The following is a 56,231-nucleotide window of genomic DNA, read 5'->3' on the forward strand; positions in this document are numbered from 1 at the left end:
TGACGCTCCTATGGTCCGTCAAGCGTTTGCCTGGTCGGGGTGGTGCTCGAGGAGCCGGTAGATGTCTCGGGCGACGTAACGCTTGAGGCAGCGTTTGATCTCGCGTGGGGTCTTGCCCTCGGTGGTGCGGCGGGTGACGTATTCGCGGGTGTTGTCGTGGTGGCGGATTCGGGACAGCACGATGGTGTGCAGGGCACGGTTGAGCTGTCGGTCGCCGTAGCGGTTGAGCCGGTGGCGGGTGGTGACCTGGCCGCTGTTGGCCGGGATCGGAGCTACGCCGGCGAGCATCGCGAAGGCCGCCTCGGAGTGGATGCGGCCCGGGTGGGACCAGGCGCACAGCACCGTGGCAGCCACGATCGGTCCGACGCCTGGTTGGGCGAGCAGGTCGGGCCGCCAGGATCGGACGATGGCCAGGATCGCCTTCTCGTGCTCGGCCGCTTCCTGGGTCAGGGCCTGGGCGCGACGCGCCAGGGACCGCAGCGCGGTAACGGTGCTGAGGGTCTCGACGTCCCAGCCGGCCTGGACACGCAACCGTGAGGCGATGAGGATCATGGCGGGCAGCTTGTGCCCGCGGAACCGGTCGCGGATCTGCTCGGGTGCGGCGATGACCAGACTGAACACCTGACGTTGGGCGTCGGTGGAGGCCTGCACCGCCGAGCGTCGCGCGGCCAGCAGCACCGACAGTGCCTGCCGGTCACCACCGCCACGCGGAGTGCCCAACCGTGCCCGCGACAGCGCCTCCCTGGCTGCCCGGACCGCGTCCAACGGGTCGGACTTGGCTCCGTTGCGCCGGTGCGCACGTTCAGGACGGTCCAGCTCGACGACGATCTCCTCGCGGCTGGCCAGGTGGCGAGCCAGGCCGGCACCGTGGCCGCCGGTCCCCTCGATCGCCCACGCTCGCAGGACCGCGTGCTCGTCGGCGAACTCGACCAGCCGGGCGTAACCGTCGGCGGTGGCCTCCACGGTGATCTCATCCAGCACACCACCGGTGCCGGCCTCGACGATGGCGGCCGAGTGGGTGTGCACGTGGGTGTCGACGCCGATGATGACGTCGACGACCTCGCGCAGATCGGTCAGACTGGGCATTGCGTTCTCCTCCTTGCCGGAACGGGGACGTGGTTCCGGTCCGGGGCGGAGACTCGGCAGGACTGTGATGAGACACGTCCGGGCGCCGTCAACGCCAGGACGGTCAAGCTCCTGATCAGGCCAGCTGCTCCGACCGGGCCGGGGCCGGCGACCACGAGCGGACATGTCACGCCGAAGGCACGAAGCCAGTCAGGCCAAGGGTCACGCTCGCGGCCACCAGCCACAGCCCATCACCATCAGGCTGCGAAGGGAATCCTCACAGTCAGGCCATGGGGAGCGCGGGAGCACGGCCTGGTGTACGACCACTGGCGTGACTTCACCATCCCGTGTCTGACGGACAACGGGTACAACCACGAGCCGCTACCGGCGCGAGAGGTGTACGTGGAGGGTCAGCTCGCGGGGACACCCAGCTACTTCCTCAACCGTGACGTCGATGAGCAGATCCTGTCCGACGTGAGGTCAGGGCGGTGGACGTCGCTGCAGGACTTCTGGACCACCGTCTGCCCGTACGACCCGCCGGACGAGCTGCTCTACGGGCCGGAGGAGTAGGGCAGGTCTGTGTCGCCGCATGGGTGGGATGCTCCTGGGCAAGGTGCGAATGGATGGTTGACCTGGAGCTATAGGGTGCAGTGACCGTTTCGAGGGCGAGAGGTCGGGTTGGCATGGCTGGTGGGGGTATGGCGCGTGAGCCGGGGTGGCAGCGGCCGCTGGGGGTCGTGCTGGTCCTCGTGCTGGTGCTGGTCGCTGCGGGTGCGGCGTGGTGGGCGTCGCGGGCGACGATGACGTCGGCGGTCCCCGTGGACCAGCGTCAGGGGGCGGAGCAGATGGTGGTCTGGGGCGAGGCGTCTTCGGGGTCGGTGGGGCGGTCGTTGCCGTTGTCGACGACGTTGCGGCAGCCGGCGGTGCCGGTGGCGCAGAACACCCTGGCAGGTGTCGTGACGGGGGTCTCGCCAGGCGAGGTGGACCAGGGGGATGTCGTGTACGTCGTGGGCGACACGCCGGTGCGGGTCGTCGAGGCGGAGATCCCGTTCTGGCGTGACCTGGCCCGCGGGGTCAAGGGTGAAGACGTGGCCGCGCTGCAGCGACTCCTGGTTGCCGAGGGCCACCTGCAGGGTGAGGCGGACGGGGACTTCGGCACCGACACGGAGCGAGCGGTGCGTGCCTGGCAGGAGGAGCAGGAGCGGGAGCGGACAGGGCAGGTGCCGCTGGGGGAGCTGGTCGCGGTGCCGGACCTGCCGGCGGTGGTCCAGCTCGGTGAGGCCGTCGTGGTGGGCAAGACCCTCGGCGGGGGTGAGGACGCGGTCCTGGCGCCCACCGGGCAGCGGGAGTTTGTCCTGGTCGTGACCCAGGACCAGGCACGCCTGATCCCGGCCGAGGCCACTGTGGAGATCACCTACGAGGACCACACGTGGGAGGCGGTGATCGCCGGGTCGCAGCTGGATGAGTTCGGGTCGACCACGTTCGAGCTCACCGCCCCCGACGGTGGCGAGGTCTGCGGCGAGGAGTGCGGTGCGCTGCCTAAAGATGCGCAGGTGACGTTGCGCTCGGAGGTGGTGATCGTGCCCCGGGTGGAGGGCACCACGGTGCCGGCCGCCGCGGTTCGCACCCGCGCCGATGGCACTGCCTATGTCATCACACCGTCCGGCGAGGTCGACGTGACCATGGCCGGGTCCGGGCAGGGCCTCGTGGTGGTGAGGGGCATCGACCCCGGTACCCGCGTGCAGGTTCTCGACGGCACCCCCAGCACCCAGCCGGTGCCCCTGCCCGGTGATGGCGCCGACTCCACCCAGGGTGGGTGAGCAGGGGTCATGCTGGCGGTACGGGACCTGACCTTCGCCTACACCTGCGGTGGCGAGGAGCTCTTCGAGGGGCTTACTCACGTGTTCACTCCCGGCGCCGTCACCGCTGTGACCGGCCCTTCCGGGCGGGGCAAGTCCACCCTGCTGTACGTCCTGGGGCTCATGCTCACCCCGACCCGCGGCCAGGTGCTGCTGGGGGAGCGGGACGTGTCGACGGCGGCCGACGCGACGCGCTCCCGGCTGCGCGCGCACCAGATCGGGTTCGTCTTCCAGGACTCCGCCCTCGACCCCACTCGCACGGTGCTGGACTCGGTCGTCGAACCGGCGCTCTACGCGGGCTGGTCCCTCGGCACTGCCCGGGCCCGGGGCCGGGAGCTGCTGGGCCAGCTCGGTGTGGGCGCCCGCGCGGAGCATCGACCGGGGGAGGTCTCCGGCGGGCAGGCCCAACGAGTCGCGGTGGCACGTGCCCTGGTCACCGACCCCGCGGTCGTCCTCGCCGACGAACCCACGGGCAACCTGGACCGCGACAACGCCACGGGCGTCCTCGCGGCGCTGTCCGCGGCCGCAGGCACTGACGGCGGCACCGCCCGCACCGTGGTGGTGGCCACGCATGACCCCTTCGTGCTCGAGCACGCCGACGAGGTCCTGGCCCTATGACGCCCACGACATCCGCAGGGAGCCGACGATGAGGCCGTGGCTGCTGGTCCGGGAGGCGCTGGCCACGGCGTGGGCCACCAAGGTGCCCACGGTCCTGGTGCTGCTGCTCGTGGCGACCATGTGCGCGGCCACCATCGCCACCGTCGGGCGCACCGCGTCCGCCGAGCAGCAGCTGCTGGACCGGCTGGACTCGGCCGGCTCCCGCGTGCTGGTCGTCGCCGACGCCCGTGGCGACGGGCTCCTGACCCCGGCGGTGGTGGACCAAGCCATCGGCCTCTCCACCAGTGAACGGGGTGTCGGGACCCTCATCCCCGTGGACGTCGTCAACGGCGTCGTAGGCCAGGACGCGACGCGTGTTCCGGCGTGGGGTGTCCAGGGGGACCTGGCTGCGGTCGCAACCCTGACCGCCGGCCGCTGGCCTGGTCCGGGTGAGGCCATTGTCACCCAGGCCGCGATGGACCGCCTGGGGATGGACCACCCGGTCGGCTGGGTCGCCCGGGCCTCCACCACTGTGGTCGACGACTGGTCCGTCGTCGGCTCCTTCACCCCCAGAGAACCGTTCGCCGACTACGCCACCGGCGTGCTGTACGTCGCGCCCGAGGAGCGGGCCCTGGACTCCTTGCACGTCGTGCTCACCACCGCCGACGCCGCGCAGGTCACCCAGTCACAGGTGCTGCGGCTGATCGACCCACCGGCCCCGGACGCGCTGACCATTACCTCCCCGGTCTCCCTGGCCCAGCTGCAGGACCAGGTCACCGGCGACCTCGCGCTCTTCGGCCGCAGCCTGCTGCTCGGCGTCCTGGGCGCCGGTGCGCTGCTGGTGGCCATCGTCACCCTGGCCGACGTCCTCGTGCGCCGCGCCGACCTCGGCCGCCGCCGGGCACTGGGCGCCACGCGCACCGCCATCATCACCCTCGTCGTCCTGCGCACCCTCGTTCCGGCGCTGGCGGGCGCCGCCCTCGGCACCACCGCCGGCATCTTGCTCACCCAGCGGCTCGGAGCCGTCCCACCCTGGGAATTCACCACCGGCACCGCCACCCTCGCCCTTCTCGCGGCGGCCTGCGCGGCCGTCCCGCCCGCCCTCTACGCGGCCACCCGCGACCCGGTCCGCGTCCTACGCACACCGTGAGGTACCCATGATGACGCGCTCGCTGCAGCTCACCTGCCTGGCTGCTGCATGCGTGGTAGCGGTCGTACTCGCAGGATGCACCGGTGCCGACGACCCGGCTTTGGACCAGCCGCCCGTCAGTGGGAACCGCGCCAACGCTGATGAGGACCTCCGATCCTGGATAGCTGCCATCGGAGCCTGCCTGACCGAGCGCGGGTTCCCCGCCGAGCCGGTGGACGAGGGCGAGGGGCTGCAGCTGCCCGAGATCAATGCTTCGCAGCAGCAGGGGTTCGACGCAGCCATGCAGGACTGCCGCGCGCAGCACGGCGAGGTCCCACCTGGCACGGCGCCGCTGAGCACCGAAGAGGTCGGTGCCTTCTACGAGCTCCTCGTCGAGCAGGCCGACTGTCTCACCAGAGCCGGGTTCCCTGTCCGCGTGCTGCCAAGTCGACAGACCTGGGTGGCGGCCTACCAGGCCGGGGGTGAGGACGCCGTGCTTCCACTTGCGCCCGGCTCTGACGCCAACGCCGCCGAGGAGGCCTGTCCCTCGCCCACGGCACAAGACATCCACCAGCGGACCGTCGGCGGCTCCTGAGCCGGTACGCTCACCTGCTCAAAGGCACAGCCATCGACACGTGCCTCGCCCCGGCACAGCCCACCTCCGGCAGGTTCGAGGCCCACGTGAGGCCGAAGCCCATCCCGTCCACTGTTGCACGTATATTGCACGCGGGAGAGGTCGCCGACACGTTGTCGCAGGTCAAACGACGTTTCCCGCAGCGCCCCCGGCAGGACTCGAACCTGCAACCTACGGATTAGAAGGCCGGTGCTCTATCCATTGAGCTACGGGGGCCGGCGGTCGCCAGTGTAGAGGGGCTGTCCCCGCCGACTAGGATCGCGGGCATGCCAGGACGTCAGCTCGATGGGGCCACCGGGGCAGACGCCCCGCTGGCCGACCTGCGCGCCCAGATCGACGAGGTCGACGCCCAGCTCGTCGACCTGCTGGCCCGCCGGCTGGAGCTCGTCGGCGAGGTCGGCGAGGTCAAGGGGCGTCACGGGCTGCCGATCTACGCCCCCGAGCGCGAGAGCGCGATGATCGAGGCCAAGCGCGAGCTGGCCGTTGAGCAGGGGGTGCCTCCGGACCTGGTGGAGGACGTCCTGCGCCGCCTCATGCGCGAGGCCTACGCGCACGAGAAGAACATGGGGTTCACCCGGCGCGCGCCGCGCCTGGGGCCGGTCGTGGTCGTGGGCGGGGGCGGGCGGATGGGCTCGCTCTTCGCGCGCATGCTGCGCCTGTCGGGGTATGAGGTGCGCGTGGTCGAGCGGGACGACACCGACGAGCAGGTGGCGCAGGCGGTCGCCGACGCGGGCATGGTCATGGTGTCCGTGCCCATCCACGACACCGTCGCGGTGATCCGCTCCCTGCCGCCGCTGCCCCACGACTGCCTGCTCGTCGACCTGACGTCGACCAAGAAGGCGGCCGTGGCCGCGATGCTCGAGGTCCATCCTGGCCCGGTGCTGGGCCTGCACCCGATGTTCGGCCCCGACGTGGACAGCCTCGCCAAGCAGGTCGTGGCGGTGGTGCCCGGCCGCGCGCCGGAGGCCTCCTTCTGGCTGGTCGAGCAGATCCACCTGTGGGGCGCCCGGGTGCACGAGATCTCGGCCGAGGACCACGACGACCTCATGGGCCTGATCCAGGCGCTGCGGCACTTCTCGACGTTCGTCTACGGGTGGCACCTGGCGCACGAGGACCACGACCTCAGCGAGCTGCTCGCCCTGTCGTCGCCGATCTACCGCCTGGAGCTGGTGATGGTCGGCCGGCTCTTCGCCCAGGACGCCGAGCTCTACTACGACATCATCACTGCCTCCCCGGACGTCGTGGCGCTCATCCAGCGCTACCAGACCCGCTACGCCCAGGCGTTCGAGCTGCTGCTGCGCGGCGACCGCGAGGAGTTCGTCGCCCGCTTCCGCGAGATCGGCGACTGGTTCGGCGGGCACGCCCAGTCCTTCCTCGCGGAGTCCCGCAGCCTGCTCGCCCACGCCGACACGACCCGGTGACCAGACCCGCCGACCCCGGCGGGGCGATGTCGTCCGACCGGCCCCTCCCTGCGAAACTAGGGCCCGTGAACGACAAGGATCCCGCTGCGCTGCTCGCCGCCGTCGAACGGCTCCGGGACTCCGCCGACGCCGTCCACCTGCCGCTGGAGCTCGACGGGACCGAGGGCGCGCGCGGCTCCCGGCGCGAGCTGGTCCAGCAGCTCGACGACTACGTGCTGCCGCGGCTGCGCGCCCTCGACGCCCCGCTGCTCGCGGTCGTCGGAGGGTCGACCGGCGCGGGCAAGTCCACCCTGGTCAACTCGGTCGTCGGCGACGAGGTGACCCGCACCGGCGTCATCCGTCCGACGACCCGCGCCTCGGTCCTGGTCCACCACGAGCAGGACACGCGCTGGTTCACCGACAAGCGCGTGCTCCCGGGCCTGGCCCGGGTCGCCGGCGTCGGGGAGGGCGGCGCGGCCGACGACCCCGGCTCGGTGCGGCTGGTCCCCACCAGCTCCCTGCCCGCCGGGCTCGCGCTGCTCGACGCCCCCGACATCGACTCTGTCGTCAAGGCCAACCGCTCGCTGTCGCGCCAGCTGCTCGCCGCCGCCGACCTCTGGCTCTTCGTCACCACGGCCGCCCGGTATGCCGACGCCGTCCCGTGGGACCTGCTGCGCGAGGCCTCCGAGCGAGGCACCTCGGTGGCGATCGTCCTCAACCGGGTGCCTCCGGAGGCGCTCGAGCAGGTCCGTCTGCACCTGGCCTCGATGCTGCGTGAGCAGGGCCTGGGCCAGGCGCCGATCTTCACGGTGCTCGAGGTCGACCTCAACCGCGGCATGATCCCGGTCAAGCACGTCGAACGGCTGCGCAGCTGGCTGCAGTCGCTGGCCCGGGACGCCCGCGCCCGCTCGGTGGTCATCCGGCGCACGCTGTCCGGCACCCTCGGCTCCCTCGACGGCCGGGCGGTCGGCGTCGCCGACGCCGTGGCCGCGCAGGCGGCCGCGTTCGCCGAGCTCGAGCAGGCGCCGCGCACGGCATACGCCGCCGCTCTCGAGGGGGTCTCGCAGGGCGTGCAGGACGGCTCCCTGCTCCGCGGCGAGGTGCTCGCGCGCTGGCAGGAGCTGGTCGGGACGGGCGAGTTCCTCCGGTCGGTCGAGGCCGGCATCGGCCGGCTGCGCGACCGCGTGGCGGCCTACTTCACCGGCCGGCAGGTCAGCTCGGAGCCGCTCGGTGACGCCATCCAGACCGGCGCCGCGGCGCTGATCACCTCGCACGGCCAGGTGGCCGCGAGCACCGCCACCCGCTCCTGGAAGACGCTGCCGGGTGGGGCGGAGCTGGTGCGCGAGCACCCCGGGCTGGGCAAGGCCTCCCCGGACCTGACCGAGCGCGTCGAGCGGCTCATCCGCGACTGGCAGGGCGAGGTCCTGGACCTGGTGCGCGAGGAAGCCGGCTCGCGGCGGGCGACGGCCCGCTACCTGGCCTTCGGCGTCAACGGGTTCGCGGTGCTGCTCATGATCGTGGTGTTCAGCATGACGGCCGGCCTGACCGGTGGGGAGATCGCGATCGCCGGCGGCTCGGCCGTGCTGGCGCAGCGGCTGCTCGAGGCGGTCTTCGGCGACCAGGCGGTGCGGTCCATGGCGACCAAGGCGAGGAAGGCGCTGCTCGGGCACGTCGAGCGGCTCTACGAGGACGAGCGGGCGCGCTTCGAGCGCGTCCTGGAGGAGGTGGCCGTGCGCGAGCACGCGGCCGAGGAGCTGCGGGCGGCCGCGGCAGGCGTGGAGGCGGCCCGGTGATCGGGCGTCGACGCAGTCCCGGGCGGGGCGCGGGTATGGTGCCGCTCACCGAGCGCGCGGAGCGTCTGCGCTCTGCGCTGGACGTCGGAGGTGACGAGCTCGACCCCGGTGCCGTCGCCCAGGCCCGCGGGGTCGTGCAGCGGGTGCAGGAGCGCTGGGCGCTCAAGGGTGGCCGGACCGTGGTGGCGCTCGCCGGATCCACCGGGTCGGGCAAGTCCAGCCTGTTCAACGCCCTGGTAGGTCGGGAGGTCTCGACGATCAGCCCGCGCCGCCCCACCACCGCCGAGGCGTCGGCCGCCGTCTGGGGCGAGGAGCCCGCGGGCGAGCTGCTCGACTGGCTGGGCATCGGCGACCGGCACCAGGTGGTCGCCGACGGTGACGAGGGCGAGCTCGACGGTCTCGTGCTGGTCGACCTGCCGGACTTCGACTCCCGCGAGCTGCGGCACCGCGTCGAGGCCGACCGGGTGCTGGAGCGGGCGGACGTCTTCGTGTGGGTCGCCGACCCGCAGAAGTATGCCGACGCACGGCTCCACGACGACTACCTGCAGCCGCTGCGCCACCACGACACCGTGATGCTCGTGGTGCTCAACCAGGTCGACCGGATCCGGGACAAGGACGACGTGCAGCAGGTCCGCGACGACCTGCGCCGGCTCGTGCAGGCCGACGGGGCGGGTGACCACGACGTCATCGTCACCTCCGCGCGCACGGGCGAGGGGCTGCAGGACCTGCGCGCCCGGATCGCCACCGTGGTCAGCGCGCGCAACGCCGCCGAGGCCCGCCTCGTCGCCGACCTGCGCACCTCGGCCGACCGGGTGGGTGAGGGGGTGGCCCCGCAGACGCCCGTGCTCACCGAGGCCGCCGACGACCGGCTCCACGACGCCCTCAAGCAGGCCTCCGGCGTGCCGGTCGTGCTCGACGCGATCGAGCGCGACTACCTGCGCCAGGCCAACGCCCGCGCCGGCTGGCCGTTCACCCGGTGGATGTCCGCCCTGCGGCCCGACCCGCTCAAGCGGCTGCGCCTGGGGGACGACACCCCCGGCCCCGCCGGCATCGCGCCGTCCGACGTGCGGGCGGTGCTGGGCCGGTCGTCCCTGCCGTCGCCGACCCCGGCCGCCCGTGCCAACGTGCAGCTGGCCTCCCGGCAGGTGGCCGAGGACGCCGGGACCGAGCTGCCGGTCCGCTGGCAGGAGGCCCTGGTGGAGGCCGCCAGCCCCACCGAGGACAACCTCGCCGACGCCCTGGATCAGGCCGTCGTCAGCACGCCGCTGCGCACCCGTGCCCCCGTGTGGTGGTCGGTCCTGGGCGTCCTGCAGCTGGTCCTGGCCCTCCTCGCGGTCGCCGGCCTGCTGTGGCTCGCGCTCGTGGCCGTGCTCGGCTGGTTCGCCCTGCCGGTCGACGTGCCGTTCTGGGGGCCCGTGCCGATCCCCCTCGCGCTGCTGGTCGGCGGTCTGGTCGCCGGCCTGCTGCTGGCCATGGTGGCCGCGGTGGCCGCCCGCGTCGGTGCCCGACGCCGCCGGCGCCACGTCGAGGAGCTGCTGGACGACGCGATCGACGAGGTGTCCTACCAGCACGTCCGCAGGCCGGTCACGACGGTGCTCGACCGGCACGAGAAGACCCGCGAGCTGCTGGAGCGGGCGGGGGCCTGAAGGACCAGCACCACCGCACCGTCGTCCACATGGGTCGGGCCCGGATCCTCCTCGTCCACAGGAGGGCCCGGGCCTGTTCCGTCCCCGCCGCCAGCGTCCGACGATGGCTGGCACGAGGCCCCGTCACCGACGGGCACGACACAGGAGGGGAACACCATGGTGGAGAGCAGGATGACGATCACGGGCAACCTGACCCGTGACCCGCAGCTGCGGATCGGCAGCAGGACGGGCGACCCGTTCGCGGCGCTGGCCGTGGCGGTCAACAACCGCCGCCTGGACAAGGAGAGCGGCCAGTGGGTCACGACCGGCACGACGTACTTCGACGTGCTGTGCTGGGGCGCCCTGGGCGCCAACGCCCTGCGCAGCTTCAGCAAGGGTGACCCGGTCATCGTCCACGGCAAGTTCCGGCTGCGGGAGTGGACCAGCGACACCGGCCCCCGGGTGAACCCGACGGTCGACGCCGACTCGATCGGGCCGGACCTGACGTTCGGCACCGCCGCGTTCAGCCGGGGCAGCTCGACGTACGGCCTCGACCGGGTGGAGGAGCACGACCCGGACCAGGACCCCTCGGGAGAGGACGGCCTGGACGCCCTGGCGGACGAGGACGGGGTGGTCAGCGACGAGCAGGCGGCGGTCCTGGCCGCGCGGGGCGGGATGGCCGAGGACGTGGAGGACCGCGAGGCCGCCTGAGGAAGCCGGGGACCCGGGCGGGCGTGCCCCTGCACCCACCCCGACCGTCCGCCCGGCGTCCCGTCCCCGGCGTCCCGCCGCCCGCCGCCGTCCACCGCCCGAGGCACCGCCCGGAGGCGGCCGCCGGCGATTCGGGCGCGGCGGCACTCGACGGATACCCTGGCGAGCATGGCCGAATTCATCTACACCATGACGCGCGCCCGCAAGGCGGTCGGCGACAAGGTGATCCTCGACGACGTCACGATGTCCTTCTACCCCGGCGCCAAGATCGGTGTGGTCGGGCCCAACGGCGCCGGCAAGTCGACCATCCTCAAGATCATGGCCGGGCTCGACCAGCCCTCCAACGGCGAGGCCCGTCTCTCGCCCGGCTACAGCGTGGGCATCCTGCTGCAGGAGCCGCCGCTCAACGAGGACAAGACGGTCCTGGGCAACGTCGAGGAGGGCCTCGGCGAGATCAAGCGCAAGGTCGACCGGTTCAACGAGATCGGCGAGCTGATGTCGGAGCCCGACGCCGACTTCGAGGCGCTGATGGCCGAGATGGGCCAGCTGCAGGAGGAGATCGACCACGCCGACGCCTGGGACCTCGACGCCCAGCTCGAGCAGGCGATGGACGCCCTGCGCTGCCCGCCCCCGGACGCCGACGTCACCGTCCTGTCCGGTGGTGAGCGCCGCCGCGTCGCGCTGTGCAAGCTGCTGCTGTCCAAGCCGGACCTGCTGCTCCTCGACGAGCCCACCAACCACCTGGACGCCGAGTCCGTGCAGTGGCTCGAGCAGCACCTCGCCGCCTACCCCGGCGCCGTCCTGGCGGTGACGCACGACCGCTACTTCCTGGACAACGTGGCGCAGTGGATCGCCGAGGTCGACCGCGGCAAGCTCTACCCCTACGAGGGCAACTACTCCACCTACCTGGAGAAGAAGCGCGAGCGGCTGGCCATCGCCGGCAAGAAGGACGCCAAGCTCGCCAAGCGCCTGGAGAAGGAGCTGGAGTGGGTGCGCTCCAACCCCAAGGCCAAGCAGACCAAGAACAAGGCGCGCCTGGCCCGCTACGAGGAGATGGCCGCCGAGGCCGAGAAGACCCGCAAGCTGGACTTCGAGGAGATCCAGATCCCGCCGGGTCCGCGCCTGGGCAACCAGGTCATCGAGGTCACCGACCTGCGCAAGGGTTTCGGTGACCGGGTCCTCATCGACGGCCTGTCCTTCACGCTGCCCCGCAACGGCATCGTCGGCGTGATCGGCCCCAACGGGGTCGGCAAGACGACCCTCTTCAAGACGATCGTCGGCCTGGAGGACGCCGACGCCGGTGACGTCAAGATCGGTGACACGGTCAAGATCTCCTACGTCGACCAGTCGCGCGAGAACATCGACCCGGAGAAGTCCCTGTGGGAGGTCGTCTCCGACGGCAACGACTTCATCCAGGTCGGCAACGTCGAGATCCCCTCCCGCGCCTACGTCAGCCAGTTCGGCTTCAAGGGCCCCGACCAGCAGAAGAAGGCCGGCGTCCTCTCCGGCGGCGAGCGCAACCGTCTCAACCTCGCGCTGACCCTCAAGGAGGGCGGCAACCTGCTGCTGCTGGACGAGCCGACCAACGACCTGGACGTCGAGACCCTCGGCAGCCTGGAGAACGCGCTGGAGAACTTCCCCGGCTGCGCCGTGGTCATCTCCCACGACCGGTGGTTCCTCGACCGCGTGGCCACGCACCTGCTGGCCTACGAGGGCGACGAGGAGAACCCCTCGAAGTGGTACTGGTTCGAGGGCAACTTCCAGGCCTACGAGGAGAACAAGGTCGAGCGCCTGGGCGCCGACGCCGCCCGGCCGCACCGGGTCACCTACCGCAAGCTGACCCGGGACTGACCCCCGCTCCGGCGCCCGGCAGCCACCCGCCGGACCGCACCGCGCGTGCCACGTCGACGCAGGCCCCAGCCCCCGCTCCCTCCCCGGGACGGGCTGGGGCCTGCGCGCGTCCGGATGCCGGTGCTGCCGCCAGGCCGGCAGCCGCGCACGGTCGTCGACTTCCTCGTGGGGGTGACCGGGGACGCCGACGGGGTATGGCGCCGCGTCCGGGCGGGGGAGGTGCTCCTCGCCGACGGCACCCGGGTGGACGCGGCCACGTCCTACCGGCCCGGCGGCGCGGCATACCTCTACCGCGACCTGCCCGAGGAGGTCGCGGTGCCGGGGGAGCTCACGGTCCTGCTGCACGACCGGCGGACGGGGCTGCTCGCCGTCGACAAGCCACCCTTCCTGGCGACGATGCCGCGCGGTGCGCACGTCGCGCAGACCGCGCTGGTGCGGCTGCGGCGCGAGCTGGACCTGCCCGAGCTGGCCCCTGCGCACCGGCTCGACCGCCTCACCAGCGGCGTGCTCCTGCTGACGACCCGGCGCGAGGTGCGGGGCGCCTACCAGCGGATGGTCCAGCGCGGCGGGCTCGCCAAGACCTACGAGGCGCTCGCGCCGCTGCCCGACGGGCTCGACCTGCCGGTGCTCGTCCGCAACCGGGTCGTCAAGCACCGCGGCGAGCTGCAGGCTGCGGTCGTGCCGGGGGAGCCGAACGCCGAGACCCTCGTCGAGCTGGTCGAGGTCGTCCGGCCGGGGCTGGGGCGTTACCGCCTGACGCCCACGACGGGACAGACCCACCAGCTCCGGGTGCACCTGGCGGGGCTGGGGGTGCCGATCCAGGGCGACCCGCTCTACCCGACGGTGCGCGAGGTGGCCCCCGGTGACTTCTCCACGCCGCTGCAGCTGCTGGCCGCGCGGGTGCGGTTCACCGACCCGGTCAGCGGGGCCGAGCGGCTCGTCGTCTCCCGGCGCACGTTGCCGGTCGACGGCACGGCCTCCTAGCGGCGTGCTCTCGTGGAGCGGCCACCACCGAGCAGCCCCAGGACGGGGGACCCTGCCCCGAGGAGGAAGCCGAAGTCGTACCAGTTGCCGCTGCGGGCCACGTCGTAGACCGGGAAGCGGCCCCACGCGTCGAAGACGTGCGCGATGAGCACCACCCAGGCGGTGATGCCGTTCCAGATGCCCCACAGCGCGTCCTGCCACCACATAGCGACGCCTCCCTGCTAGCCGTTCGCCACTACTAGATTGGCACGTATGCGCGGCGATGACGAGACCTGGCGCTCGTGCGCCACCTGCGGCGTGGAGAACGACACCGACCAGCACACGTGCGCCATCTGCGCCGACGAGCGGCAGTACGTGCCTCGCGACGGGCAGCGCTGGACCACCCTCGGCGAGCGGGCCGCCGAGGGCTGCTCGGTCGAGGTCACGCAGGTGGAGCCCGACTGCTTCGCCCTGCACGCCACGCCCCGGGTCGACATCGGCCAGCGCGCCATGCTCGTGCGCACCCCCGGCGGCAACCTGCTGTGGGAGGTGCCGGGCTACCTCGACGACGCGGCGCGCGAGAAGGTGGCCGGGCTGGGTGGCGTGGCCGCCGTCATGGCGAGCCATCCGCACATGTACGGCTGCCAGCTGGAGTGGGCACGCGCCTTCGGCGCCCCGGTCTACGTCTCGGAGGCCGACCGCGGATGGGTGCGCCGCCGGGGCGAGGACGGCGAGATCGTCTCCTGGTCCGAGCCGTTCGAGGTGCTACCGGGCATCCGCACGTGCCAACCCGGAGGACACTTCCCGGGCAGCGCCGTCGCCGTCTGGGACGCGGGGGCCGGGGGCCGTGGCGTGCTGCTGGCCGGGGACACGTGCAAGGCGGTGCCCGACCCCGGGTGGGTGACGTTCATGCGCTCCTTCCCCAACCTCATCCCCCTGTCGGCGGCCGTCGTCACGCGGGTCGCCGACAGCATCGCCGCGCTGACCTTCGACCGGCTCTACGACAACTTCGGCGAGCAGGTCCCGGTCGGGGCCCGCGACGTCGTGCTCCGCTCGGCGCGCAGGTATGCCGAGTGGGTCCGGGGCGACCACGACGACCTGACGTGACGTCGGGGAGGCGGGCTACGGTCGGAGCATGCGCCTGGAGAACATCGTCATGCAGGCCCGCGACCCTCAAGCGACCGGCCGCTTCTGGTCGGCGGCCCTGGCTCTGGTCGACGGGCGGCCGGCCTTCGAGGGTGACTACGAGGGGCGGCTGACGTTCGGCGAGGACGCATGGCTCGACATCTGCATCGAGCCGGTCCCGGACCCGCCCCCGCCGGGCTGGCGGCTGCATCTCGACCTCGCGGGAGGCGCCGACCAGGAGGCGGTCGTGCAGCGGCTGCTGGCCCTGGGCGCGAGCCGGCTCGACATCGGCCAGGGCGCGGTGCCCTGGGTGGTGCTCGCCGACCCGGACGGCAACCCCTTCTGCGTGATGGAGGAGCGGGAGGTCTACCGCGACACCGGCCCGGTCGCAGCGCTGCCGCTCGACAGCGCCGACCCGGAGCGCGACGGTCGGCTGTATGCCGCGTTGACCGGCTGGGTGCCTGCGCCCGGGGTCGCGCCGGTCACCCTGCGCCACCCGAGCCTGCGCGGCCCGCTGCTGGAGCTGTGCGAGGAGCCGGAGCCCAAGCGGCGCCAGAACCGCACCCACCTCGACGTCCGCCCCGAGGCGGGGGGACCCGACCAGGAGGCGCTCGTCGGGCTGGCGCTCGAGCTGGGGGCGACACGGTCGACCGAGCCGTGGGCCGCGGGGCACTCGTGGGTGGTGCTGCACGACGTGTCCGGCAACGAGCTCTGCATCCTCGCCGACGAGTAGCGGGGTCAGCTCAGGTCGGGCGCCAGGGCCTCAGTCCTTGAGGCGGACCATGCCCTCCTGGGCGACGGTGGCCAGCAGGCGGCCGTCGTGGGCGAACATGTGGCCCAGCCCGAGACCGCGCCCGGAGCGTGCCGAGGGGGAGGACTGGGTGTAGAGCAGCCACTGGTCGGCGCGCGCCGGGCGGTGGAACCACATGGCGTGGTCCAGGCTGGCCGGCCGCAGCCGCGGGTCGCCCCAGCCGACGCCGTGGCGGCGCAGGATCGGCTCGAGCAGCACATAGTCGGAGGCGTAGGCGAGGACGGCCGCGTGCAGCAGGTCGTCGTCGGGCATCTCCCGCTCCACGCGCATCCAGACCGACTGCTCACCCGCCCCGGGCTCGGCCGGCCCGAGCAGCAGCGGCTCGGCGTGGCGCAGGTCGATGGCGTTGCGCTCGGCGCGGTGACGTGCGGCGGGATGGTCGATCCGGCTGAGGATGTCACGGTCGGAGCGCAGCGTGTCGGGGTCGGGCACCGACGGCATGGGCAGGTCGTGCTCCAGGCCGTCCGCCAGCTCCTGGAAGGAGGCCGTCAGCGACAGCAGGATCCGCCCCTCCTGCAGGGCGTGGACGCGCCGCGCGGAGAAGCTGCGTCCGTCGCGCATGCGCTCCACGACGAACTGGATCGGACGCCGGGCGTCACCGGGGCGCAGGAAGTAGGCGTGCAGGGAGTGGATGTGGCGCTGCTGCGGCTCGGCGTCGCTGCCGTCGTCCACGGGCGTCACCGTGCGGCCGGCCGCCATCACCGCCTGCGCGAGGACCTGACCGCCGAAGACGCGGCCGTGGGGCTGGGGCTGGCTGCGACCGAGGAAGACGTCACCCTCGGAGGCGCCGAGGTCGGCGGCCAGCCCCTCGGGTGCCACGGCGCGGATGGTGGTGGAGCCCTCCCACGTCAGGTCCAGGACGTCGAGGAGGTCGTCGATGGGGTCGGTCAGGGAGCCGTCGGTCACGGGAGCAGCGTAACCGCCGCGTGGCTCCGCGCCCGCGCCTGCGGCGCACCCCCGCTGCGTGCGTGAGGTGACGACGCGTCGGGTGGCGACGCGTCAGGTGACGACGACCACGTCCAGGGTCCGTGGCCCGTGGACCCCCTCGACCCGGTTGAGCTCGATGTCGCTCGTGGCGCTGGGTCCGCTGATCCAGGTCAGCGGCCGGGTGGGGTCGAGGAGCGTGACCGCGGCGGGAACGTCGTGGACGACCTGGTCGGCCCGCACGACGCAGACGTGCTGGTCGGGCACGAGGGTCAGGGCGCGCCTGCCCTGGTCCGCCGCGTGGTCGAGCACGATCGTGCCGGTGGTGGCGATGCCGACGCGGGCCGCGGTGACCACGGCGTCCAGCCCGTCCAGGTCGGCCGGGGTGAGGCCGTCGTCGGCGACCACGCGCACCTCGCCCCCGAGCCCGGAGACCCAGGACGCGTCGAGCCCGTCGGGCACGACCACCGAGCGGGCCCCACGGCGGGCGAGGGCGTCGGCGACCGCCCCGGCCACCCCGCCGGGGTCGCAGCGCACGACGGTCGCGCGGTAGTCGGCGACGTTCTCGGCGAACAGCTCCAGCGTCTCGTGGTCGCTGCCGGCGGCGGCCTGGATGACCGGCGGCTCCCCGCGTGCACCCAGCGGCGTGCTCACGTCGGCGGTGGCGGCGCGCAACCGGCCCAGGATCTCCTCGCGTGCCCCGCTCACGTGTCCTCCCGGTCCTCGTCACGGTGGGTCCGCCTCCACCACTGGCGGAAGGTCTCCCTCGGCGGTGTCGGCACGTCGCGGGCCTGGGCCCAGGCGCCCAGCCCGGGCACGTTGCGGACCGTGCGGTCCCCGAGCAGCCGGCCCCCGAGCGTGGCGGCCCGCTGGGCGGCCTCGAGGCGGCGGTGGTCGCCGAACGTCCACGCGGCGGCCTTCATGCCCAGCGCCTCGGGCGAGCGGCCGGAGGCCTCGTCCACCACCTGGGTGCGCAGGTGCACTAGCAGGGAGGGGATGTCGATCCGCACCGGGCAGGCCTCGAAGCACGCGCCGCACAACGAGGAGGCGTAGGGCAGCGACTTGTCGACGTCGCTGGCCGTCCCGCGCAGCTGCGGGTTGAGCACCGCACCGATCGGCCCGGGGTAGACCGACCCGTAGGCGTGGCCGCCGGCCCGCTCGTAGACCGGGCACACGTTGAGGCACGCCGAGCAGCGGATGCAGCGCAGCGCGTCGCGGCCGACGGGGTCGGACAGCACGTGGCTGCGGCCGTTGTCGACCAGCACCACGTGCACGTCCTGCGGGCCGTCGCCGTCGTGCACCCCGGTCCACATCGAGGTGTAGGGGTTCATCCGCTCGCCGGTGCTGGACCGCGGCAGCAGCTGGAGCATGGTGCCGAGGTCGGCGAAGGTGGGCAGCACCTTCTCCACCCCGACCACCGAGATGAGGGTCTCGGGCAGGGTCAGGCACATGCGTCCGTTGCCCTCGGACTCGACGACGACCAGCGTCCCCGTCTCGGCGATCGCGAAGTTGGCGCCGGAGACCGCGACGCGGGCCCGCATGAACTTCTCGCGCAGGTGCAGGCGCGCGGCCTCGGCGAGCCGGGCGGGCTCGTCGCTGAGGTCGGCGGGGGCCGGGCGGCCCACGTCACCCATCTCGCGCAGGAAGATCTCGCGGATCTCGGCCCGGTTGCGGTGGATCGCGGGCACCAGGATGTGGCTGGGACGGTCGTGGCCCAGCTGCACGATGAGCTCGGCCAGGTCGGTCTCCCACGCGTGGATCCCCGCCGCCTCGAGCGCCTCGTTGAGCTCGATCTCCTGGGTCGCCATCGACTTGACCTTGACCACCTCCTCGGCGTCGCGGTCACGCACCAGGCCGACGACGATGGCGTTGGCCTCCTCGGCGTCCCGCGCCCAGTGCACGGTGGCCCCGCGCGCGGTGAGGTTGTCCTCCAGCTGCTCGAGATAGTCGGGCAGGTGGTGCAGGGCCTCGTCCTTGGCCTCGGCCCCCGCGACCCGCAGCTCCTCCCACGCGTCGACCTCGGCGACGACGGCAGCACGCTTGGCGCGGATGGTCGCGGTCGCGTGCGCCAGGTTGCGCCGCTGCTGGGTGTTGGCCAGCGCGGCCCGGGCGGCCGTCTGGAAGGACGGCATACCCAGGAAGGTCTCGGAGGTGCGCTGCAGCGGCCCGGAGCTGTCCGGGCCGCCGCCCGCCGCAGGCTCGCCGAGGCCGTCGGCGCGCCGGGCGCCGTCGGGGTATGCCGTGGGGCCCCCGCCGACGTCACCCGTCGGGGGAGCGCCGGGACGGCCGGGGGCGGGCTGGGGTCCGGTCATGCCGGGACCTCCTCGGTCGAGGCGAGGATCTGGGCCAGGTGCAGCGTGCGGACGCCGGAGCGCTGGCGGTCGAGGATGCCGCCGATGTGCGCCAGGCAGGAGTTGTCGCCGGCGACCACCACCTCGGCACCGGTCTCGCGCACGTGCCGGGCCTTGTCGGCTCCCATGGCGATGGAGGTGTCGGCGTTCTTCACCGCGAAGGTGCCGCCGAAGCCGCAGCACTCCGCGGCCGAGGGGAGCTCGACGAGGTCGATGCCGCGCACCTGGCGCAGCAGCTGCAGCGGCTTGTCGCCGACGTGGAGCATCCGCAGGGAGTGGCACGTGGGGTGGTAGGTGACGCGGTGGGGGAAGTAGGCGCCGACGTCGGTGACCCCGAGCACGTCGACGAGGAACTCCGACAGCTCGTAGGTCCGCGCCGCCGACGCCTCCGCCGCGGCCTCCAGGGCGGTGTCCCCGGCCCGACGCGCCAGGGCGGCGTGCTGCTCGCGGACCGAGCCGACGCACGACCCAGAGGGGGCCACCACGTAGTCGTAGGGGCCGAAGACGTCGGCGTAGCGGCGCACGAGCGGCGTGGCCTCGTCGGCATACCCGGTGTTGGTGAACATCTGCCCGCAGCAGGTCTGCTCCCGGGGGAAGACCACCCGGCAGCCCAGGCGCTCGAGCAGCAGCACGGTGGCCCGCGGCGCCTCGGGCCACATCGTGTCGTTGAAGCACGTGGCGAACAGCGCGACGGTCGGTCCGGTCGTCATCGTTCCTCTCCTTACCGCGCAGCGGGGCCCCGTGGCTGCGGCTCACTCTAGTGCGTGGGGACAATGGGCCGCATGAGTTCTGCCACCCTGCCGCAGGTGCCCGCCGCCGCGGGCGTCTACCCGATCACCGTGCGGTGGTCGGACATGGACGCCTACGCCCACGTCAACAACGTGCAGTACCTGCGTTTCTTCGAGGAGGCACGGGTCTACGCGTTCAAGGACTGGTTCGGGCAGGACCGTGACCTCATCGACGAGGGGATGCTCGTCGTCTCGCAGGCCATCGACTACCTCGTGCCGATGGAGTACGCCTACGCCCCCGCCCGGGTCGCGGTGTGGTGCACCGGCAACGGGGCGGCCTCCTTCGACCTCGGGTATGCGGTCGCCGGGCCGGAGGGGGACGACACCGTCTACGCGCGGGGCCGGGTCACGCTGGTCGCCTACGACCTGGCGGGGCAGCGGCCGCGCCGGCTGGGCGACGCCGAGCGCGAGGCGCTCGCCCGGGTGTCGGGCCCGGCCCCGCGCCTGCGCGGGGACCGCGAGGCCGCCCGCCGCGAGGGGGCCCACGCGTGAGCGGCCAGGTCGGCGACCGGCACGCCACCCTGACCTTCGCCGACGTCGAGTCGCTCGTCGACCTGTCGACCTACGTCGGGCGCGCCCGGGCGTACGACACGGGGGGCGCCATCCGGCTGCAGGCCGTCGGCGCGGTGCTGGCGGCCTGGGTCTGCGTGCTCCCGGGGCGTGACCTGGTCGGCTCCGGGACCGTCCTGGGCCTGCGCACCATGCCGCTGGCGGGCGAGCACCGCCTCGACGCCACCGTCCCGCTGTCCGGGCTCACCGACCGCTTCGCCCGGCGGGGGGTGACCGCCGACACGAGCACGGTGCTGACCGTCCCGCCGACGACGGTCTCCCCGCCGTGGGGCGGTGTCACGCCGCCCCGCAGCGGATGGGCGCCCGTGGGGCAGCTGGGCTCGGCGGCCCTGCTGGAGGCCGCCCGGCGCGGTGTCGCGGAGGTCGCCGAGGGGACCCCCGGGTCGGCCGGCGCGCCCGCGGTCGCCGCCCTGCGCGCCCGCGTGTGGGGCCGGCTGCTCGACCACGACGTCCCGGCCGGGGCCGGGCTCGCGGCGCTGGCCCTGGGGTTCGCGCGTGAGGGGGGCCAGCACAGCCTCGTCGCGACGGTGCACCGCGCCGGGCCGTGGACCCGCGTCAGCCTGCCGGCCGGTCACATCCTCTGCCGCTGAGGGGGGGCCTTACCGCAGCGTCACGGCGACCGTCGCGGGCGCTGGCTGGTGTCGGGGTGCAGGGCCACGAAGAGCGACCACGGCTCGGCCTCCGGGTCGCGCGGGCGGTCGTGGAACTCCTGGACCAGCTCCCACAGCCGGGCGCGCAGCTCCTCCAGCTCGGCCGCGGGCAGCCGCAGCCCGAGCCGGGTCAGGTCCCGGTCGGGCTCCGGGACGGTGGCGATCTCGGCGAGGAAGGCCTCGAGCAGCGAGCTGGCGCCCACGGGGGTGCTCATGTACCACGACCTGCCCGTGGACCGGTAGGGGATCTCGCGAGCACCGCGCCGCCCGCGGCGGGGCTCCAGAGCCTCCAGGAAGCCGGTGTCGACCAGGGTGCGCACGTGGTGCAGCGCCGTCGCGGGGTTGAGCCCGAGGGCCTCGGCGATCTCGCGGTTGGTGAGGGGCTCGTCGAGGGTGAGCCGCAGGATCCGCAGGCGCAGCCCGGAGGCCAGTGCCCGGGCCTCGGCGTCGGTGGCCTCGCGCCGGACGCCGACCTGCTCCGGAGACGTCATGCCGGAAGTCTGGCACAGAAGTGATTGACAAACCTCAATCACTGGGCGCACGATGCTCCGGTGACCACCGAGGCGGCAGCCGCCGCGCCCCGCCAGAGCCTGTTCCGCCACCACGACTTCCGTCAGCTGTGGATGGGGGACACCGTCTCGGTCTTCGGTATGCAGTTCGTCGGCCTCGCGATGCCGCTGCTCGCGGTGCAGGTGCTCGGGGCGAGCGCCTTCGAGATGGGTCTGCTGGCGACGCTGGAGTCGCTGGCGTTCCTGCTCATCAGCCTGCCGGCCGGGGCGTGGGTCGACCGCTGGCGCAAGAAGCGGGTGCTCGTCGCCGGTGACCTGCTGCGCGCCGCGCTGCTGCTCACCGTGCCGCTCGCCTGGCTGCTCGACGTGCTGACGATGGGGCAGCTGCTGGTGGTGGCCTTCGCGGTCGGCTGCATCACCGTCTTCTTCGACGTGGCCAACCAGTCCTACCTGCCCGAGATCGTCGACGGCGCCGCCATCGGCGAGGGCAACGCCAAGCTGCAGGCCAGCCAGCAGACGGCGATCGTGGTCGGCCCGGCCGCCGCCGGGGCGCTCGTGCGCGTGGTCGGCTCGCCGCTGACCATCGCCGTGACGTCGGTGTGCATGGCGCTGTCCTCGCTGTTCGTCAGCCGCATCCGGCACCGCGAGCAGACGCCCGACCCGGCCGCCCGCCGCCCTCTGGCCACCGAGGTCAAGGAGGGTATGGCGTTCGTGCTCGGGCACCCGTTGCTGCGGCGGATCGTGGCCTGCACCGGGCTGTCCAACCTGGCCAGCTCGGCGGTCTTCGCCCTGTTCGTGCTCTACGCCGTGCGCACGCTGGGCCTCTCGGAGACCACGCTGGGCCTGGTGATGTCGGCCGGCGCCGTCGGGGGCCTGCTGGGCGCGGTCACGGCCGACCGGACCGCGCGCCTCGTGGGGGAGGGCCGGGTCATCCCGCTGGCGGCGGTCGTCGGAGGGGCGGCGATGGTCGCCGTCCCGCTGGCGTCGGTGCTGCCGCCGCTGCCTACCCTCCTCGTCGGGCAGGTGGTCGCCTGGTGGGGCGTGGTCACCTACAACATCGCCCAGGTCAGCTTCCGTCAGCGGCTGTGTCCCAGGCCCCTGCTGGGGCGGATGAACGCCTCGATCCGCTTCCTGGTCTGGGGTCCCATGCCGGTCGGCGCGTTCCTCGGCGGCCTCCTGGGCCGGGACCCCGCGACCGCCGGGAGCCTCGAGGTGCTCGCCCTGGGCCTCGTCCCGACGATGTGGGTCTTCTCCGTCCTGGGGCTGGCGGCCGCGCTGCCCGTGCTGCTCTCCCCGCTGGTCGGCATGCGGCAGCTGCCCCGCTCGCTCGACGCGCTCGCCGAGGAGGGCAGGCGGTGAGGCGCTAGCCTGGCGAGGGTGGACTCGTCGATCCTGGTCAACGCCGGTCTCGTCCTGCTGTTCGTGCTGGTCGGCGGCGTCTTCGCGGCCACCGAGATGGCCATCGTCTCGCTGCGGCAGTCCCAGGTCGACGACCTCGCCCAGGCCGGACCGCGCGGGCGCCGCATCGCGGCCCTCGTCCGCGACCCCAACCGGTTCCTCTCGGCGGTGCAGGTCGGCGTCACGGTGGCCGGGTTCTTCTCCTCCGCCTTCGGCGGGGCCACGCTGGCGCCCTCCCTGGCCCGGCTGATGCAGTCCTGGGGGGTGGCGGACGGGCTGGCCGACAGCCTCGCCCTGGTCCTGATGACGCTGCTCATCGCCTACCTGTCGCTGGTGCTGGGCGAGCTGGTGCCCAAGCGGCTGGCCATGCAGCGGGCGCGGGCCTTCACGGCGGTGCTGGCGCCGCCGCTCGGGGTCCTCTCCGTCGTGCTCAAGCCGGTCATCTGGCTGCTGTCGGCGTCCACGAACCTCGTCGTGCGGCTGCTCGGCGGCGACCCGGAGGCGGCCGGGGAGGAGATGTCGCTGGAGGAGGTGCGCCGGATCATCGAGGACAACCGCGAGCTGCGCCCCTACCCGCGCCAGATCCTGCGGGACGTGCTGCGGGCCGGCGAGCACCGGCTCCAGGACGTGCTCACGCCCCGCACCGACGTGCAGTTCCTCCCGGCGTCCAGCACGCTGCTGGAGGTGGAGCAGACGGTGCGCGAGTCCTCCTTCTCCCGCTTCCCGGTCATCGGTGCCTCCGCCGACGACGTGCTCGGCGTGGTCCACGTCCGCGACCTGCTGGGCGTGCCGCACGACCAGCGCGCCGGCCGGCGGGTGTCCGACGTGACCCGGCCGGTCACGGCATACCCGCCCACCAAGCCGGTGCTCGCCGCCCTCGCGGAGATGCGCGAGGAGCAGCAGCACCTGGCGATCGTCGTGGACGAGCACGGCGGCACCGACGGCATCGTGACGATCGAGGACCTCGTCGAGGAGCTCGTGGGCGAGATCTACGACGAGTACGACACCGGCCGCAACCCCGAGGACGTCACCGTGCGCTCGGGCTCCGGGCTGTCGGTCTCCGGCGGCCTCAACGTCGACGAGCTGGCCGACATGCTCGACGTGGTGATCGAGCCCGGCGCCTACGAGACGGTCGGCGGGCTGGTCATGGCGCTCCTGGGCCGCGTGGCCGAGGTCGGTGACAGCGTGGAGGCCGCCGGCCTGGTCCTCACGGTCGAGGAGGTCGACAGCTACCGCGTCGTGCGCGTCGGCGTGCGGCGCACGCCCGGGGCGCCGGCGGACGGGCCCGACGCCGGCTGACGTCAGGCCAGCCAGACCGTCACGTCCTGCGGCACCCGACCGCCCTCCAGCCGGCCGCTGGCGACCAGCACCTCGAGGCCGTCGGGCAGCGACACCGGGTCGTGGCCCAGGTTGGCCAGCACCGTGACGGGGCGCCCCCCGTCGCCGGTCGTGCGCAGGGCCAGCACCGACGGGTCATGACCGGGCAGCCACTCCAGGGTGCCGTCGCCGAGGCGGTGCTCGCGACGCAGACGCAGCAGCGTGCGGTAGAGCTCCAGGGTCGAGCCGGGCACCCCCTCCTGCCGGTCCGCGGCCAGCGGGCCGTAGACCAGCGGCTGGGGCAGCCAGCTGCGGTCCTGGGCGGAGAAGCCGTAGGCCGGCGCCCCCGCCACCCACGGGATCGGCACCCGGCAGCCGTCCCGACCGGTCTCCTCGCCGGCGGTGCGCCGGAAGGCCGGGTCCTGGCGCACGGCGTGGGGCAGCGCCGTGTGGTCGGGCAGCCCGAGCTCCTCGCCGTTGTAGAGGTAGGCGCTGCCGGGTAGCGCCAGCATGAGCGCGGTCGCCGCGCGTGCCCGGCGCAGGCCGAGGACGGCGTTGGGCTGGGGGTCGTCCGCGGCGATGCCGTTGGGCCGGCGGGTCCCCGGGGGCAGGCCGAGCCGGGTGGCGTGCCGCACGACGTCGTGGTTGGACAGCACCCAGGTCGTCGGTGCGCCCACGCCGGCGGCCGTCGCGAGCGACTCGTCGACGACGTCGCGCAGGTCCTCGGCGCGCCAGGCGGTGTCCAGGAAGTGGAAGTTGAACGCCTGGTGCATCTCGTCGGGGCGCACGTAGCGCATGGTGCGCTCCAGGCTGGGCAGCCACGCCTCGGCGCACAGGATGCGGTCGGCGGCCGGGTCACCGGTCTCGTTGTAGGACTCCAGGACCTGCCGCCAGCCGCGGTAGATCTCGTGGACCTCCTCCTGGTCCCACATCGGGCCCAGGTTGGCGTGCGCGGACTCGTCGTCACCGCCGCCGGCCATCACCGCCTTCTCCTCCCAGTCGGGCAGACCCTCGGCCTTGACCAGGGAGTGGGCCACGTCGACGCGGAACCCGTCGACGCCCCGGTCGAGCCAGAAGCGCAGGATGTCGTGGAACTCCCGCACGACCTCGGGGTTGCGCCAGTCGAGGTCGGGCTGCTTGCTGTCGAAGAGGTGCAGGTACCACTGGCCCGGGCTCCCGTCGGGCTCGGTGACCCTGGTCCACGCGGAGCCGCCGAAGACCGAGCGCCAGTTGTTGGGCGGCCGGTCACCGTCGGGACCGGCGCCGTCGCGGAAGACGTAGCGGCCGCGAGCCGCGGACCCGGCCGGCGAGGCCAACGCCTCGCGGAACCAGGCGTGCTCGTCGCTGGTGTGGTTGGGGACGAGGTCGACGATGACGCGCAGGCCGAGCTCGTGCGCCCGGGCGAGGAGCTCGTCGGCGTCCGCCAGGGTGCCGAAGACGGGGTCGACGGCGCGGTAGTCGGCGACGTCATACCCCGCGTCGGCCATGGGGGAGAGGTAGAACGGGCTGATCCAGATCGCGTCGACGCCGAGGCCGGCGAGGTAGGGCAGCCGCGAGGTGATGCCGGCCAGGTCGCCCACGCCGTCGCCGTCGCTGTCGGCGAAGCTGCGGGGGTAGACCTGGTAGATCACCGCGTGGCGCCACCATGCGGCGTCGGCGCGCGCGGCGGCGGGGGAGGAGGCGGGCGAGGTCGTGGGCGGGACGGCAGTCACGGGGGACCAGGGTATGCGGTGCGCGCCCCTGCTCCGAGCCGCGCCGGTCAGTCCTCCAGCGCGTTGACCATCGCCTGGGCGGCGCGGTTCATGTAGTCGCGCATGAGGTGCTCGTCCATCGGCCCGAGCTGGTCACGGATGCTGTCGATGGCGGCGTGCATGTGCTGCAGCCAACGGTCGCGCTGGGCCGGGGTGACCTTGAAGGGGACGTGGCGCATCCGCAGGCGCGGATGGCCGCGCGTCTCCTGGTAGGTGGTCGGGCCGCCCCAGTACTGCTCGAGGAAGAGCAGCAGCCGTTCCTCGGCCGGCCCGAGGTCCTCCTCGGGGTAGAGGTCGCGCAGCGGCGGGTCGTCGGAAACGCCCCGGTAGAACTCGGCGACGAGCCGGCGGAAGGTCTCGTGGCCACCGACACGCTCGTAGAAGGTCGGCACCGGGGAGACCGGCGGGGACACGGTGTGGTCGGGCTGGGTCACCGCCCCAGTGTCTCAGGTGCTCCCCGGCGCTCCGTCCTCACCGCCACGCACGCGGACCTCGACGGCGAAGCCCTCCTCGTAGCCCTCCACGACCAGCTCGAACGGCTGCCCGGGGACGCCGGCGGTGCGCGTGCCCTCGACCCGCAGGTCGGTGACGACCGGCGCGGCGGTCCACGAGCTCCACCAGCCGTCGGGCAGCCACACCGCCGGGCGCCCGCCCTCCAGCACGCGGACCCTGCCCCGTCCCTCGGTCGACAGGCGCAGCCACGTGCGGCTGCTCAGGTCCTCCTCGATCCGCAGCCGTCCCTCGTCGTCGAGGTCCTCGGCCGTCCAGCGGCCCACGACCACGGTGCTGCCGCCGGCCGCGGCCAGGGGGTCGGGAAGCGGCTCCCCGGGAGCGGCGAAGACGCCCATGGGCGGTGCGGCCGCGAAGTCGAAGTCCTCGTGGGCCACGGGCTCGTAGGCCAGCAGGGTGCTGGGGGGCGTCGGGCCGGGCGCCGCGGGGACCGTCACCGCCACGACTCCCGTGCCGGTGCCCGCGCGGATGTTGCGGGTGCTGGCACCGGCGCGCAGCAGCTGCTCGCCCGGGCGCCAGACACCCTCGTCGAAGGCGTCGGGCACGGAACGGACCATCGACAGCTCCGCCGCACCGCGCGTCGTGGCGACGTGCGGTGCGACCGCGCCCCACCCCTCCGGTGCGGGTCGCGCGGGGGAGCCCACGAGGATGAAGCGCCGGCCGGGCCGCAGGCCCGGGTCGGCCAGCGCGTGCGGGACGCCGTCGTTGGGCACCTGCCACGCCGTAGCGAGCCGGTGACCACCCACCCACTCCGGGACGTCGCGGTCCGGCGGCGCGTCGGTGACCGGCAGCGGGAGGGTGTCCTCCTGCACGAGGCTCGCCCCGCTGACCTGCACCTGCCACGACCGGGCTGCCAGGGTGGTCGACACCGTGACGGTGGCCACGCGGGACTGCCCGGCAGCGGGCCGCAGGCGGTCGGGCAGGAGGAGCTCACGGGCCCGGCCCGGCCGGTAGACGAGCCAGCGGCCGTCGCGCAGCTCGGGGTCGGCCGTGCGCCAGGCGTCCGGCGGCGGGGGGTCCTGCGGGGCAGCACCGTCGGGTATGCCGTCACCCCCGGAGTCCTCGTGCTCGCAGGCACCGTCGAGGGGGACCACGGCGGCCTCGCCGTCGTCGGTGACGACGGTGTCGTCGACCTGCACGGTGATCCCGCCGGCCGCCCCGGCCCAGACGGTGAGGGTCGTGTCCGGACCGACCCGGACGCGGCGGTGGTGGACCGTCCGGCTCTGCACCTGGTAGGCGGGGCTGGTGCCGTCGAGCACCAGGGTGCCCGCCCCGACCACCGGACGGGCCGGCCGTGCCACGTCGACGGGGGTGGGGCCGGCACCCACCTCGGTGTAGGTCGCCAACAGCGCCCGCCCGCGCGTCGGCACGTCACCGGACCAGGCCACCAGCACGGTCGACAGCCCGCGGCCGGTGCCGGGGGGAAGGGGCACGAGCCGCTCCACCGCCGGCTCCCCGCCCGTGCCGGCGCAGGCCAGCACGGCCGACTCGCCGCCGGTCATCAGCCGTGCCGCCGGGGGGTGCAGACGGGGGTCGTCCACCGGTAGGTCGCACCACAGGGCCGCGAACACGGCCTCCCCCGAGCGTGGCCGGGTGTCGACCCGCAGCGGGGCGGTGGCCTGGGCGAGGTTGACCGGGACGACCTGCAGCAGGCGCAGCCCCTCCAGGTCGACCGGCGGGGCGCCGTCGGGGCCCAGGGCCCAGCCACGCTCCGCGAGGTCACCCCCTGCCGTGGGCAACGAGGTGCCGTCGACCAGCGCCAGCCTCCGGCCCCCCGCGTCCGCGTCGGCGGCGGGCAGATCGGGGACGGGGTCGCCCAGCGCGGAGGCCCACACCACCAGACCCAGCGCCACCGCGCCCGCGAGCACCCGCCACGTCCACGGCCGGTGGGCCAGGCGGGCGGCCTCGGTGCGCGCCCGGGCCAGGGGGGCGGGTGGTCCGGCGGCAGGCGTGCCTCCGTCGCGCAGGGGGTCCGGCCCAGGGCCGGGGGAGGGCGAGGTGAGCTCGGTCAGGACGGTGGTGACGACCTCGTCGGCGGGGCGGGAGTGCCGGTCGGCCAGGGCCGCCAGGGCGGCCTCGAGGCCGGACGACCGCGGCACCATCCGGGCGACCACGGTGCGGTCGACGTGCAGCGCGTCCGCGACCCTGCTGGCGGGCCAGCCCTCGGCGCGTCTGAGCACGGTGGCCGCCCGGGCCCTGGGGCGCAGGCTCGCCAGGACGTCCCCGGCGTCCGGGTCGGTCAGCCCCGCGACCGCCTCGAGCTCGGGTCGGCGCCAGGAGGGTGCACGGTGCAGGTAGGCGCGGGTGAGCAGCTGCACGAGCTGGGCGCGGTCCGCAGAGGCCGGGGCGGAGCGCAGGACCTCGACGACGAGGCGGTCGGCCGCGGCCTCCTGGCCGGTGAGCATGAGGGCGGTGCGGCGCAGGGCCGGCGCATGGCGACGCACCGCCTCCGGCAGGCCCGGGGCAGGGCCGCTGGGCTGGAGCCCGACCACCTCCCCAGTCTGCCAGCGCGGCAGAGCCCGGGCGAGGGTCTCGCCGAGCACCCCTCCCGGACGACTGCGCACGCCGGGAGGAACGCCTCCTCGGTCGGCGGCGGGCTCAGCGGCTCACCGGGTCACTGCGTCAGCAGCTCGACCGTGAGGTCCTCGTAGCCCTCGACCTCGAGCGTGATGTCGATCTCCGGGCGGGTGTAGCCGCCCGAGTAGGACAGCTCCAGCTCGGACGTCACCGCCTCGGCCGTCCAGCTGGACCACCACCCCTCGGAGCCGTAGAGGGCGTCGGCCGGCTGGCCCTCCACGAGGAAGCGGACGCGTCCCTTGCCCTCGCTGGTCACCCGGGCGGCGACGGCCACCCCGTGCGTCACCGGCACGGTCACGTGCCCGTCCTCGAGGTCGTCCAGGTCGACGACCGCCTGGACCTGCCACCCCAGCAGGTCCGGCCATCGACTGTGCGGGTCCAGCTCCGGCTCGGCGCCGGCCGGCCGGGCCCCGGGCGGGATCCCGGCCGTCGCGAAGTCGAACTCCTCGTAGGGGACCGGGGCGTAGGCGAGCACGGTGGCGGGAGGGTGCCCGGGGGAGGCTGGGGCGGCGACCGTGAGGGGGCCCGGCCCCGTCACCGGCTCGAACCAGGGATGCCGCAGCTCACGCACCGCGGCTTCCACGCCGTCCTGGAGCCACAGCGTCACCGGACGCTCACCCAGGCTGGCCAGCCCCTCGCCCCAGCCGTACCACCGGTGGGGGTCCACCTCGCGCGTGACCATCACCACGAGCTCCTCGGCGACCAGGGGGTCGTCGGGCAGGAGCTCGTGCACCTGCCCGTCGGAGGGCACCTGCCACTGCCCGACCAGCCGATGCCCGAGGGCGTGCCGCGGCGCGCTCGGCTCGGCGACGGCGGCCACCGGCCCCGTGTCGAGCTCCCCGGCGGCGGCCCCGCTGAGGGCGACCTGCCACAGGTCCCCGATGTTCTCGGTGACGACCTCCACGGCGACGGTGCGGCGCTCGCCAGGAGCCGGACGCACCTGCTGCGGCAGCTCGAAGGTGCGCACCTGGCCGGGCGCGGGCACCAGCCAGCGGCCGTCCCTCAGGTCGGGCTGCTGGGTGGTCCAGCTGCCGTAGTCACGCGGGTCGGTCAGGACCGGCTCCGACCCCTCGAGCTGAGCGGCGGACAGGTCCTCGATCATCGCGGTCATCGAGGCGACGTCACCGTCGTCGGTCACCGGCACCCCGTCGACCAGGACCGACAGGGCGCCCGTGCGTCCCGCCCAGACCCGGACCGTGCTGTCGTGCCCGACGACGGTGGCCTGGGCCAGCCGGCGGCCGCCGAAGGCGGAGGGGTGGCTCTGCGAGACGTCCAGGACGTGGCTGCCCGCGTCCACCGGCGGGGGGTCGGCCTGGCTCCCGCGGGCGGCCGGTGCCTGGCCGTGGTCGGACTCGGCGTAGACACCGAGCACCGCGCCGCCCCTGCCGGGGATGTCCCCGTCGAGCCGCAGCACGCCCACCCCGTCCAGCGGCAGGGCGACGACCTGGGTGACGGGGGGTGACCCCTCACGTCCGGCGCACGGCAGGTCCACCTCGGCGTCGCCGAGCGAGATGGTCCCGGAGGGCACGCGCAGGTGGGCGTCCTGCGCCGGCGGCATGTCGCACCAGAGCACCCCGAACGAGGCGAAGCCCAGCCCCGAGGAGGAGGGCAGGTCGACCGTCGCCGACCGCCGCCCGTCGTCGAGGACGACGGTCTCCCGCAGGTGCAGCCCCATCGGGGAGCGTGGGGGTGCACCCTCGTCGTCCAGGCGCCAGCCCGCCTCGGTGAGGTCGGTCCCGGCACGGACCGTCCCGGCTCCGTCGACCCCGGCCGCGTCCGCAGGGGAGCCGCCGTCGGGCCGGTCCGTCACGGCATACCCCCCGAGCACCGCGACCGCGACGCCGGCGGCGACCGCCCAGGTCCGCAGGCGGCCTCCCGACGGGGCGGTCCTGGTCAGCTCGTCGGCGAGCCGCCCGTCCAGCGCGGTCTCCAGGTCCGCACCGGTGAGCGCGTGCTGGTCGGCCAGCCCGGCCAGGGCCAGCTCGAGACCGGGGACCCGGGGGACCAGCCCGCTGACCCGGCGGACGGGGACGCCTACGGCGGCGGCGGTCCGCTCCTCGTCCCATCCCTCCAGCAGCCGCAGGGCGGTGGCCGCCCGGTCCCTGGGCCGCAGGCTCGCCAGGACGTCGCCGGCGTCGCCGCCGGTCACGCGCACGCCGTCCGTGCGCCTGGGTGCGGAGCGCAGGTAGAGACGGACGAGGGTGCGGCGCAGCCGGTCCTCCGTCGCGCTCCTCGGGTCCGCGGTGCCCACGGCGCCACCACGGGCCCCCTCGACCGCCAGGGTGCGCGCCACCAGCCCGGTGGCCTGCTCCGTGTCGGCCGTCAGCACGGCGGCGAGGCGGTGCAGCCCGGCGCCGTGGGCAGGCACGAGCGCGGACGCGCTCGCCCCTGCCCCCGACGTCGTCGTCATACGGCCATCGTGCCACCGGGACTCACTCCGGGACCACCACCAGCACCTCGGCCTCCACGGCGCCACCGGGGTAGCCGTCGACCTCGAGCGTCAGCTCACCGCCGTCGGAGGGGGCCTGCACCCAGGCCACCGGCACGGAGGTGACCCGGTCGTCGGTCCAGGAGGTCCACCAGCCGTCCTGGTCGACGCCCCACCCCTCGGCGGGGGAGCCGTCCACCAGCAGGCGGACCCGTCCGACGCCCTCGGTCGTCAGCCGGACCCCGACCGTGTCCGGAGGCAGCGTCACCTCGGTCACGGTGCCGTCGGTCAGCCCCGCCGGGTCGAGCCGGTGGCCGACCGTGACCTCGCCGCGCACGGCAGCCAGAGGGTCCCAGCCCTGGGGCGCCTCGGCGGCCGCCTCGAAGTCGAACTCCTCGAAGGGGACGGGCACGTAGGCGGCGACGAGCGCGATGCCCCCCTCCGGGTCGGCCGGAACCGCGACCCGCACCTCGGAGCCCGGGGTGACGACCGTGCCGTCGTAGCCCGCCGCCTCGGCCACGGGGTAGAGGGCCTCCTGGGTCCGCGCGGAGCAGACCCGCTCGAGGGTCTCCTCGTCCACCGTGACCCGCCCGGTCGCGACCACCCCGCCGTCCCGCGCGACGCCGGGGCACCGCAGGGCCCAGGTGGCCTCCGCACCGTCCTGCCCCAGCTCGTCGGGGAGCTCGAGCCGGTTGGCGACGCCGGTGCGGGGGACCTGCCACGTCGCCACGAGACGGTGCCCGGCATACCACTGCGGCATCTCGGAAGTGGCGCCCGTCGAGGGGGCGGTGGGCGCCACGGCAGCGGGCTCGGACCCGGTGGCCAGGACGGCGACCTGCCAGTGCTGCTCACCGGCGCGGGGGACGACCGTGACGGTCACGGTGCGGGTCTCGCCCGGCCCGGGCAGCACCTCCTCCGGCAGGGCGAGCGTGCGCCGCTGGCCGGCGGTGAAGGCGTCCCAGACGCCGTCCCGCAGCTCGGGGTCGGCCTCCTGCCAGGCGTCGCCGCCCACGGCGCCGCTGTCACCGTCGTCGGTCACCCGCACCCCGTCGACGTCGACCTGCAGGCCCCCGGGCACGCCGCGCCACAGCTCCAGCGAGCTGTCGCTGGTCAGCGTCACCGTGGCCGCGCGGGCACCACCGTGGACGGTCCCGTCGCCGGCGGCGCTGCCCGGGTCGAGCACCACCGCGTCCGGGCCGTGGGCAGGCGGCGTCAGCGGGGGGTCGGGCCACCCCGGGAAGTCGTACTCCGCGGAGGAGGCCTCGCGGTAGATCCCGAGCACGGCCTCGCCGTCACCGGGCACGTCGCCCCGCCACGTCGGCGCGAGGGTCACCTCGCCCGGAGGGAGCGGCACGGGTGTGACCGTGACCTGGGACGGGTCGTCCTCGGGCAGGCAGGGCACCTCGACCGTCGGCCCGGCAGGGGTCCGCAGCCGCAGGGAGGGCGGTGTGATGGCGGAGTCGTCTGGCCCGACCTCGCACCAGAGCACGGCGAAACGCTGGGAGCCGTCGGACGTCGCGCCGCCCGGCCCCGGCAGGGTCAGGTCGTCGGCGCCGCCGTAGGGCACCGGGACCGTCTCCAGCAGCAGCAGTCCGTCCGCCTGCTCCGGCGGCGTGCCGTCGTCCAGCACCCACCCCCGCTCCACGGCCGAGCCGGTGCCCTCCGCGGGCGGCGCCGGCGTGGGGTCGTCACCGGTGAGCAGCTGCATACCTGCCGCCCCGACGACCACGGCGGCCGCGGCGGCCACGGCGCCGCGCGACGCCCCGGCCTGACGGCGGCGGGACCGCTCCTCGCGCAGGTCGCGCAGCAGGTCGGTCGGTGACGGCGCCGGGTGGCTGTCGGCCGTCTCGTGCAGCGTGCGGCGCAGGTCCTCGACGGTGCGGGTCGTGGGTGTCATGCCAGGCGCCCCTTTCCCCCGGCGACGACGTCGTCGAGGTGCTCGCTCACGCGGAGCGCGGCCAGCGCCCGCGAGTGGTGGGACTTCACGGTGCCGACGGCCAGGCCCAGCGTGCGGGCGGTGTCGGCCTCGGTGAGGTCGTGGAAGTAGCGCAGCACCACGACGGCGCGCTGCTGCGGCGGGAGTGCACGGACGGCGTCGGCGAGGGTCAGGCTCGTCTCGAGGTCGGCTCCCTGGCGGGTGTCCGCCTGCTCGGGCAGCTCCTCCGTGGGCCGCTCGCCGTGCCACCGGCGCCGGCGCTGCGTCAGGAACTCGCGCACGACGATCGTCCTGACGTAGGCCACCCTGTCGCCGGTCACCCTGCCCCAGGAGCGCCACGCCTTGAGCAGGGCCTCCTGCAGCAGGTCGCGTGCCGTGTGCGGGTCACCCGTGAGCAGCACCGCGGTGCGGTGCAGCGTGGGCGTGCTGGCGAGGACGAACTCCTCGAACGCCGGTCCCTGACCTCTCATCGGCCACCTCCTACCTAGTCGACGACCCGGGGCGGACGGACGGTTGTCACGGCCCGGCAGGTCGTGGGCTCAGGCCTGCGTGCCCCCGTAGGGCAGGACGGCCGGGCCGCGCACACCCTCCTGGTCGAAGGCCTCCTTGGCGCGCTCGCGGATCTCCCGGGGTATGGCGTACTGCTCGCCCGGACGGGTCTTGGCGAAGATGCGCAGCGTCATCGTCCCGCCGCTGACCGACTCGACACCGGCGACGGTGGGGGGCTCGATGAGCTTGTCGGCCCAGGCCGGGTCCTCGGCGACCTCGGTCACCACGCGCTGCAGGATCGGCAGCACCCGCCGGGGGTCCTCGGCGTAGGACACCTGCAGGTCGACCGTCGCGACGGCCCACCCCTGGCTCTTGTTGCCGATGCGGATGATCTCGCCGTTGCGGATGAACCACACGACGCCGCTGGCGTCCCGGAGCCGGGTGACCCGCAGGGTCACCTCCTCGACCGTGCCGGTCGCCTCGCCGGTGTCGATGACGTCGCCGACGCCGTACTGGTCCTCGATGATCATCATGATCCCGGACAGGAAGTCCTTGACCAGCGACTGCGCGCCGAAGCCGAGCGCGATGCCGCCGATGCCGGCGGAGGTGAGCAGGGGGGCGAGCGGCATACCGAGCTCGGCCATCACCGTCAGCAGCGTGACGGTCGCGATGACGAAGGTGGCGACGCTGCGCAGCAGGGAGCCCATCGTCAGGGCACGCTGGCGTCGGCGGGCGAGGTTGGCGCCGGTGGCCCGGTCCATGACCTTCTCGATGCTGCTGCGCTCGTGCTCGTCGGCGCGCTCGACCGCGCGCTCGGTGACGGTGCGGATCGACCGGTTGACGAGCCAGCGGACGACCACGGCGGCGAGGAGGATGAGCACGATGCGCAGCGGCGCACCGGCCAGCCAGTCGACGGTGTTCTCCCAGGTGTCGAAGGGCGGGGGGAGCATCTGCATGGCCCCCATTGAACAGGGTGGTGCGCCGGCCGGACCGCCGGGCACCCAGGCCGCCGGCCTGCCGGGCCTCGCCTGCGTGTGGTGGCCGGAGGCGGTCGCCGGGCCTGAGAGACTATGGGCTGCACCCGCCACCCCCGCTGCACCTGAGAGGTCGACCTAGTGACCGAGCTGACCCCCCGCCTGACCGAGCTGGCCCACGCCTACGGCGTGGCCACCGAGTTCTGGGACTGGCAGGGCCGCCACGTGCAGGTGTCCGCGGAGACGGTCCTGTCCGTCCTCGCCGCCCTCGGCGTCGACGCCGGCACGGAGGCGGCGGCCGCGACGGCGCTGCAGGAGCTCGAGCTGGCGCCGTGGCGCCGTGTCCTGCCGCCCGTGGTGGTGACGGTCGAGGGCACCGCCCCCGAGGTCCCGGTGCACGTCGCCGCGGGGACGGTGTTCACGGCCCGGCTGGTGCTGGAGGAGGGAACCACCCGCGTGGTGGAGGTCGACCCCTCCGCGCTGCCCGAGACGCGGGAGGTGGACGGGGCCGCCGTCGAGCGGGTGCTGGTGGACGTGGGCTCCGACCTGCCGCTGGGCTGGCACCGGCTGGAGGTGCGTGCCGGAGAGGACACCGCGCGGATGCCGCTCGTCGTCACCCCGGCCGCGATCTCGCTGCCCGAGTCGCTGGCCGCCCCCGGCTCGCAGACCTGGGGCCTGATGACGCAGCTCTACGCCATGCGCTCGGCGGACTCGTGGGGCATCGGCGACCTCGCCGACCTCGGCGACGCCGGCGCCTGGGCGGCCGGCATGGGGGCCGACTTCGTGCTGGTCAACCCGCTGCACGCCGCCGAGCCGGTGCCGCCGGTCGAGCCCTCGCCCTACCTGCCCACGAGCCGGCGCTTCGTCAGCCCGCTCTACATCCGCGTGGAGGACGTGCCGGAGGTGGCCTACCTGTCGGCGGCCGAGCGGCAGCTGATCGAGTGGCACGCCGACGACGCCAAGCGCTACCTCGACCTGGACTTCATCGAGCGCGACGCGGTCTGGATGGCCAAGGAGGCCGCGCTGCGGATGATCTTCCGCCAGCGGCGCTCGTTGCGGCGCACCCGCGCGTTCAACGCGTTCGTGGAGCGGGAGGGCCAGGGGCTGGTCGACTTCGCCACGTGGAGCGCGCTGTGCCACGTGCACGGCACCTGGTGGCGCTCGTGGCCCGAGGAGCTGCAGGACCCGCGCTCCTCGGCGGTGGAGACCTTCCGGGAGAAGAACGCCGAGGAGGTGGAGTTCCACCTGTGGCTGCAGTGGATCCTCGACGACCAGCTCGCCCGGGTGCAGCGCGACCTGCTGGACACGGGTATGTCGCTGGGCGTCATCTCCGACCTCGCGGTCGGCGTGCACCCCGACGGGTCGGACGCCTGGTCCCTGGGCGACGCGCTCGCCCGGGGCGTGACCGTGGGCGCACCCGCCGACCAGTACAACCAGGTCGGCCAGGACTGGAGCCAGCCGCCGTGGCGTCCCGACAAGCTGGCCGAGCTGGCCTACGGGCCCTACCGCGACATGGTGCGCGCGGCGCTGCGGGACAGCGGCGGCCTGCGCGTCGACCACGTCATCGGCCTGTTCCGCCTGTGGTGGATCCCGGAGGGCATGAAGCCCTTCCAGGGCACCTACGTGCGCTACGACCACGACGCGATGATCGGCATCCTGCTGCTGGAGGCCCACCGCGCCGGTGCCGTGGTGGTGGGCGAGGACCTGGGCACGGTCGAGCCGTGGGTGCGCGACTACCTGAGCGGCCGCGGTGTCATGGGCACCTCGATCCTGTGGTTCGAGCGCGACTGGGAGGGCGACGGAGGACTGCTCGACCCCGAGGAGTGGCGCGAGCTGTGCCTGGCCACCGTGACCACCCACGACCTGCCCCCGACCGCGGGCTACCTGCAGGGGGTGCACGTCGAGCTGCGGCACCGCCTGGGCCTGCTGGACCGGACCCTGGAGGAGGAGCTGGCCGAGGACGGCCGCTCCCGTGACGAGGTCCTCCTGGACCTGCGCCGCCGCGGGCTGCTGCGCCCGGGGGCCAACGTCGCCCAGCAGGTGGAGGCGCTGCACGCCTTCCTGACCAGGACGCCGGCCAAGATGATCGGCGTCAGCGTCAGCGACCTCGCGGGCGACCGCCGCGTCATCAACCAGCCCGGCACCGACGAGGAGTACCCCAACTGGCGCGTCCCGCTCGCCGGCCCCGACGGCAGCCGGGTGCTGCTCGAGGAGCTGTTCACCTGGCGCTCCGCCCGCCGCCTGGCGCGCGTGGTCAACCGCGGCGACTGACCCCCGCCCCCCTCCGACCGGGGACGTGGTGTGCCCGCCCCTTTCCCGACCGGGGACGTGGTGTGCGCACGTCTGCCGCGACCGGGGACGTGGTGTGGGCGCTAGCCGGTGGCGGGTGGCTCACAGGTCGAGGCGCATGACGACCCGGCGCGGCGTGGGGGCGGCGACCTGCCGCATACCCGCCGCCTCGAACATCGGAACCGTCCCCACGTGCAGCTCCTCGTCGATGACGGCCGTCGTGGTGATCGGGTAGGCCTCGAGCGCGGAGGCGCCCCGGCCACGCGCGAAAGGGACGGCGGCGAGAGCCAGCGCGCTGCCGATGCCGCGCCGGCGGTGCCCGGCGCGGACGAAGACGCAGGTGACGGCCCAGACCGACGGGTCTCGCCGGTCCTCGGTGCGGTCCTTCCACGGCACGGTGAAGACCCGCACGAGCCCCTGGTATGCCGTGCGCGGCTCGACCGCGCACCACCCCACGGGCTCGTCACCCGAGTAGGCGACGAGCCCGCTGGTCGCCGGCGCCGTCGGATCGCCGCACGAGGTCTGGTCGTGCCACCGGGAGGCGCGCTCCTCGGCGGGGAAGCTGCCGAACGCCTCGCCGCGCGCCAGCTTGTAGCGCTGGCAGAGGCACCTGCTGCCAGGACCTCTCGTGCCGAGGACGGCGTCGAGGTCCTCGCACGCCGCCTCGTTGGCGGGCACGATCCGTAGCCGGTCCCCGGGGACGCCGACGGGGCTCATCCCTGCACCGTACGTCCTCGGTCGCCCGGGGAGCGTGCATGCGACGTCGTCGGTCGCCCGGGGAGCGTGCACGCGACGTCGTCGGTGGGGGAGGGTCAGGCGCGGGCGTCGACCGCCTGGGCCTGGAGGGCGCGGGCGACGGCGTCACGGTTCTCCGCGAGCGTGCGGCGCAGCGAGTTGGACACGTGCGGGTGGCTGTCCAGCCAGGCCTGCGTCGCGTCGCGGAGCTCGGCGGAGGCGACCGCGTGGGGGTAGAACCCGACGGCCAGGGACTCGGCGATGTGGTGTGTGCGCTCGTCCCAGACCTTCTCGATGACCTCGTGGTAGCGGCCCACGTAGGGCTCGAGCAGCGTCGGGTCGTGCACCCAGCCGAAACCCAGGGCGGTCGAGGCCAGCACGGAGTTGGACAGACCGTCCTGCTCGACCGCGGCCTCCCAGGCGGCCTGCTTGGCCTCGGCGGTCGGTCGGGCCGCCCGCGCGCGGGCAGCCTTCTCCCGGCCGGTCGCGGTGTTGTCGCGCTCCTGCTCGGCCGCGACCTGCTCCTCGTCGGCGGCGCCGGCCGCGGCCAGCGACGTCAGCAGCGTCCAGCGCATGTCCTGGTCGAGCTCGAGACCCTCGAGCACCTGCTCCCCGGACAGGAGCCCGGCGACGCGGGCGACGTCCTCCTCGGACCGCGCGAGCGCCGCCCACGCGGTGACCAGCTGCAGCTGGGCGTCGCTGCCGGCGGCGGCGGCCTCGCCCGCCGAGCGCAGCCCGGCGGCCAGCTCGGCCACGACGTCGTCGCGGTGCGCGGGCGCCGTGTAGGTCAGCGCCGCCGTCGTCACCTGCTGGATGAGCACGCGCAGGAGCGTGGAGTCGGACTCGCCGGGCAGCGCCTGCAGCACCAGCCGCACGTAGTCGGTGGCGGCCATCTCGCCGTCGCGGGTCATGTCCCACGCGGCACCCAGCACCAGGGCGCGGGGCAGCGAGTCGGTGAAGGCCCGCACGTGCTTCAGCGCGGTCGCCAGCGAGCGGCGGTCGAGACGGATCTTGGCGTAGGCCAGGTCGTCGTCGTTGACCAGCAGCAGGTCCGGCGCGGGCCGGCCGACCAGCTGCGGCACCTCGGTCCGCTCGCCGTCGACGTCGAGCTCCTCGCGGTGGGTGCGCACGAGGGCGCCGTCGACGAGGTCGTAGAGTCCCACGGCCAGGCGGTGGGGACGCTGGGTCGGGTGCTCCTCCGGCGTCGTCTGCACGATCGCCAGGGAGGTGATGGTCCCGTCCTCGGACACCTCGACCTGCGGGGTCAGCGTGTTGACGCCCGCGGTCTCGAGCCACACCCGGCTCCAGGACGACAGGTCACGGCCGCTGGTCGCCTCCAGCTCGACCAGCAGGTCGGCCAGCGTGGTGTTGCCCCAGGCGTGCTTGGCGAAGTAGGCGCGCAGCCCGTCGCGGAAGGGCTCGCGCCCGACGTAGGCCACGAGCTGCTTGAGCACCGAGGCGCCCTTGGCGTAGGTGATGCCGTCGAAGTTCACCTCGACCGCGGCCAGGTCGACCATGTCGGCGGCGACCGGGTGGGTGGAGGAGAGCTGGTCCTGCTTGTAGGCCCAGGCCTTCTCGGCGGTCCCGAAGGTGGTCCAGGCGTCCTTCCACCGCGTGGCCTCGGCCTGGCAGGTCGTCGAGGCCCACTCGGCGAAGCTCTCGTTGAGCCACAGGTCGTCCCACCAGCGCATGGTGACCAGGTCGCCGAACCACATGTGCGCCAGCTCGTGCAGGATCGTCAGCGCCCGGCGCTCGACCAGCGCCTCGGTCACCCTGGACCGGAAGACGTAGCTCTCCACGATGGTCACGCAGCCGGCGTTCTCCATCGCGCCCATGTTGTACTCCGGCGTGAAGATCTGGTCGTACTTGGTGAAGGGGTAGGGCTGGTCGAACTCCTCCTCGAAGAAGGCGAAGCCCTGCTTGGTCACCTCCAGGATGTTCTCGGCGTCCAGGTGTGGGCGCAGGCTCCGGCGGCAGAACACACCCAGCGGCACCTCGCCGGCGCGGGTGCTGACCGCGTCGCGGACGACGTCGTAGGGGCCGGCGACCAGCGCGGTGATGTAGGAGGAGATCCGGGGGGTGGGCGCGAACTCCCAGCGCGCCACCTCGCCCCCGTCGACGTTCGCCGCGTCGGGGGCCGGGACGGGCTCCGGCGTCGGCTCGTTGGAGATCACCTGCCAGTGCGCCGGCGCCGTCACGGTGAAGGCGAAGGTGCCCTTGAGGTCGGGCTGCTCGAACGCGGCATACATGCGGCGGCTGTCCGGCACCTCGAACTGGGTGTAGAGGTAGACCTCCCCGTCCGCCGGGTCGACGAAGCGGTGCAGGCCCTCGCCGGTGTTCATGTAGATGCCCGTGGCGTCCACGACCAGCTCGTTGTCGGCGGCGAGGCCGTCCAGCCGGATCCGCCCGTCGGCCCAGACCTGCGCGGGGTCGAGCTCGGTGCCGTTGAGCACGACCGACTCCACCGAGCGGCCGACGAAGTCGATCCAGGTCTGCGCCCCCGGCCGGGCGCAGCTGAAGCGCACCCGGGTCGTGGTCCGGAACGTCTCTGGCCCCGCGGTGAGGTCCAGCGCCACCTCGTAGGACTCGGTGGCGATCAGCTGCGAACGGCTGGTCGCCTCGTCGCGGGTCAGGTTCGTACCGGGCATGCAGGGCTCTCCTCGGGAGGTGAGGTCGGTCGGACGGGACCCGGCGCGGGTATGGGGTGGGCCGGGTCGGCCCCTGCCCGCCGCCGGGTGACACGATGGTGCCATGACACAGACCACGGCACCTAGCCGCGACCGCGCCGAGATGTTCTTCGACCCCGTGTGCCCCTGGGCCTGGATGACCTCCCGCTGGATGATGCAGGTGGAGCAGGTCCGCGACCTCGACGTCACGTGGTCGGTCATGAGCCTGTCGGTCCTCAACGAGCACCGCCACCTCGACGAGGGTTACCGCGAGATGCTCGACCGCTCCTGGGGCCCCGTGCGTGTCATCGTCGCGGCCACCCAGGGCCTGGCCGAGGACGAGGCCAACCTCCTGCGCAAGCGGATGTACGACGCGTTCGGCCAGCGGATCCACCTGGACCACCGCGGCACCGAGCACCTGGACCAGATCATCGACGAGGTCGTCGACGAGCTGGGCCTGGACCCCGCCCTGAAGGAGGTCGCCGGCCGCGACGACGTGGACGAGGCGCTGCGGGCCAGCCACCAGCGGGCGATCGACCTCGTCGGCGACGACGTGGGCACCCCCGTCATCTCGGTCAACGACGTCGCCTTCTTCGGTCCGGTCGTGACGCCGGCACCCAAGGGCGAGGCCGCCGGGCGGCTGTGGGACGGCTGCGTCCTCGTCGCCGGCACACCCGGCTTCTACGAGCTGAAGCGCACGCGCGAGGCCCACCCCGACTTCAGCTGACCCCCGTGCCGGGGGCGGTCACCGGACCGGCCGTCCCCGGCCACCTCTCCGCCCAGCACCCGCACACCCCTTCCACACCACACAGGAGCCCGACCCATGCGCGTCCACATCGGCGGCGACCACGCGTCCTACGAGCTGCAGCGCGACCTCGTCACGTGGCTCGGCCAGCAGGGGCACGAGGTCGTCGACCACGGCCCGCTCGACTACGACGCGCTCGACGACTACCCGGTCTTCGTGCTGCGCGCCGCCGAGGCCGTCGCCGCCGACCCGGACAGCCTCGGTGTCGTCCTGGGCGGCTCCGGCAACGGTGAGCAGATCGCGGCCAACAAGGTCGCGGGGGTGCGGGCCGCGCTGGCCTGGAAGCCCGAGCTGGCGAGCCTGGCCCGTGAGCACAACGACGCCCGCGTCGTGTCCGTCGGCGCCCGGATGCACTCGACGCAGGAGGCGCGCGAGATCGTCGAGGCGTTCCTGACGACGTCCTTCTCCGGGGACGAGCGCCACGCGCGCCGGATCGCCATGATCAGCGCCTACGAGTCGGACGGCACCCTCCCGCCTCTGGGCTGAACGCCGGTGCGGCGGCTGCCGCGCAGCAGCGGACGGCCCCGTGCACGCTGTCGCGCACGGGGCCGTCCGGGATGCTGGGCCGGCTCAGGCCTTGTCCGCCGGCGGCGTGCCGAAGTCGTCCTGCTGACCGTCCAGGCCGTCGAGGTGGTCCCGGGCGGCGTCGCCGCCCTTGTCGATGTGCTCGCCGTACTTGCCCCCTGTGCGCTCGTCGGCGAACTCCGTGCCCCGGTCGATGCCCTGGTCGATCCGGTCGGAGTGCTGGTCGACCGCGTCGGACACCTTGTCGTCGTGCTGACCGAGGGCGTCCTTGGCCTTGTCCATGAAACCCATGGTTCGGTCCTTCCTTCTCTCGGGACGGTCGCGATGGCGACCCGTACCCCTCCACCCGAGCACGGCGGGGAGGGCCTGTCGACCCGAGCCGCTCAGTCGCCGAGCTGCCAGGTCACCTCGACCGTGGCCGTCACCTCGTGGTCGGCCGGGCCCACGACAGGGCCGCCCGCCGCCGCCATGCGTGCCTCGGCGCGGGGGAACGGCTGGACGGGACCGTCCACGAGCTCGCGCACGTGGAGGACACCGACGACGGCCCGGCCCGCGAGCGCCGCATACTGCTCCGCCCTCCCGCGGGCGTCGTCGAAGGCCGCCTCCCGGGCCCGCCGGTCCAGCTCGGCGGTGTCCGCCAGCTCGGCCCGCAGACCGGTGACGCCGAGGGCGTCACCGACGACCTCGCCGAGTCGCCGGACGAGGTTGCCGGCCGCCGACGGGTCGGGGGCGCGCAGCTGCAGGGACTGGTATGCGGTGTGCCCCACCTGGGTCCCCTGGTGGTCGTGCCGGGGGTGCACCCCCAGGCCGGAGGTGCGCAGGTCGACCCCGGGAAGGGCGTCGTGCGACGCCTGCGAGGCGCCGGTGAGGGCCTCGATCGCCTCGGCGACGCTGGCCCCGTGGCCCTCCAGCTGGAGGTCGAGCACCAGGGTGTCCGGCACGGCGCCGGCCCGCCCCGTGCCGATGACGACGACCGTGCCGGGGACGGCAGGCGGCTGAGGGAGGGTCTGGCTGGTCATGCCCGGACACTACGCCCGGGGGAGGTGGAGCGGGTGACGGGAATCGAACCCGCGTAGCCAGTTTGGAAGACTGGGGCTCTACCATTGAGCTACACCCGCACGGCACTGCGACGGCCGCGGGTCCGGTGGTCCGGACTGCGCGACCGAGCCGATAGTCTATCCCTTCGGGGCAGGTGCTCGGCGCACCGGCCCTGCGGGGTATGGCGCAGCTTGGTAGCGCGTCCGCTTTGGGAGCGGAAGGCCGCCGGTTCGAATCCGGCTACCCCGACCACCTACCATGGTGAGACGACACCCGTCGTGCCCTCGAGCAGTCCTGCGTGCACGGCATACCCCCAAGACCCCTCTGGAGCACCTGCAGTGAAGAGCGCTGTCGAGAACCTGACCCCGACCCGGGTCAAGCTGACCGTCGAGGTCCCCGCCGCCGACCTCAAGCCCCGCCTGGACGCGGCCTACCGCACCATCGGCGCGCAGGTGCAGGTGCCCGGCTTCCGCAAGGGCAAGGTCCCCAACCGGATCATCGACCAGCGGTTCGGCCGTGGCGCCGTCGTGCAGGAGGCCATCAACGAGGCGCTGCCGGAGTACTACTCCCAGGCGATCGCCGAGCAGGAGCTCAAGCCGCTGGGCCAGCCCGAGGTCAACCTCACCCAGCTGCCCCTCGAGGACGGCCAGGACCTGACCTTCGAGGCCGAGATCGACGTCGTCCCGCCGTTCGAGCTGCCCGACTTCTCCGGGATCTCCGTCGAGGTCGACCCTGTCGCCGCCTCCGACGAGGACGTCGAGACCCGCATGGAGTCGCTGCGCGGCCGTTTCGCCACGCTCAAGCCGATCACCCGCAAGGCCAAGACCGGCGACCACACCACGATCGACCTGTCCGCCAAGATCGGTGACGACGAGATCGACTCCGTCACCGGTGTCTCCTACGAGATCGGCGCGGGCAACATGCTCGAGGGCCTCGACAAGGCGCTGCGCGGCACCAAGGCCGGGGAGACCGTCGAGTTCACCGCCCCGCTGGCCGGCGGCGACCGGGCGGGCGAGCAGGCCGACGTCACCGTCACGGTGCAGGCGGTGAAGGCTCGGGAGCTGCCCAAGCTCGACGACGAGTTCGCCCAGCTGGCCAGCCCGCACGACACCCTGGAGGAGCTGCGCGAGGACCTGCGCAAGCAGGCTGAGCAGGCTGCGAAGTTCGAGCAGGGCATCACCGCCCGCGACAAGGTGCTCGACGCGATGCTGGACATGGTCGAGATCCCCGTGCCGGAGAACCTCGTCGAGGCCGAGGTCCACCGTCACCTCGAGGGCGAGAGCCGCCTCGAGGACGACACCCACCGCGCCGAGGTCACGGAGTCCACGACCAAGGCGATGAAGACCCAGTTCCTGCTGGACGCGCTCGTCGAGCGTGACGGCGTCGAGGTCGACCAGGGCGAGCTCATCGAGTACATCATGATGACCGCCCAGCAGTACGGCATGAACCCCCAGGAGTTCGCCCAGCAGATCGACCAGGGCGGCCAGGTGCCCGCGATGGTGGCCGAGGTCGGCCGCCGCAAGGCGCTGGCCTCCGTGCTCGAGGCGGCGACCGTCACCGACACCGACGGCAACGTCGTCGACCTCAACGAGATCGACCCCTCCGAGGAGGACGACGACGAGGGCGAGCTCGACGTCGACGAGCTCGACGAGTCCGACCTGCAGGACTCCGACGGTGAGACCGCCGAGCCGCAGAGCGGCGAGCAGGCGAGCGACGAGGCCAAGGCCTGACGCCAGCCTCCCTCAGACAGCAGGCGGCGGCCCTGCGACCCGGACGGGTCGCAGGGCCGCCGCCGTGTCCGCAGGCATGTCGGGCGCGGGTCAGCGGCCGGCGGCCCGCCCGGCCGGCTCCCGCGTCAGCGGCACCGGCTCGAACATCGGCGGCAGCTCCTCCGGCGTCAGCGCCGTGGGGCCGTAGAGCCAGTCGGTGAAGGAGTAGTCGGTGGTCTCCCGCGCGCGCAGGAGCGTGTTGCGCACCTCGCGCTGCTCGCCGTCCAGGTGCCACAGCTCGCCCCACCTCCGGCTCGTGGCGAGCACCCGGGCGGTGTGCCGGGTACGCACGTCGCTGTAGGCACGCAGGACCGGCTCCCAGTCGATCGTGTCACCGGTGGCGCCGGCGGCCAGCTGCCGCTCGGCGTGGGCGCCGAGCACCCAGGCGTCCTCGATCGCCATGATCGCGCCCTGGGCGATGTACTGCAGCGGCGCGTGCGCGGAGTCGCCGAGCAGGACGACGCGGCCCGCGACCCAGTCGGGCAGCGGCTCGCGGTCGAACATCCGCCACCACCGGTCGCGCCACATCAGCGGCAGCCCGGCCTGGATGTTCTCGTGCATGCCGGCGAAGGCGGCGTCCAGCTCGTCGGGGGTGCCCCAGTCCTCCTCGCCGGCCAGTGCCTTGGGCGACTCGAAGACCGCGACCTGGTTGAACATCTCGCCCTGGCGCAGCGGGTACTGCACGAAGTGGCAGCCCGGCCCGACGTAGACGACGACGCCGTCGGCCATCACGTCGAGCTCGGCGACCTGGTCGATCGGCACCGCGCCGCGGTAGGCGACGTAGTGGGAGCTGACCGGCTCGTCGTCGGCCAGCAGCCGGCGGGCGACCGACCGGATGCCGTCGGCGGCCACGACCAGCCGCGCCTCGTGCGACCCGCCGGCGGTGACGACCACGGCTCCGTCCTCGACGTCGTCGTAGCCGGTGACGCACGCGCCCGTCACGAGGTCGACCCCGGCCCGCTCGCAGGCGCGCAGCAGGGTGCCGTGCAGGTCGCTGCGGTGGATGACCATGTAGGGGTAGCCGTAGCGGCGCTCGAGGTCACGCAGGTCGAGCCGGGTCAGCACGGTGCCGTCCACCGCGTCCTTCATCACCATGTGGTCGGGCAGCACGCCCAGGCTCTTGACCTCCTCGAGCAGCCCGAGCTGGTCGAGGATGCGCGTGCAGTTGGGGGCGATCTGCAGTCCGGCGCCGACCTCGCCCAGCTCGGCGGCCTGCTCCAGCACCCGGACGCCCAGGCCGAGCTGGGTCAGCCGCAGCGCGGCGGCCAGGCCGCCGATGCCGCCGCCGACGACGACGACGTCCTTGTCCCGTGCGGTCATGTCTGGTCCTTGTCGTGGGGCGCCGTCACAGCCAGCGCGGCAGGGTCGGGACGGGCGAGCCGTCGGCGGTGGTGAGGCCGGCACCGTCGCCGCGGCCGGCCAGGTATGCGGCCACCTGGGCGGGCGGGCCGCTGACCTCGGGCGCGTGGTCGCCGGGGGTGCTGGCCCGCTTGGCGCGGATGTCCTCGGACAGGTCCTGCAGGAATCCCTCCGGCAGGTCGGCGAACTCAGTCCCGGTGCCCAGGTCGACGGCGTGCACCATGACCTCGCGGGCCCGCATCCACGGGACCTCGGTGGCGGGGACCGTGCGGCCCTGCGCGGTGCGGACCGGCCGCTGCCACTGCTCGTCGGTCAGCGCGTCCAGGTCCGCGGCGAGCGCGGCGGCGGAGGCGGCATACCACTCGCGCAGCTCGGGCACCGGGCGCGTCGAGCCCGCCTCGATGTCGGCGTCGCGCTGGTCGGTCGAGGCGTACATCGGGGTCTCGACCCCGGTGCGCGCCCAGGTGGCCAGGTTGCGCAGCGCGTCGGCGTTGGCGGCGAGGTGGGCGAGCAGGTGGCGTCCGGTCCAGCCCTCGAGCCGGGTGGGGCCCAGCAGCGTCTCGTCGTCGGCCGCCGCCAGCGCGCGGTCGAGGATGTCGGTGCCCTGGTCCATCCAGGCGCGGGACCTCTCGGGGGACGGGGCCATCAGACCGCGGCCCCCGCGGCGGAAACGGCCGCGACGGCAGGGTCGCCGCCGTCCGCCACGACGAGGTTGTCGCAGCGACCCAGGCCCTCGACCTCCGTCACGACCCGCTGGCCGGGCCGGAGGTAGACGGCGGGCCTGCGGGCGTGGCCCACGCCTCCCGGGGTGCCGGTGGCGATGACGTCGCCGGGGCGCAGCGTCACCATCGTGGACAGGTAGGACACCAGGGCCACGGGGTCGAAGAGCAGGTCGCCGGTCGAGTCCTCCTGCATGACCTCGCCGTCGACGGTGGTGCGGACGGTGAGGGCGGGACGGGTGCCGCCGACCTCGTCGGGGGTGACCAGCCAGGGGCCCAGCGGCGTGGTCGCCTCCCAGTTCTTGCCCTGCAGCCACTCACGGGTGCGGAACTGCCAGTCGCGGCAGGTCACGTCGTTGAGAACGGCGAAACCGGCGATCGCGTCGGAGGCGGTGGCCTCGTCGGCGCGGCGCACCGTGCGGCCGATGACCACCGCGAGCTCGACCTCCCAGTCGAAGGCCTCGGTCTCCTCCGGACGGCGGATCTCGTCGCCCGCGCCGACCAGCGTGTCCGCCACCTTGGAGAACACCGTCGGGTAGTCCGGCAGGTCCCGTCCCATCTCCTGGATGTGGCCCCGGTAGTTGAGCCCGACGCAGAAGATCTTGCCGGGCCGGGTCACGACGGGGGCGTAGTCGACGCCGTCCAGCGGGACGTCCCGGCCGTCGACGGAGGCGGCGGCCTGCCAGTCCGGCCGCTCGAGCAGGGCGCCCACGTCGGCGGCGTCGAGGAGGGTCGCCGTGCCGGCGGCCTCGTCGATGCGGGCGGCGCGCGTGCCCTCGGGCGTGCGGACGGTGGCGAGCTTCATCGGGTGGTCTCCATCCGGTAGAGGTCGAGCTTGTCGAAGATCGGGGTGTCGCTGAAGCGGAACAGGTCGAGGGCGCCGGAGTCGGAGTCGGAGGCGCTGGCCTCGGACCGGATCGACAGGGGCTGCCAGGACGGCACGACGAACATGTCGCCGCGCTGCACCGACCAGGAGTGCTCGCCGACCGTGACCCGGCCGGTGCCGTCGAAGACCTGGTAGACCGACGAGCCCACCTCGCGCACCGGCGCGGTCTCGGTGCCGGAGGCGATGCGGTGCATCTCGGTGCGGATCGTGGGCAGCACGTCGCGGGCGTTGGTGGGGTTGGTGAACCGGACGGCGGCGTGGCCGGGCTCGAGGACCCCCGGGAAGCCCTCGGCCTCCAGGTCGAGCTGGTCGGCCAGCGCGGCGTCGGTGTCGGCCCAGCGGTAGCGCAGCAGCGGGCTGCCCGAGCTCTCGTCGAGCATCGACACGGGCCGCAGCCCGGGGTGGCCCCACAGCCGCTCGGCGCGGGAGCGCTCCGGCGTGGCGTGCTCGGCGTCGCTGATCTGGTCGCGCCCGAACTCGAAGAACTGCGCCTCGGTCGTGTACTGGAAGGGGATGTCCAGGCCGTCGATCCACGCCATCGGGCTGGTCGCGGCGTTGTGGTGGGCGTGCCAGTTCCAGCCTGCCTGCGGCAGGAAGTCGCCCCGGGTCATGGGGACGGGGTCCTCGCCCACGACGGTCCACACGCCCTCGCCCTCGACGACGAAGCGGAAGGCGTTCTGGGTGTGGCGGTGCTCGGGGGCGTCCTCACCGGGCATCAGGTACTGGATCGCCGCCCACAGCGTCGGCGTCGCGTAGGGCTTGCCCTCCAGGGAGGGGTTGGCCAGGGCGATGGCGCGGCGCTCACCGCCGCGGCCCACGGGCACGAGGTCGCCGGCCTGGCCGGCCAGCTCGAGCAGGTTCTGCCAGCGCCACAGGTGGGGGCTGGCCTTCGACCGCGGGTGGGGCGGCATGAGGTCGCCGATCTCGGTCCACAGCGGGACCAGCAGCTCCTTCTCGAAGTTGCGGTAGAGCATGTCGAGCTCGGGGCTCGGGACCGGCTGGTCGGGGGCGTCGGTCGCGCGCACCTGGACGGGGGAGACCGGACGGGGGGCGTCGGGGTCCGCGATCTGGTCGGTCATCGTCTCTCTCCTTGGGCTCTGCGGTCCCGCCACGGCGTCGGTGCGGTCCTCGTCGCCTCCACTCTGACGCGTTTTCTGCTGACGTCCCTAGAGTGTTCTGCTATGAAGAAGAAGCCGCCCTACGCGTTGTCCAGCGTCGACAACGCGCTGGTGCTGGCGACGGTGCTGCGCACCGAGGGCTCCCTGACGGTGACCGAGGCCGCCCGCCGGCTCGGGGTCGCGCCCTCCACCGCCCACCGGCTGCTGGCGATGCTCGTCTACCGCGACTTCGCGGTGCAGGACTCCTCGCGCCAGTACCGTCCCGGGCCGGCCTTCTCCCTCGAGGAGCACCAGGGCCTGGGCACCGGGATGCTGCGCGAGCTGGCCACGCCGCACCTCGAGGCGCTCGCCAGCCGGACGGGGGAGTCGGTCAACCTCGTGGTCAGGGTCGGGGAGTTCGTCCACTTCATCGCTTCCTGGGAGAGCACCAAGCCGCTGCGCGTGGGCAGCCGCGAGGGTATGACGTTCCCGGCCCACCTGACCTCGGGCGGGCTCGTGCTGCTCTCCCAGCTCAGCGACGCCGAGCTGGCCGACCTCTACGCCGAGCAGCGCTGGGCCGGCCGCGAGGCCCAGCGTCCGGACCTGCTGCGGCTGCAGCGCGAGCTGGCCGGCGTGCGGCGCTCCGGGGTCGCGGTGCAGCGCAACCGCAGCGAGTCGGGGGTCAGCGCGGTCGGGCTGTCCCTCGGCGACACCGGCCTGACGCCGGCGGCGCTGTCGGTCTCGATGCCGACCCTGCGCTTCGACCCCACCGACCTGGAGCACTGGGTGGGCCAGCTGCGCCGGGCCGTGCACGACATCCGCGAGGTGCTGGAGCGCGAGCTGGCGGCCCGCTCGGGCGGAGCCTCCGCCGGGGGCTGAGCCACCCGTCTGTCCGAGCGAGGACGCGTGGTCCGTGGTGGACTGGCAGCGTCCGACGGCGGTGAGACCGTGCGCCACACGCGACGGCCCCTCCCGCCCCGCAGCGAAGGGAGATCCCAGGCGATGACACCCGCCGACCCGCACGAGGAGCGCACGAGGCACGAGCGGAAGATGTACCTGGTCTTGGCCGCGATGATCACCACCTCGACGGTGACGATGTTCCTGCTGACCTACACCAACGCCTGGACCTGGGCGCACATGAGGTTCAGCGAGGAGCGGGTCTACATGGCCCTCCTCATGGGCTCGGCGATGGCCATCATCATGCTCGGCTTCATGTGGGGGATGATGTACAGGAACGTCACGGTCAACCTGGCGATCATCGCCGGGGCCGTCGTCCTGGGCCTCACCGCGCTGTGGCTGTCCCGCTCCCAGACCCTGGTGGACGACCAGGCGTACATGAACGGGATGATCCCGCACCACTCGATCGCGATCCTGACCAGCGAGCGGGCCGACATCGACGACGTGCGCGTGCGGCAGCTGGCCGACGAGATCATCGAGGCCCAGCGCAGGGAGATCGCCGAGATGACGTGGCTCGTGGACGACATCGAGCGCAACGGCGTCGTCACCACCGACCAGGAGGCCGAGCAGCGACGGGTGCCCGAGCTGGGCACGTCTCCGTGAGCCTGGTCGCCGCCACGGTCCTGACGGCGGGCGGGGTGCTCGTCATCCTCGTGGGCCTGTGGGACATGTTCCACACCCTGCTCCACCCCACCGGGCAGGGTCGCCTGAGCACCTGGGTGCTGGCCGGTGCCTGGCGGCTCTCACGGGTGACGGGGCACCGGGTCGGGTCGGCCGTGGGACCGGCCGCCATGGTCGCGGTGATCCTGCTCTGGGTGGCGCTGCAGGTCCTGGGCTGGGCGATGGTCTACCTGCCGCACGTGCCGGACGGGTTCACCTACGGCTCCGGGGTGGACCCCGCCCTCTACCCCGACGTCGTCGAGTCCGCCTACGTCTCGGCGGTGACGCTGACCACGCTCGGCTACGGCGACGTGGTCGCGACCCAGCCGTGGATCCGGGCTGCCAGCCCGCTGCAGGCGCTCACGGGGTTCGCCCTGCTGACGGCGGGCCTGACGTGGTTCACCCAGATCTACCCACCTCTGTCCCGGCGGCGCGCCCTGGCCCTCGAGCTCAAGGGCATGGCCGAGACCGACCTGGCCGACGACCTCGAGGCGGACCCGGCGGTGGCGACCCGAGCGCTGGACACCCTCGCCGCCGAGGTGGGCAAGGTGCGGATCGACTTCGCCCAGCACAGCGAGGGGTTCTACTTCCAGGAGAGCGACCCGGACCTGTCGCTCGCGCGGCAGGTCGGCTACCTCCTGACGCTGCGGGACGCCGCGCTCGCCTCGTCCGATGCGCTGGTGCGGGGGAGCGGGGGGCGGTTGTCGCTGGCCGTCGAGCAGCTCAGCTCGGTCCTGGACGAGAACTTCCTCCACCGCGGCGGCGAGCCGGCCGAGGTCTTCACCGCCTACGCCACCGAGCACGGCGACGGGCCGTAGCCACTCGGGCCGGCCCGGCGCCGGCCCGCCAGACGAAAGGAGCCCCTCGTGTGGTTCGACTCCTGGTCCGCGGTCCTGCGGATTGTCCTCGTCGGCGCCGCGTCCTACGCGGCGCTGGTGCTGCTGCTGCGGCTGGTGGGCAAACGCCTCCTGGCCAAGCTCAACGCCTTCGACCTGGTCGTGACTGTCGCGCTGGGCTCGGTGCTCGCGACCGCCGTGCTGAGCAAGGACGTCCGCTACGTCGACGCCGTGGCGGGGATGGCGCTGCTGGTCGCCGCGCAGTGGGTGGTGACGCGGGTGACCACCTGGCTGCCGGGCGGTCGCTGGTTCGTCAACGCCGAGCCCACCCTGGTCGTCGCCCGCGGGGAGGTGCTCGAGCACGCGCTGACGCGGGCCCGGCTGACCCGCGGCGAGGTGCTGCAGGCCGTCCGCTCCTCCGGTCAGGGCGGCCTGCAGGACGTCGCGGCCGTGGTCCTCGAGCCGGACGGGACCCTCAGCGTCGTCACCCGGTCCTCGGCCGGTGACGAGCGGGCGCTGGCCGAGGTGCCCGGGTGGGCCTGAGCCGGCTCGCGTCCGGGTGACGGGGTGGCGGGCGTGCTCAGCCTGGCACGGACGAGCGCGCCCGCGTCACGACCGCCGGCCGGGCCGACCGCTGCTCGTGCAGCGCCAGCGCGGCCACGGTGACCAGGACGACCGCCATCCCGAGCCACTGGGTCGGGCTGGGGCGGACGCCGAAGGCCGCGACGCCCACCAGGGCCGCCGTGAGCGGGAAGGCCAGCTCGGCCAGGGTGGCGCGGGAGGCGGGGGTCCGGCCGAGCGCCAGGTAGTAGAGGACCATTGCCGCCAGGCCCGGGAGCAGCGCCAGCGCCGCGATCGACGGCAGCGCCGACGGCGGCACCGCCAGCGGTGTCGAGGTGGACGCGGCGAGGACCGCGAGCGTGACCAGCCCGACGGTGAAGCGCAGTGCGACGAGGTCACGGAAGCGCAGCTCGGCGCTCGCGGCCCGTCCCAGCACGGTGCCGGCCGCCCACAGCGACGCCGCGCCGAGCGCCAGCAGGGCCGCCTGCGCGCCGGCCACCGTCACCCCGAGCGGGTCGGCGAAGGTGAGCAGCCACGCCCCGACGAGGGCGGGCAGCAGGAACGCCGCATACCGGGGCCGTAGCCGCTCGCCCAGCAGCACGGCGGCGAGCGCGAGGGCCACCAGGGGCTGGAGCTTCTGCAGGACCTGGGGCGTGATCGGGTCGCCGAGCCGGAAGGCCGTCGTGAAGAGCACGGTGGCCAGGGCCGAGGAGCCGGCACCGATGACCAGCACGGCGGCCCGGGTGCGCCACGAGGAGACCAGGAGGCGGCGGACGGCCGGTGCCAGCCAGGGGCTGACCAGCACCACAAGCAGCAGGTGCTCCCAGAAGACGATCGCCAGCGAGGGCAGCTCCCGTGCGAGCGGGTCGCGCCACAGCGCGGACAGGCCCCAGAACGAGGCCGCCAGGGCGACCATCCACGTGCGGTCCGTCCCGACCCTGGCTGCGCTCACGTCGTCAGCCTCTCACGGGCGAGGGGCCGGGCCTGGCGGGTATGCCGTGCCCGCGCCGCGACCGGCTGCGCTCAGGGCGAACACGCACCGGGTGCGGGAGTGTCGCCCCGCGAGCGGGCGTTAGGGTCACTGACAGGCTTCGCCAACGACCGTCGCGCCACCACCGACCGGGTGGCGCGCGGCATACCAGGAACGAGGACGACACATGACGAACGGGACCGAGAACCGCCCGACCATGGCCGAGCGCCCGGTCGCCGGTCTTGACGACCAGATCTACAACCGGCTCCTCAAGGAGCGGATCATCTTCCTCGGGTCGGACGTGCGCGACGACAACGCCAACGCGATCTGCGCCCAGCTGCTCCTGCTGTCCGCGGAGGACCCCGAGAGCGACATCTGGCTCTACATCAACTCCCCGGGCGGCTCCGTGACCGCCGGCATGGCGATCTACGACACGATGAAGTGGGTGCCCAACGACGTCGCCACCGTGGCGATGGGCCTGGCCGCGTCGATGGGCCAGTTCCTGCTCTCGGCCGGCACGCAGGGCAAGCGCTACGCCACCCCGCACGCCCGCGTCATGATGCACCAGCCCTCCGGCGGCATCGGCGGTACCGCCTCGGACATCAAGATCCAGGCCGAGCAGATGCTGCACATCAAGAAGCAGATGGCCGAGCTCATCGCCGAGCACACCGGCCAGAGCGTCGAGCAGATCGAGAAGGACTCCGACCGCGACCGCTGGTTCACCGCGCAGGAGGCCAAGGAGTACGGCTTCGTCGACCACGTCTTCGAGTCCTCCGCCGACGCCTCCACCGACCGCTGACCGGCCCGCGACGAGACGACGAAGAGAAGAGCTGACATGAACCTCAACCCCTCTGCCGCCTGGATGGGTGCGACCCCCGCGGGCGGCCGTGCCCCGGCCGGCCCCTCCAGCCGCTACATCCTGCCGCAGTTCGAGGAGCGCACCTCCTACGGGATGAAGCGCCAGGACCCCTACACCAAGCTGTTCGAGGACCGCATCATCTTCCTCGGCGTGCAGGTGGACGACGCCTCGGCCGACGACATCATCGCCCAGCTGATCGTGCTGGAGAGCCAGGACCCGGACCGGGACATCCTGATGTACATCAACAGCCCCGGCGGCTCGTTCACGGCGCTGACCGCGATCTACGACACCATGCAGTACATCAAGCCCGACGTGCAGACGTTCGTCATCGGCCAGGCGGCCTCCGCCGCCGCCGTGCTGCTCGCGGCCGGCGCCAAGGGCAAGCGGTTCGCCCTGCCCAACGCGCGGGTGCTCATCCACCAGCCGGCCCTCATGGGCGGTGACTACGGCCAGGCCTCCGACATCGAGATTCAGGCCAATGAGGTGCTGCGCATGCGCAGCTGGCTGGAGGAGACCTGGGCCAAGCACTCGGGCAAGACGGTCGAGGAGGTCCAGAAGGACATCGAGCGCGACAAGATCCTCACTGCCGCCGAGGCCAAGGAGTACGGTCTGGTCGACGAGGTGCTCGCCTCGCGCAAGGCGTCCCTGGACGACTGACGCTCAGAGCCGGTCTGATCCGGCCGACGAGACGCCGTGCCCCGCCGGGGTGCGGCGTCTCGTGCGTCGGCCCCCGGTAGGGTGCGGCCCCGTGACCCGAGTGCTGCACTGGACGACGCGGGGTCTGGCGCTCCTGCTGGCCGCCGTCGCGGTCGTGGCGCTGGTCGCGCCCCGCAACACCTGGTTCGTCCTTCCCGCCGTGACCGTGTGGGTCGTCACGGCGGCCGTGGTGCTGCTCCCGCTGGCCGGCCGACGCGCACGGAGCCGGGTGGCGGAGGCCGTCGCCCGACGGCCGGCGGCGGCGGTCGGCCGGGGCACCGCCGTCGCCGGGCTCGTCGTGGTGGCGCACCTGCCGCTGGCGCTCATCGACTTCGGCTGGGACGCGCGCCAGGTCTACTGGGGGGCCGAGCTGCTGGCCGCCGACGAGGAGCTGGCCGGGTCCCGGGTCGAGTACTTCGCGAAGTACCCCAACAACATCCCGCTCCTGGCGATGCTGTCGGCCGCCGCGAAGGTCGGGTCCTGGGCCGGGCTGTCCCCCCTCGCCGGGATGCTGGTCGCGCAGACCGTCGGCCTGCTCGTCGTCGTCTGGTGCCTGGGGTCGACGCTGGTCCGGCTCGACCGCCCCGGCGCGGTCTGGCCGGTCCAGGCCCTGGCGACCGTGCTCCTGGGGCTGAACCCCCAGGTCGCCATCCCCTACGCGGACCTGCCGACCGCGACGTTCGTGGCGGTCGCGCTGTGGGCGGGGGCGCGTGCCTGGAGGGGTGGCGGCCGGGGCTGGTGGGCCCTGGCCGCCGTCGGCCTCGTGCTCGCCGTCAGCCTCAAGCCGTATGCCGTCGCCCTCGCGCTGGGAGCGCTCGCCCTGGTGCCCGGGCTCGCCGCACGGCGCGGGCGGCTGGCCGCGACGGTGACGGTCGCCGGTGCCGCCGCCGCGCTGGCCGTCGGGGTGCTCGCCGTGCACGCCGTGTCCGCCCGGGTCACCGGCCTGCCCGAGGAGCGGCTCGTGCAGGTCCAGCACCCCTACCCGGTGGAGCACTTCCTGGCGATGGGGACCTACGACTCGCAGGACCCCTCACCGACCCGCGTCTACGGCGGCTGGAACTGGGAGCACGCCTCCGCGATGAAGCACGAGCGGGACCAGCAGGTCCGCCGCGAGATCTCCCGGGACAAGATCGTGGCCCAGGTGAGCGAGCGTGGTGTGCTCGGCAACCTCGCCTTCGTCGCCCAGAAGGTCGCCTGGACCTGGGGCGACGGCACCTTCTGGGCCCACGGGGAGGGGCAGGACGCGGCCCGGCCCGGCCTGCTGCCGGGCGCTCTCGGCCAGGTGCAGCAGTGGTTCGTCGGCAGCGGCGAGCCCTACCGGCAGCACACCGCCGGGGTGCTGCAGGGGGTGTGGGTGGCCACGCTGCTGCTGACGGCGGCCGGCCTGTGGCGCGCCCCGGCCTCTCCGTGGGTCGCCACGTGCGCCCTCACGCTCGTCGTGCTGACGGCATACCTGGGCGTGTTCGAGACGCGCCCCCGCTACCTCGTCGCGCTGCTGCCCGTGCTGCTGGTGCTGGCGGGACTGACGGCCGGACGGGCCTGTTGCGCTGAGAGCGGACAGTACGCAACACGCCTCGGCCCTGAGCGCAAAACAGTGGGCGCCGACGGCCCGGCAAGGTAGCGTCGGGGCAAGGACGGGCGACGTGACGCCAGACCGGGCAGTCGCCGCCCACCGCGCGCAACCGAAGGGAACTCTCGAGTGGCACGTATGGGTGAGAGCAGCGACCTGCTCAAGTGCTCCTTCTGCGGAAAGAGCCAGAAGCAGGTCAAGAAGCTGATCGCCGGACCCGGCGTGTACATCTGCGACGAGTGCATCGACCTGTGCAACGAGATCATCGAGGAGGAGCTGGCCGAGTCCTCCGACCTCGGTCTGGGCCAGCTGCCCAAGCCGCGCGAGATCTTCGACTTCCTCCAGCAGTACGTCGTGGGCCAGGACCCGGCCAAGCGCGCGCTCGCGGTGGCGGTCTACAACCACTACAAGCGGATCCAGGCGGGGGAGAACCGGGTCGGCGAGGACGCGGTCGAGATCGCCAAGTCCAACATCCTGCTCATCGGCCCGACCGGTTGCG

At 73.6% G+C, this 56,231-nt stretch carries 52 protein-coding genes and 3 tRNA genes (1 of these 55 running past the window's edge); 30 read left to right on the forward strand and 25 right to left on the reverse strand.

Annotated elements, in window-relative coordinates:
- Positions 1-18: 18 nt before the first annotated feature.
- Positions 19-1,086 (reverse strand): IS110 family RNA-guided transposase, encoded by a 1,068-nt coding sequence (locus tag K330_RS0116940; protein WP_022923005.1) that lies wholly within the window; start codon positions 1,084-1,086, stop codon positions 19-21.
- Between the two features lie 381 nt (positions 1,087-1,467).
- Here K330_RS0116940 and K330_RS0116945 point away from each other — a divergent pair, with 381 nt between their 5' ends.
- The 5 genes from K330_RS0116945 (at position 1,468) to K330_RS0116965 (ending at position 5,245) form a co-directional block, all read left to right on the forward strand.
- A complete protein-coding gene (locus K330_RS0116945; RefSeq protein WP_156875863.1) occupies positions 1,468-1,635 on the forward strand; it encodes a hypothetical protein in 168 nt (55 codons plus the stop codon).
- Between the two features lie 128 nt (positions 1,636-1,763).
- Complete coding sequence (locus K330_RS22050) at positions 1,764-2,885, forward strand: peptidoglycan-binding domain-containing protein (RefSeq protein ID WP_022923007.1); 1,122 nt, start codon at positions 1,764-1,766, stop codon at positions 2,883-2,885.
- Between the two features lie 9 nt (positions 2,886-2,894).
- Positions 2,895-3,542 (forward strand): ABC transporter ATP-binding protein, encoded by a 648-nt coding sequence (locus K330_RS0116955; RefSeq protein WP_022923008.1) that lies wholly within the window; start codon positions 2,895-2,897, stop codon positions 3,540-3,542.
- A 28-nt stretch (positions 3,543-3,570) separates the two neighbouring features.
- On the forward strand, positions 3,571-4,671 hold the full coding sequence (locus tag K330_RS0116960; RefSeq protein WP_022923009.1) for an ABC transporter permease: 1,101 nt from the start codon (positions 3,571-3,573) through the stop codon (positions 4,669-4,671).
- 7 nt (positions 4,672-4,678) lie between these two features.
- Positions 4,679-5,245 (forward strand): hypothetical protein, encoded by a 567-nt coding sequence (locus K330_RS0116965; protein ID WP_022923010.1) that lies wholly within the window; start codon positions 4,679-4,681, stop codon positions 5,243-5,245.
- A gap of 182 nt (positions 5,246-5,427) precedes the next feature.
- Here K330_RS0116965 and K330_RS0116975 read toward each other — a convergent pair.
- Positions 5,428-5,500, reverse strand: a tRNA-Arg gene (locus tag K330_RS0116975).
- A gap of 50 nt (positions 5,501-5,550) precedes the next feature.
- On the opposite strand from K330_RS0116975, the gene tyrA reads away from it, so the two are divergent.
- From tyrA to K330_RS0117005, 6 genes are all read left to right on the forward strand, one after another.
- The gene (gene tyrA, locus K330_RS0116980; RefSeq protein WP_022923012.1) at positions 5,551-6,705 is read left to right on the forward strand and encodes a bifunctional chorismate mutase/prephenate dehydrogenase; all 1,155 of its coding nucleotides are present in this window, start codon (positions 5,551-5,553) and stop codon (positions 6,703-6,705) included.
- Between the two features lie 26 nt (positions 6,706-6,731).
- Entirely contained in the window at positions 6,732-8,477 is a 1,746-nt protein-coding gene (locus K330_RS0116985) for a dynamin family protein (RefSeq protein ID WP_051145670.1), read from the forward strand.
- A 35-nt stretch (positions 8,478-8,512) separates the two neighbouring features.
- Positions 8,513-10,123 (forward strand): YfjP family GTPase, encoded by a 1,611-nt coding sequence (locus tag K330_RS0116990; protein ID WP_229665775.1) that lies wholly within the window; start codon positions 8,513-8,515, stop codon positions 10,121-10,123.
- 171 nt (positions 10,124-10,294) lie between these two features.
- Positions 10,295-10,813, forward strand: a complete 519-nt coding sequence (locus K330_RS0116995) for a single-stranded DNA-binding protein (protein ID WP_169448608.1) — start codon at positions 10,295-10,297, stop codon at positions 10,811-10,813.
- A gap of 168 nt (positions 10,814-10,981) precedes the next feature.
- Positions 10,982-12,664, forward strand: a complete 1,683-nt coding sequence (ettA, locus tag K330_RS0117000) for an energy-dependent translational throttle protein EttA (protein ID WP_022923016.1) — start codon at positions 10,982-10,984, stop codon at positions 12,662-12,664.
- 114 nt (positions 12,665-12,778) lie between these two features.
- On the forward strand, positions 12,779-13,648 hold the full coding sequence (locus K330_RS0117005; protein WP_022923017.1) for a pseudouridine synthase: 870 nt from the start codon (positions 12,779-12,781) through the stop codon (positions 13,646-13,648).
- On the opposite strand, the gene K330_RS0117010 is transcribed toward K330_RS0117005, so the two are convergent.
- Positions 13,645-13,854, reverse strand: coding sequence for a hypothetical protein (locus K330_RS0117010; RefSeq protein ID WP_022923018.1), 210 nt, complete (start codon positions 13,852-13,854; stop codon positions 13,645-13,647). The genes K330_RS0117005 and K330_RS0117010 overlap by 4 nt on opposite strands.
- Positions 13,855-13,900: 46 nt before the next feature.
- On the opposite strand from K330_RS0117010, the gene K330_RS0117015 reads away from it, so the two are divergent.
- Both K330_RS0117015 and K330_RS0117020 read left to right on the forward strand, forming a co-directional pair.
- Complete coding sequence (locus tag K330_RS0117015) at positions 13,901-14,734, forward strand: MBL fold metallo-hydrolase (protein WP_022923019.1); 834 nt, start codon at positions 13,901-13,903, stop codon at positions 14,732-14,734.
- Between the two features lie 28 nt (positions 14,735-14,762).
- A complete protein-coding gene (locus tag K330_RS0117020; RefSeq protein WP_022923020.1) occupies positions 14,763-15,485 on the forward strand; it encodes a VOC family protein in 723 nt (240 codons plus the stop codon).
- Between the two features lie 30 nt (positions 15,486-15,515).
- Here the strand turns inward: K330_RS0117020 and K330_RS0117025 are convergent, their stop codons facing one another.
- From K330_RS0117025 to K330_RS0117040, 4 genes are all read right to left on the reverse strand, one after another.
- Positions 15,516-16,469: an acyl-CoA thioesterase gene (locus K330_RS0117025; protein WP_022923021.1), complete on the reverse strand. Its 954-nt coding sequence runs from the start codon at positions 16,467-16,469 to the stop codon at positions 15,516-15,518.
- Between the two features lie 93 nt (positions 16,470-16,562).
- A complete protein-coding gene (locus tag K330_RS0117030; RefSeq protein ID WP_022923022.1) occupies positions 16,563-17,195 on the reverse strand; it encodes a LutC/YkgG family protein in 633 nt (210 codons plus the stop codon).
- Positions 17,192-18,619: a LutB/LldF family L-lactate oxidation iron-sulfur protein gene (locus K330_RS0117035; protein WP_051145671.1), complete on the reverse strand. Its 1,428-nt coding sequence runs from the start codon at positions 18,617-18,619 to the stop codon at positions 17,192-17,194. The genes K330_RS0117030 and K330_RS0117035 overlap by 4 nt, the downstream gene beginning before the upstream one ends.
- A 176-nt stretch (positions 18,620-18,795) precedes the next feature.
- Complete coding sequence (locus K330_RS0117040) at positions 18,796-19,548, reverse strand: (Fe-S)-binding protein (RefSeq protein WP_022923024.1); 753 nt, start codon at positions 19,546-19,548, stop codon at positions 18,796-18,798.
- 72 nt (positions 19,549-19,620) lie between these two features.
- Between K330_RS0117040 and K330_RS22055 the strand changes: the two genes are divergently transcribed.
- Together K330_RS22055 and K330_RS0117050 are read left to right on the forward strand one after the other, a co-directional pair.
- Positions 19,621-20,118: an acyl-CoA thioesterase gene (locus tag K330_RS22055; RefSeq protein WP_051145667.1), complete on the forward strand. Its 498-nt coding sequence runs from the start codon at positions 19,621-19,623 to the stop codon at positions 20,116-20,118.
- Positions 20,115-20,786 (forward strand): DUF8185 domain-containing protein, encoded by a 672-nt coding sequence (locus tag K330_RS0117050; protein WP_040658356.1) that lies wholly within the window; start codon positions 20,115-20,117, stop codon positions 20,784-20,786. Before K330_RS22055 ends, K330_RS0117050 begins: the two co-directional genes overlap by 4 nt.
- Positions 20,787-20,806: 20 nt before the next feature.
- On the opposite strand, the gene K330_RS0117055 is transcribed toward K330_RS0117050, so the two are convergent.
- Positions 20,807-21,337 carry an ArsR/SmtB family transcription factor gene (locus tag K330_RS0117055; RefSeq protein WP_022923026.1) on the reverse strand — a complete coding sequence of 177 codons (531 nt, stop codon included), beginning with the start codon at positions 21,335-21,337 and terminating at the stop codon, positions 20,807-20,809.
- Between the two features lie 60 nt (positions 21,338-21,397).
- Between K330_RS0117055 and K330_RS0117060 the strand changes: the two genes are divergently transcribed.
- Both K330_RS0117060 and K330_RS0117065 read left to right on the forward strand, forming a co-directional pair.
- Positions 21,398-22,714, forward strand: coding sequence for an MFS transporter (locus K330_RS0117060; RefSeq protein WP_022923027.1), 1,317 nt, complete (start codon positions 21,398-21,400; stop codon positions 22,712-22,714).
- 18 nt (positions 22,715-22,732) lie between these two features.
- Positions 22,733-24,052, forward strand: a complete 1,320-nt coding sequence (locus K330_RS0117065) for a hemolysin family protein (RefSeq protein WP_022923028.1) — start codon at positions 22,733-22,735, stop codon at positions 24,050-24,052.
- Between the two features lie 2 nt (positions 24,053-24,054).
- Here K330_RS0117065 and K330_RS0117070 read toward each other — a convergent pair whose 3' ends face one another.
- The 7 genes from K330_RS0117070 to K330_RS0117100 all read right to left on the reverse strand — a co-directional run bounded on the left by K330_RS0117070 (position 24,055) and on the right by K330_RS0117100 (position 34,717).
- On the reverse strand, positions 24,055-25,782 hold the full coding sequence (locus K330_RS0117070) for a glycoside hydrolase family 13 protein (RefSeq protein WP_022923029.1): 1,728 nt from the start codon (positions 25,780-25,782) through the stop codon (positions 24,055-24,057).
- A 47-nt stretch (positions 25,783-25,829) separates the two neighbouring features.
- On the reverse strand, positions 25,830-26,255 hold the full coding sequence (locus K330_RS0117075; protein ID WP_022923030.1) for a globin: 426 nt from the start codon (positions 26,253-26,255) through the stop codon (positions 25,830-25,832).
- A 12-nt stretch (positions 26,256-26,267) separates the two neighbouring features.
- The gene (locus K330_RS0117080) at positions 26,268-28,895 is read right to left on the reverse strand and encodes a hypothetical protein (RefSeq protein WP_156875864.1); all 2,628 of its coding nucleotides are present in this window, start codon (positions 28,893-28,895) and stop codon (positions 26,268-26,270) included.
- 50 nt (positions 28,896-28,945) lie between these two features.
- Positions 28,946-31,318 (reverse strand): hypothetical protein, encoded by a 2,373-nt coding sequence (locus K330_RS22060; RefSeq protein ID WP_022923032.1) that lies wholly within the window; start codon positions 31,316-31,318, stop codon positions 28,946-28,948.
- A 22-nt stretch (positions 31,319-31,340) separates the two neighbouring features.
- On the reverse strand, positions 31,341-33,233 hold the full coding sequence (locus K330_RS0117090) for a hypothetical protein (RefSeq protein ID WP_022923033.1): 1,893 nt from the start codon (positions 33,231-33,233) through the stop codon (positions 31,341-31,343).
- The gene (locus K330_RS0117095) at positions 33,230-33,742 is read right to left on the reverse strand and encodes a SigE family RNA polymerase sigma factor (RefSeq protein ID WP_022923034.1); all 513 of its coding nucleotides are present in this window, start codon (positions 33,740-33,742) and stop codon (positions 33,230-33,232) included. The genes K330_RS0117090 and K330_RS0117095 overlap by 4 nt, the downstream gene beginning before the upstream one ends.
- Before the next feature lie 69 nt (positions 33,743-33,811).
- Positions 33,812-34,717 carry a mechanosensitive ion channel family protein gene (locus K330_RS0117100; protein ID WP_029202814.1) on the reverse strand — a complete coding sequence of 302 codons (906 nt, stop codon included), beginning with the start codon at positions 34,715-34,717 and terminating at the stop codon, positions 33,812-33,814.
- A gap of 159 nt (positions 34,718-34,876) precedes the next feature.
- Between K330_RS0117100 and malQ the strand changes: the two genes are divergently transcribed.
- Complete coding sequence (gene malQ, locus K330_RS0117105) at positions 34,877-37,006, forward strand: 4-alpha-glucanotransferase (RefSeq protein ID WP_022923036.1); 2,130 nt, start codon at positions 34,877-34,879, stop codon at positions 37,004-37,006.
- Between the two features lie 120 nt (positions 37,007-37,126).
- Here malQ and K330_RS0117110 read toward each other — a convergent pair whose 3' ends face one another.
- Entirely contained in the window at positions 37,127-37,741 is a 615-nt protein-coding gene (locus K330_RS0117110; protein ID WP_022923037.1) for a GNAT family N-acetyltransferase, read from the reverse strand.
- A gap of 95 nt (positions 37,742-37,836) precedes the next feature.
- Positions 37,837-40,407, reverse strand: coding sequence for an aminopeptidase N (gene pepN, locus K330_RS0117115; RefSeq protein WP_022923038.1), 2,571 nt, complete (start codon positions 40,405-40,407; stop codon positions 37,837-37,839).
- 103 nt (positions 40,408-40,510) lie between these two features.
- On the opposite strand from pepN, the gene K330_RS0117120 reads away from it, so the two are divergent.
- Positions 40,511-41,152 carry a mycothiol-dependent nitroreductase Rv2466c family protein gene (locus K330_RS0117120; protein ID WP_022923039.1) on the forward strand — a complete coding sequence of 214 codons (642 nt, stop codon included), beginning with the start codon at positions 40,511-40,513 and terminating at the stop codon, positions 41,150-41,152.
- A gap of 96 nt (positions 41,153-41,248) precedes the next feature.
- Complete coding sequence (locus tag K330_RS0117125) at positions 41,249-41,716, forward strand: ribose-5-phosphate isomerase (protein ID WP_022923040.1); 468 nt, start codon at positions 41,249-41,251, stop codon at positions 41,714-41,716.
- An 84-nt stretch (positions 41,717-41,800) separates the two neighbouring features.
- Here K330_RS0117125 and K330_RS0117130 read toward each other — a convergent pair whose 3' ends face one another.
- The 3 genes from K330_RS0117130 to K330_RS0117140 form a co-directional block, all read right to left on the reverse strand.
- On the reverse strand, positions 41,801-42,046 hold the full coding sequence (locus K330_RS0117130) for an antitoxin (protein WP_022923041.1): 246 nt from the start codon (positions 42,044-42,046) through the stop codon (positions 41,801-41,803).
- Between the two features lie 92 nt (positions 42,047-42,138).
- Entirely contained in the window at positions 42,139-42,774 is a 636-nt protein-coding gene (locus tag K330_RS0117135) for an SIMPL domain-containing protein (RefSeq protein WP_022923042.1), read from the reverse strand.
- A gap of 25 nt (positions 42,775-42,799) precedes the next feature.
- A tRNA-Gly gene (locus tag K330_RS0117140) sits at positions 42,800-42,873 on the reverse strand.
- 95 nt (positions 42,874-42,968) lie between these two features.
- On the opposite strand from K330_RS0117140, the gene K330_RS0117145 reads away from it, so the two are divergent.
- Both K330_RS0117145 and tig read left to right on the forward strand, forming a co-directional pair.
- Positions 42,969-43,045: transfer RNA gene (locus K330_RS0117145), tRNA-Pro, on the forward strand.
- A gap of 86 nt (positions 43,046-43,131) precedes the next feature.
- Positions 43,132-44,523, forward strand: a complete 1,392-nt coding sequence (tig, locus tag K330_RS0117150) for a trigger factor (protein ID WP_022923043.1) — start codon at positions 43,132-43,134, stop codon at positions 44,521-44,523.
- 90 nt (positions 44,524-44,613) lie between these two features.
- On the opposite strand, the gene K330_RS0117155 is transcribed toward tig, so the two are convergent.
- The 4 genes from K330_RS0117155 to K330_RS0117170 are packed head-to-tail and all read right to left on the reverse strand — an operon-like array spanning position 44,614 to position 48,605.
- Complete coding sequence (locus K330_RS0117155; protein WP_022923044.1) at positions 44,614-45,882, reverse strand: FAD-dependent oxidoreductase; 1,269 nt, start codon at positions 45,880-45,882, stop codon at positions 44,614-44,616.
- 25 nt (positions 45,883-45,907) lie between these two features.
- Positions 45,908-46,534, reverse strand: coding sequence for a maleylpyruvate isomerase family mycothiol-dependent enzyme (locus tag K330_RS0117160; RefSeq protein WP_229665776.1), 627 nt, complete (start codon positions 46,532-46,534; stop codon positions 45,908-45,910).
- A 32-nt stretch (positions 46,535-46,566) separates the two neighbouring features.
- Complete coding sequence (locus K330_RS22065; protein WP_022923046.1) at positions 46,567-47,445, reverse strand: fumarylacetoacetate hydrolase family protein; 879 nt, start codon at positions 47,443-47,445, stop codon at positions 46,567-46,569.
- Positions 47,442-48,605: a cupin domain-containing protein gene (locus K330_RS0117170; RefSeq protein ID WP_022923047.1), complete on the reverse strand. Its 1,164-nt coding sequence runs from the start codon at positions 48,603-48,605 to the stop codon at positions 47,442-47,444. Before K330_RS0117170 ends, K330_RS22065 begins: the two co-directional genes overlap by 4 nt.
- A gap of 102 nt (positions 48,606-48,707) precedes the next feature.
- Here K330_RS0117170 and K330_RS22070 point away from each other — a divergent pair, with 102 nt between their 5' ends.
- The 4 genes from K330_RS22070 to K330_RS0117190 all read left to right on the forward strand — a co-directional run bounded on the left by K330_RS22070 (position 48,708) and on the right by K330_RS0117190 (position 51,619).
- A complete protein-coding gene (locus tag K330_RS22070; protein WP_022923048.1) occupies positions 48,708-49,502 on the forward strand; it encodes an IclR family transcriptional regulator in 795 nt (264 codons plus the stop codon).
- Positions 49,503-49,625: 123 nt separating this feature from the next.
- Complete coding sequence (locus tag K330_RS0117180) at positions 49,626-50,183, forward strand: DUF305 domain-containing protein (RefSeq protein WP_022923049.1); 558 nt, start codon at positions 49,626-49,628, stop codon at positions 50,181-50,183.
- Complete coding sequence (locus K330_RS0117185; protein ID WP_022923050.1) at positions 50,180-51,058, forward strand: potassium channel family protein; 879 nt, start codon at positions 50,180-50,182, stop codon at positions 51,056-51,058. The genes K330_RS0117180 and K330_RS0117185 overlap by 4 nt, the downstream gene beginning before the upstream one ends.
- 48 nt (positions 51,059-51,106) lie before the next feature.
- Positions 51,107-51,619 (forward strand): DUF421 domain-containing protein, encoded by a 513-nt coding sequence (locus tag K330_RS0117190; protein WP_022923051.1) that lies wholly within the window; start codon positions 51,107-51,109, stop codon positions 51,617-51,619.
- A gap of 37 nt (positions 51,620-51,656) precedes the next feature.
- Here the strand turns inward: K330_RS0117190 and K330_RS0117195 are convergent, their stop codons facing one another.
- Entirely contained in the window at positions 51,657-52,589 is a 933-nt protein-coding gene (locus K330_RS0117195) for a DMT family transporter (RefSeq protein WP_229665777.1), read from the reverse strand.
- Between the two features lie 205 nt (positions 52,590-52,794).
- Between K330_RS0117195 and K330_RS0117200 the strand changes: the two genes are divergently transcribed.
- The 4 genes from K330_RS0117200 to clpX all read left to right on the forward strand — a co-directional run.
- On the forward strand, positions 52,795-53,406 hold the full coding sequence (locus K330_RS0117200; protein ID WP_022923053.1) for an ATP-dependent Clp protease proteolytic subunit: 612 nt from the start codon (positions 52,795-52,797) through the stop codon (positions 53,404-53,406).
- 63 nt (positions 53,407-53,469) lie between these two features.
- Positions 53,470-54,123, forward strand: a complete 654-nt coding sequence (locus K330_RS0117205) for an ATP-dependent Clp protease proteolytic subunit (RefSeq protein WP_029202820.1) — start codon at positions 53,470-53,472, stop codon at positions 54,121-54,123.
- A 91-nt stretch (positions 54,124-54,214) separates the two neighbouring features.
- The gene (locus K330_RS0117210; protein ID WP_156875865.1) at positions 54,215-55,783 is read left to right on the forward strand and encodes a hypothetical protein; all 1,569 of its coding nucleotides are present in this window, start codon (positions 54,215-54,217) and stop codon (positions 55,781-55,783) included.
- Positions 55,784-55,861: 78 nt separating this feature from the next.
- A protein-coding gene (clpX, locus tag K330_RS0117215; RefSeq protein ID WP_022923056.1) for an ATP-dependent Clp protease ATP-binding subunit ClpX crosses the window boundary here: on the forward strand, positions 55,862-56,231 show its beginning. It continues 905 nt past the right edge of the window; 370 of the gene's 1,275 nt are visible here — the first part of the coding sequence; the start codon lies at positions 55,862-55,864; the stop codon falls past the right edge of the window.

Source organism: Ornithinimicrobium pekingense DSM 21552, from assembly GCF_000421185.1.
Classification (GTDB): domain Bacteria; phylum Actinomycetota; class Actinomycetes; order Actinomycetales; family Dermatophilaceae; genus Ornithinicoccus; species Ornithinicoccus pekingensis.

Excerpts from the sequence above, each read along its gene's own strand:
- K330_RS0116955 (WP_022923008.1), top strand. The coding sequence starts at position 2,895 with ATGCTGGCGGTACGGGACCTGACCTTCGCCTACACCTGCGGTGGCGAG.
- K330_RS0117110 (WP_022923037.1), bottom strand. The coding sequence starts at position 37,741 with ATGAGCCCCGTCGGCGTCCCCGGGGACCGGCTACGGATCGTGCCCGCC.
- K330_RS0117005 (WP_022923017.1), top strand. The coding sequence starts at position 12,779 with ATGCCGGTGCTGCCGCCAGGCCGGCAGCCGCGCACGGTCGTCGACTTC.
- K330_RS0117055 (WP_022923026.1), bottom strand. The coding sequence starts at position 21,337 with ATGACGTCTCCGGAGCAGGTCGGCGTCCGGCGCGAGGCCACCGACGCC.
- K330_RS0117090 (WP_022923033.1), bottom strand. The coding sequence starts at position 33,233 with ATGACACCCACGACCCGCACCGTCGAGGACCTGCGCCGCACGCTGCAC.
- K330_RS22050 (WP_022923007.1), top strand. The coding sequence starts at position 1,764 with ATGGCGCGTGAGCCGGGGTGGCAGCGGCCGCTGGGGGTCGTGCTGGTC.
- K330_RS0116940 (WP_022923005.1), bottom strand. The coding sequence starts at position 1,086 with ATGCCCAGTCTGACCGATCTGCGCGAGGTCGTCGACGTCATCATCGGC.
- K330_RS0116990 (WP_229665775.1), top strand. The coding sequence starts at position 8,513 with ATGGTGCCGCTCACCGAGCGCGCGGAGCGTCTGCGCTCTGCGCTGGAC.
- K330_RS0117120 (WP_022923039.1), top strand. The coding sequence starts at position 40,511 with ATGACACAGACCACGGCACCTAGCCGCGACCGCGCCGAGATGTTCTTC.
- K330_RS0117205 (WP_029202820.1), top strand. The coding sequence starts at position 53,470 with ATGGGTGCGACCCCCGCGGGCGGCCGTGCCCCGGCCGGCCCCTCCAGC.
- ettA (WP_022923016.1), top strand. The coding sequence starts at position 10,982 with ATGGCCGAATTCATCTACACCATGACGCGCGCCCGCAAGGCGGTCGGC.
- K330_RS0117015 (WP_022923019.1), top strand. The coding sequence starts at position 13,901 with ATGCGCGGCGATGACGAGACCTGGCGCTCGTGCGCCACCTGCGGCGTG.
- K330_RS0117200 (WP_022923053.1), top strand. The coding sequence starts at position 52,795 with ATGACGAACGGGACCGAGAACCGCCCGACCATGGCCGAGCGCCCGGTC.
- K330_RS22060 (WP_022923032.1), bottom strand. The coding sequence starts at position 31,318 with ATGACGACGACGTCGGGGGCAGGGGCGAGCGCGTCCGCGCTCGTGCCT.
- K330_RS0117035 (WP_051145671.1), bottom strand. The coding sequence starts at position 18,619 with ATGCCGTCCTTCCAGACGGCCGCCCGGGCCGCGCTGGCCAACACCCAG.
- K330_RS0117125 (WP_022923040.1), top strand. The coding sequence starts at position 41,249 with ATGCGCGTCCACATCGGCGGCGACCACGCGTCCTACGAGCTGCAGCGC.
- pepN (WP_022923038.1), bottom strand. The coding sequence starts at position 40,407 with ATGCCCGGTACGAACCTGACCCGCGACGAGGCGACCAGCCGTTCGCAG.
- K330_RS0116960 (WP_022923009.1), top strand. The coding sequence starts at position 3,571 with ATGAGGCCGTGGCTGCTGGTCCGGGAGGCGCTGGCCACGGCGTGGGCC.
- K330_RS0117130 (WP_022923041.1), bottom strand. The coding sequence starts at position 42,046 with ATGGGTTTCATGGACAAGGCCAAGGACGCCCTCGGTCAGCACGACGAC.
- K330_RS0116965 (WP_022923010.1), top strand. The coding sequence starts at position 4,679 with ATGATGACGCGCTCGCTGCAGCTCACCTGCCTGGCTGCTGCATGCGTG.
- K330_RS0117095 (WP_022923034.1), bottom strand. The coding sequence starts at position 33,742 with ATGAGAGGTCAGGGACCGGCGTTCGAGGAGTTCGTCCTCGCCAGCACG.
- K330_RS22055 (WP_051145667.1), top strand. The coding sequence starts at position 19,621 with ATGAGTTCTGCCACCCTGCCGCAGGTGCCCGCCGCCGCGGGCGTCTAC.
- K330_RS0117180 (WP_022923049.1), top strand. The coding sequence starts at position 49,626 with ATGACACCCGCCGACCCGCACGAGGAGCGCACGAGGCACGAGCGGAAG.
- K330_RS22070 (WP_022923048.1), top strand. The coding sequence starts at position 48,708 with ATGAAGAAGAAGCCGCCCTACGCGTTGTCCAGCGTCGACAACGCGCTG.
- K330_RS0117135 (WP_022923042.1), bottom strand. The coding sequence starts at position 42,774 with ATGACCAGCCAGACCCTCCCTCAGCCGCCTGCCGTCCCCGGCACGGTC.
- K330_RS0117010 (WP_022923018.1), bottom strand. The coding sequence starts at position 13,854 with ATGTGGTGGCAGGACGCGCTGTGGGGCATCTGGAACGGCATCACCGCC.
- K330_RS0117100 (WP_029202814.1), bottom strand. The coding sequence starts at position 34,717 with ATGCAGATGCTCCCCCCGCCCTTCGACACCTGGGAGAACACCGTCGAC.
- K330_RS0117160 (WP_229665776.1), bottom strand. The coding sequence starts at position 46,534 with ATGGACCAGGGCACCGACATCCTCGACCGCGCGCTGGCGGCGGCCGAC.
- tyrA (WP_022923012.1), top strand. The coding sequence starts at position 5,551 with ATGCCAGGACGTCAGCTCGATGGGGCCACCGGGGCAGACGCCCCGCTG.
- K330_RS0117170 (WP_022923047.1), bottom strand. The coding sequence starts at position 48,605 with ATGACCGACCAGATCGCGGACCCCGACGCCCCCCGTCCGGTCTCCCCC.
- K330_RS0116995 (WP_169448608.1), top strand. The coding sequence starts at position 10,295 with ATGACGATCACGGGCAACCTGACCCGTGACCCGCAGCTGCGGATCGGC.
- K330_RS0117040 (WP_022923024.1), bottom strand. The coding sequence starts at position 19,548 with ATGACGACCGGACCGACCGTCGCGCTGTTCGCCACGTGCTTCAACGAC.
- K330_RS0117155 (WP_022923044.1), bottom strand. The coding sequence starts at position 45,882 with ATGACCGCACGGGACAAGGACGTCGTCGTCGTCGGCGGCGGCATCGGC.
- K330_RS0116985 (WP_051145670.1), top strand. The coding sequence starts at position 6,732 with ATGTCGTCCGACCGGCCCCTCCCTGCGAAACTAGGGCCCGTGAACGAC.
- K330_RS22065 (WP_022923046.1), bottom strand. The coding sequence starts at position 47,445 with ATGAAGCTCGCCACCGTCCGCACGCCCGAGGGCACGCGCGCCGCCCGC.
- K330_RS0117020 (WP_022923020.1), top strand. The coding sequence starts at position 14,763 with ATGCGCCTGGAGAACATCGTCATGCAGGCCCGCGACCCTCAAGCGACC.